Source organism: Streptococcus koreensis, assembly GCF_003627135.1.
Taxonomy (GTDB): domain Bacteria; phylum Bacillota; class Bacilli; order Lactobacillales; family Streptococcaceae; genus Streptococcus; species Streptococcus ilei.
The window spans coordinates 173,015-230,685 of the sequence record NZ_CP032620.1 but is presented as its reverse complement, the minus strand read 5'-3'; the positions used below and the strand labels follow the sequence as shown (position 1 = coordinate 230,685).

50 protein-coding genes and 1 pseudogene (2 of these 51 running past the window's edge) are annotated in these 57,671 nt (G+C 37.6%); 47 read left to right on the top strand and 4 right to left on the bottom strand.

What is annotated here, in order from left to right; translation table 11 throughout:
• The 17 genes and pseudogenes from D7D50_RS01230 to D7D50_RS01140 form a co-directional block, all read left to right on the top strand.
• On the top strand, positions 1-308 hold the 3' portion of the coding sequence (locus D7D50_RS01230) for an XRE family transcriptional regulator (RefSeq protein ID WP_120701265.1). The gene continues 382 nt to the left of window position 1, outside the view; only the last 308 of its 690 coding nucleotides appear in the window; its start codon lies beyond the left edge, outside the window; the stop codon is at positions 306-308.
• Positions 309-548: 240 nt separating this feature from the next.
• A complete protein-coding gene (locus D7D50_RS01225) occupies positions 549-2,633 on the top strand; it encodes a site-specific DNA-methyltransferase (protein ID WP_120701264.1) in 2,085 nt (694 codons plus the stop codon).
• A gap of 3 nt (positions 2,634-2,636) precedes the next feature.
• On the top strand, positions 2,637-5,489 hold the full coding sequence (locus D7D50_RS01220) for a DEAD/DEAH box helicase family protein (protein ID WP_120701263.1): 2,853 nt from the start codon (positions 2,637-2,639) through the stop codon (positions 5,487-5,489).
• Between the two features lie 384 nt (positions 5,490-5,873).
• The gene (locus tag D7D50_RS01215; protein WP_120701262.1) at positions 5,874-7,451 is read left to right on the top strand and encodes a hypothetical protein; all 1,578 of its coding nucleotides are present in this window, start codon (positions 5,874-5,876) and stop codon (positions 7,449-7,451) included.
• Between the two features lie 90 nt (positions 7,452-7,541).
• On the top strand, positions 7,542-8,213 hold the full coding sequence (locus tag D7D50_RS01210; protein ID WP_120701261.1) for a PIN domain-containing protein: 672 nt from the start codon (positions 7,542-7,544) through the stop codon (positions 8,211-8,213).
• A gap of 48 nt (positions 8,214-8,261) precedes the next feature.
• The gene (locus D7D50_RS01205; RefSeq protein ID WP_120701260.1) at positions 8,262-8,513 is read left to right on the top strand and encodes a hypothetical protein; all 252 of its coding nucleotides are present in this window, start codon (positions 8,262-8,264) and stop codon (positions 8,511-8,513) included.
• A 63-nt stretch (positions 8,514-8,576) separates the two neighbouring features.
• Positions 8,577-9,857, top strand: coding sequence for a hypothetical protein (locus tag D7D50_RS01200; protein WP_120701259.1), 1,281 nt, complete (start codon positions 8,577-8,579; stop codon positions 9,855-9,857).
• 1,138 nt (positions 9,858-10,995) lie between these two features.
• Entirely contained in the window at positions 10,996-12,348 is a 1,353-nt protein-coding gene (locus tag D7D50_RS01185; protein ID WP_120701257.1) for a hypothetical protein, read from the top strand.
• A gap of 2 nt (positions 12,349-12,350) precedes the next feature.
• Positions 12,351-13,301, top strand: a complete 951-nt coding sequence (locus tag D7D50_RS01180; RefSeq protein ID WP_120701256.1) for a helix-turn-helix transcriptional regulator — start codon at positions 12,351-12,353, stop codon at positions 13,299-13,301.
• A gap of 70 nt (positions 13,302-13,371) precedes the next feature.
• Complete coding sequence (locus tag D7D50_RS01175) at positions 13,372-13,623, top strand: hypothetical protein (protein ID WP_120701255.1); 252 nt, start codon at positions 13,372-13,374, stop codon at positions 13,621-13,623.
• The gene (locus D7D50_RS01170; protein WP_167444694.1) at positions 13,617-16,250 is read left to right on the top strand and encodes an AAA family ATPase; all 2,634 of its coding nucleotides are present in this window, start codon (positions 13,617-13,619) and stop codon (positions 16,248-16,250) included. Before D7D50_RS01175 ends, D7D50_RS01170 begins: the two co-directional genes overlap by 7 nt.
• Before the next feature lie 20 nt (positions 16,251-16,270).
• Complete coding sequence (locus tag D7D50_RS01165) at positions 16,271-16,801, top strand: hypothetical protein (protein WP_120701254.1); 531 nt, start codon at positions 16,271-16,273, stop codon at positions 16,799-16,801.
• 90 nt (positions 16,802-16,891) lie between these two features.
• Positions 16,892-20,863 (top strand): ATP-dependent helicase, encoded by a 3,972-nt coding sequence (locus D7D50_RS01160; RefSeq protein WP_120701253.1) that lies wholly within the window; start codon positions 16,892-16,894, stop codon positions 20,861-20,863.
• A 46-nt stretch (positions 20,864-20,909) separates the two neighbouring features.
• Complete coding sequence (locus tag D7D50_RS01155; protein WP_120701252.1) at positions 20,910-21,602, top strand: HAD family hydrolase; 693 nt, start codon at positions 20,910-20,912, stop codon at positions 21,600-21,602.
• A 242-nt stretch (positions 21,603-21,844) separates the two neighbouring features.
• Positions 21,845-22,741: a ribonuclease D gene (locus D7D50_RS10210; RefSeq protein ID WP_227877751.1), complete on the top strand. Its 897-nt coding sequence runs from the start codon at positions 21,845-21,847 to the stop codon at positions 22,739-22,741.
• Positions 22,742-23,525: 784 nt separating this feature from the next.
• Positions 23,526-23,741 carry a hypothetical protein gene (locus D7D50_RS01145; protein WP_023022181.1) on the top strand — a complete coding sequence of 72 codons (216 nt, stop codon included), beginning with the start codon at positions 23,526-23,528 and terminating at the stop codon, positions 23,739-23,741.
• Position 23,742: 1 nt separating this feature from the next.
• Positions 23,743-24,127 (top strand): annotated as a pseudogene (locus D7D50_RS01140) (transposase); the annotation flags it as partial.
• A 120-nt stretch (positions 24,128-24,247) separates the two neighbouring features.
• Here D7D50_RS01140 and gshAB read toward each other — a convergent pair.
• On the bottom strand, positions 24,248-26,512 hold the full coding sequence (gene gshAB, locus D7D50_RS01135) for a bifunctional glutamate--cysteine ligase GshA/glutathione synthetase GshB (RefSeq protein ID WP_023027672.1): 2,265 nt from the start codon (positions 26,510-26,512) through the stop codon (positions 24,248-24,250).
• A gap of 630 nt (positions 26,513-27,142) precedes the next feature.
• On the opposite strand from gshAB, the gene D7D50_RS01125 reads away from it, so the two are divergent.
• The 19 genes from D7D50_RS01125 (at position 27,143) to D7D50_RS01030 (ending at position 42,312) form a co-directional block, all read left to right on the top strand.
• Complete coding sequence (locus D7D50_RS01125; RefSeq protein ID WP_120701250.1) at positions 27,143-27,454, top strand: hypothetical protein; 312 nt, start codon at positions 27,143-27,145, stop codon at positions 27,452-27,454.
• Between the two features lie 177 nt (positions 27,455-27,631).
• The gene (locus D7D50_RS01120; protein ID WP_023027676.1) at positions 27,632-28,078 is read left to right on the top strand and encodes a LytTR family DNA-binding domain-containing protein; all 447 of its coding nucleotides are present in this window, start codon (positions 27,632-27,634) and stop codon (positions 28,076-28,078) included.
• Positions 28,079-28,082: 4 nt separating this feature from the next.
• Positions 28,083-28,778 (top strand): LiaF transmembrane domain-containing protein, encoded by a 696-nt coding sequence (locus tag D7D50_RS01115; protein ID WP_120701249.1) that lies wholly within the window; start codon positions 28,083-28,085, stop codon positions 28,776-28,778.
• Between the two features lie 118 nt (positions 28,779-28,896).
• On the top strand, positions 28,897-29,085 hold the full coding sequence (gene rpmB, locus D7D50_RS01110; RefSeq protein WP_001140948.1) for a 50S ribosomal protein L28: 189 nt from the start codon (positions 28,897-28,899) through the stop codon (positions 29,083-29,085).
• A 155-nt stretch (positions 29,086-29,240) separates the two neighbouring features.
• Positions 29,241-29,606, top strand: a complete 366-nt coding sequence (locus tag D7D50_RS01105; protein WP_023022188.1) for an Asp23/Gls24 family envelope stress response protein — start codon at positions 29,241-29,243, stop codon at positions 29,604-29,606.
• Positions 29,607-29,608: 2 nt separating this feature from the next.
• Positions 29,609-31,273, top strand: coding sequence for a DAK2 domain-containing protein (locus D7D50_RS01100; RefSeq protein ID WP_120701248.1), 1,665 nt, complete (start codon positions 29,609-29,611; stop codon positions 31,271-31,273).
• A 161-nt stretch (positions 31,274-31,434) separates the two neighbouring features.
• Positions 31,435-32,004, top strand: a complete 570-nt coding sequence (locus D7D50_RS01095; protein ID WP_023022190.1) for an SP0191 family lipoprotein — start codon at positions 31,435-31,437, stop codon at positions 32,002-32,004.
• Between the two features lie 125 nt (positions 32,005-32,129).
• Positions 32,130-32,321: a hypothetical protein gene (locus D7D50_RS01090; RefSeq protein WP_120701247.1), complete on the top strand. Its 192-nt coding sequence runs from the start codon at positions 32,130-32,132 to the stop codon at positions 32,319-32,321.
• Positions 32,318-32,515 (top strand): hypothetical protein, encoded by a 198-nt coding sequence (locus tag D7D50_RS01085; protein ID WP_023022192.1) that lies wholly within the window; start codon positions 32,318-32,320, stop codon positions 32,513-32,515. The genes D7D50_RS01090 and D7D50_RS01085 overlap by 4 nt, the downstream gene beginning before the upstream one ends.
• A complete protein-coding gene (locus D7D50_RS01080) occupies positions 32,502-33,383 on the top strand; it encodes an ABC transporter ATP-binding protein (RefSeq protein ID WP_120701246.1) in 882 nt (293 codons plus the stop codon). The genes D7D50_RS01085 and D7D50_RS01080 overlap by 14 nt, the downstream gene beginning before the upstream one ends.
• Before the next feature lie 4 nt (positions 33,384-33,387).
• Entirely contained in the window at positions 33,388-34,128 is a 741-nt protein-coding gene (locus D7D50_RS01075) for an ABC transporter permease (RefSeq protein WP_120701245.1), read from the top strand.
• A complete protein-coding gene (locus tag D7D50_RS01070; protein WP_120701244.1) occupies positions 34,125-35,222 on the top strand; it encodes a sensor histidine kinase in 1,098 nt (365 codons plus the stop codon). The genes D7D50_RS01075 and D7D50_RS01070 overlap by 4 nt, the downstream gene beginning before the upstream one ends.
• Before the next feature lies 1 nt (position 35,223).
• Positions 35,224-35,823 (top strand): response regulator transcription factor, encoded by a 600-nt coding sequence (locus tag D7D50_RS01065; RefSeq protein ID WP_120701243.1) that lies wholly within the window; start codon positions 35,224-35,226, stop codon positions 35,821-35,823.
• Positions 35,824-36,165: 342 nt separating this feature from the next.
• Positions 36,166-37,866: an acetolactate synthase large subunit gene (locus D7D50_RS01055; protein ID WP_117745243.1), complete on the top strand. Its 1,701-nt coding sequence runs from the start codon at positions 36,166-36,168 to the stop codon at positions 37,864-37,866.
• Entirely contained in the window at positions 37,859-38,335 is a 477-nt protein-coding gene (ilvN, locus tag D7D50_RS01050) for an acetolactate synthase small subunit (RefSeq protein WP_006594976.1), read from the top strand. Before D7D50_RS01055 ends, ilvN begins: the two co-directional genes overlap by 8 nt.
• A 215-nt stretch (positions 38,336-38,550) precedes the next feature.
• The gene (gene ilvC / locus D7D50_RS01045) at positions 38,551-39,573 is read left to right on the top strand and encodes a ketol-acid reductoisomerase (protein WP_023022200.1); all 1,023 of its coding nucleotides are present in this window, start codon (positions 38,551-38,553) and stop codon (positions 39,571-39,573) included.
• A 214-nt stretch (positions 39,574-39,787) separates the two neighbouring features.
• Positions 39,788-41,038: a threonine ammonia-lyase IlvA gene (gene ilvA / locus D7D50_RS01040; protein WP_120701242.1), complete on the top strand. Its 1,251-nt coding sequence runs from the start codon at positions 39,788-39,790 to the stop codon at positions 41,036-41,038.
• 61 nt (positions 41,039-41,099) lie between these two features.
• Entirely contained in the window at positions 41,100-41,987 is an 888-nt protein-coding gene (locus D7D50_RS01035; protein ID WP_023022202.1) for an SPFH domain-containing protein, read from the top strand.
• Positions 41,988-42,096: 109 nt separating this feature from the next.
• Entirely contained in the window at positions 42,097-42,312 is a 216-nt protein-coding gene (locus tag D7D50_RS01030; protein ID WP_006594972.1) for a capsule biosynthesis transcriptional regulator, read from the top strand.
• Positions 42,313-42,507: 195 nt separating this feature from the next.
• On the opposite strand, the gene D7D50_RS01025 is transcribed toward D7D50_RS01030, so the two are convergent.
• Both D7D50_RS01025 and D7D50_RS01020 read right to left on the bottom strand, forming a co-directional pair.
• Positions 42,508-43,248: an amino acid ABC transporter ATP-binding protein gene (locus tag D7D50_RS01025; protein ID WP_009732258.1), complete on the bottom strand. Its 741-nt coding sequence runs from the start codon at positions 43,246-43,248 to the stop codon at positions 42,508-42,510.
• The gene (locus D7D50_RS01020; RefSeq protein ID WP_023022203.1) at positions 43,248-44,810 is read right to left on the bottom strand and encodes an ABC transporter substrate-binding protein/permease; all 1,563 of its coding nucleotides are present in this window, start codon (positions 44,808-44,810) and stop codon (positions 43,248-43,250) included. Before D7D50_RS01020 ends, D7D50_RS01025 begins: the two co-directional genes overlap by 1 nt.
• Before the next feature lie 118 nt (positions 44,811-44,928).
• On the opposite strand from D7D50_RS01020, the gene D7D50_RS01015 reads away from it, so the two are divergent.
• From D7D50_RS01015 to D7D50_RS00965, 10 genes are all read left to right on the top strand, one after another.
• On the top strand, positions 44,929-46,836 hold the full coding sequence (locus tag D7D50_RS01015; protein WP_120701241.1) for a DUF2207 domain-containing protein: 1,908 nt from the start codon (positions 44,929-44,931) through the stop codon (positions 46,834-46,836).
• A 309-nt stretch (positions 46,837-47,145) separates the two neighbouring features.
• Positions 47,146-47,982 carry an undecaprenyl-diphosphate phosphatase gene (locus tag D7D50_RS01005; RefSeq protein WP_120701240.1) on the top strand — a complete coding sequence of 279 codons (837 nt, stop codon included), beginning with the start codon at positions 47,146-47,148 and terminating at the stop codon, positions 47,980-47,982.
• 165 nt (positions 47,983-48,147) lie between these two features.
• Positions 48,148-48,894 carry an adaptor protein MecA gene (gene mecA, locus D7D50_RS01000; RefSeq protein ID WP_120701239.1) on the top strand — a complete coding sequence of 249 codons (747 nt, stop codon included), beginning with the start codon at positions 48,148-48,150 and terminating at the stop codon, positions 48,892-48,894.
• Positions 48,891-50,048, top strand: coding sequence for a glycosyltransferase family 4 protein (locus D7D50_RS00995; protein ID WP_120701238.1), 1,158 nt, complete (start codon positions 48,891-48,893; stop codon positions 50,046-50,048). Before mecA ends, D7D50_RS00995 begins: the two co-directional genes overlap by 4 nt.
• 86 nt (positions 50,049-50,134) lie before the next feature.
• The gene (gene sufC, locus D7D50_RS00990; protein WP_117745248.1) at positions 50,135-50,905 is read left to right on the top strand and encodes a Fe-S cluster assembly ATPase SufC; all 771 of its coding nucleotides are present in this window, start codon (positions 50,135-50,137) and stop codon (positions 50,903-50,905) included.
• Between the two features lie 41 nt (positions 50,906-50,946).
• Positions 50,947-52,209, top strand: a complete 1,263-nt coding sequence (gene sufD, locus D7D50_RS00985; RefSeq protein ID WP_120701237.1) for a Fe-S cluster assembly protein SufD — start codon at positions 50,947-50,949, stop codon at positions 52,207-52,209.
• Positions 52,210-52,211: 2 nt separating this feature from the next.
• A complete protein-coding gene (locus tag D7D50_RS00980; protein WP_120701236.1) occupies positions 52,212-53,438 on the top strand; it encodes a cysteine desulfurase in 1,227 nt (408 codons plus the stop codon).
• Positions 53,425-53,859, top strand: coding sequence for a Fe-S cluster assembly sulfur transfer protein SufU (gene sufU / locus D7D50_RS00975; RefSeq protein WP_023022211.1), 435 nt, complete (start codon positions 53,425-53,427; stop codon positions 53,857-53,859). The genes D7D50_RS00980 and sufU overlap by 14 nt, the downstream gene beginning before the upstream one ends.
• A 144-nt stretch (positions 53,860-54,003) precedes the next feature.
• Positions 54,004-55,416: a Fe-S cluster assembly protein SufB gene (sufB, locus tag D7D50_RS00970; protein WP_023022212.1), complete on the top strand. Its 1,413-nt coding sequence runs from the start codon at positions 54,004-54,006 to the stop codon at positions 55,414-55,416.
• Positions 55,417-55,433: 17 nt separating this feature from the next.
• Positions 55,434-56,006: a hypothetical protein gene (locus D7D50_RS00965; RefSeq protein WP_120701235.1), complete on the top strand. Its 573-nt coding sequence runs from the start codon at positions 55,434-55,436 to the stop codon at positions 56,004-56,006.
• A gap of 221 nt (positions 56,007-56,227) precedes the next feature.
• Here D7D50_RS00965 and pbp3 read toward each other — a convergent pair whose 3' ends face one another.
• Positions 56,228-57,469 (bottom strand): D-alanyl-D-alanine carboxypeptidase PBP3, encoded by a 1,242-nt coding sequence (gene pbp3 / locus D7D50_RS00955; protein ID WP_120701234.1) that lies wholly within the window; start codon positions 57,467-57,469, stop codon positions 56,228-56,230.
• Positions 57,470-57,642: 173 nt separating this feature from the next.
• On the opposite strand from pbp3, the gene D7D50_RS00950 reads away from it, so the two are divergent.
• On the top strand, positions 57,643-57,671 hold the beginning of the coding sequence (locus D7D50_RS00950) for a peptide ABC transporter substrate-binding protein (protein ID WP_120701233.1). Its footprint extends 1,936 nt past the window's final position; 29 of the gene's 1,965 nt are visible here — the first part of the coding sequence; it begins with the start codon at positions 57,643-57,645; its stop codon lies beyond the right edge, outside the window.

Sequence of the window (57,671 nt, the reverse complement as noted above, 5' to 3'; positions counted from 1 at the left end):
ATACTGTTTATTTTAATGAAGAACTAACCCATGATTTCGCCTCATGGATTTCTGGTGACTCAATGGAGCCCAAATATCAAAATGGCTCTGTGGCTCTCATTCGTGAGACAGGATTTGATTATGATGGAGCAGTTTATGCAGTAGTCTGCAATAGCCAGACTTATATTAAACGAGTTTATCGAGAGGAGCTTGGCTTAAGGCTGGTTTCTATCAATCCAAACTATAAAGATATTTTTCTTTCGTATGATGAAGATCCTAGAATTGTGGGTATTATTGTAGGAAATTTTATTCCATTTTGTAGCCAGTGACTAATGGTTTGTTAATTACGTAGAGTTTCTCCTATAACAGCATTCAATAATTTGAATTTTAAATTTATAATCATAGTAAAAGAAGTTTATGAACTATAGATTGGTAATTATATCATTTATAAGGTATGAAATTGTTAATGAAGCTAAAATATAAGAATAAAGAAAGTTCTTAATTAAATAACGATCTATTATATATTCCGTGATATAATAGAAATATAATTTTAAAGATTGTGAGAAAATATGGCTGCTTTAAAAGATTTGATAAATCAAATACAGGATGAGAATCTCAGACGTAAAATCAGTGAGGAGGTTTATAGACTTTCTAAACAAAAGAAATTTGGACTAGTGTTCGAGGAACATACTTTTGAGTGTACGCCACTATATGATATTCCAATCGAAATTGGAAAAAAAGTAGCATTGAATAATAAAAAAATTACTGATATTTATGTTGTAGAAGATATCAAAGACAATGAGGCAAAATGTATACACATAGTAACTAGAGAGGTTCACAAATTTAAAGTTGGTGAATTAACTTGTATTGCAGAGTTTGGGGATCCAATTTATCCTTATTTGAAGCCAATTGATGAAATAGAAAATGCCCCTAGTAATAGTTTATGGCATACTCTTATTGAAGCAGATAATTATCATGCACTTCAATTGTTAAAATATTTATATACAGGAAAAATTGATTGCATATATATAGATCCACCGTATAATACAGGTGCTAGAGACTGGAAGTATAATAATGACTATGTGGACAGTAAAGATGCTTATCGTCACAGCAAATGGCTTTCTATGATGGAAAAACGTCTAAAATTAGCAAAACAATTGCTTAATCCTAAAGATTCTGTATTAATTGTTACTATTGATGAGAAAGAGTACCTGCACTTAGGGTGTTTGTTAGAAGAGATTTTTGCGGGATCAAAAATACAAATGGTAACAGATGTTATTAATCCAAAAGGAGTAGCAAGGGATTTTGGTTTTTCTCGAGTTGAAGAATATATTTTTTTCGTCTACATAAAAGATTCTAAGGTAGTACCAAATAATCAGGATATGTTAAATAAAACTCTAGATGAGCCAAAAAAAGTTAGATGGGCAAGTTTACAAAGATCAGGCTCTAATAGTAGAAGACATGAATCGCCTACCCTATTTTACCCAATTTTCTTTAATGAAAAAGACCATAAATTTCACTCTACTGGTCAATCTTTACCACTAGATAAAAAAAGAAGTGATGTTACTCCCCCAGAAGGGACGTACGCGATATTTCCATTAGGGAAAAAAAATGATGAGAGAACATGGCAATTATCACAAGACACGTTAAAAGAAAGAATGTTAAACGGTTATGTGAAGTTTGGTAAATATAACTCTCAAACGAAAAAAAGATCAATTTCTTATCTGTCAAGAGGTGTATTGAAAAAAATTGATGAAGGTAAAATTGATATTTCTGGCTTTGATGATGAAGGCGTTGTAATTTTAGGCAAGACCGATGAAATAAGACCTATGTCTGTCTGGAATCAGTCTTCTCACAGTGCAAGTGAGAATGGTTCCACGCTGATTCAACAAATTTTAGGAGAGAAAAGATTTACTTATCCAAAATCTCTGTACTCTACATATGATGCGATCAATTTTTTTGTTGCAAAAAAACCTAACGCATTAATTTTAGATTTTTTTGCAGGATCTGGAACGACTTTACATGCAGTTAATTTACTTAATGCCCTAGATGGAGGGAATCGTCGTTGTATTTTAGTTACAAATAACGAAGTATCAGAATCAGAAGCGAAGAGATTGACAAAAAGCGGATTTAAACCAGGTGATACTGAATGGGAGTCGCTAGGGATTGCTCGATATGTTACTTGGCCAAGAACAGTTTGTTCAATTAAAGGAAATGATATAAATGGGCACCTTTTGCAAGGTTCATATGTGGGAAGTAATTTAGAAATATGTAAAGGATTTGAGTCTAATGTAGCATATTTTAAACTTGGATTTTTAGATAAAGACTCGGTCGCATTGGGGAGACAGTTTAAGGAATTGCTACCAGTACTTTGGATGAAAACAAATTGTGTAGGTCATTTTCCAAATTTAAACGAACATTCCATCCCGTCAATGTTAATTTTACCAGAGAATGGTTTTGCTGTACTTGTAGATGAGAAACAATTTCCATCTTTTGTTGATAAAGTAAATAAAGATAAAAATATACAAACGGTTTTTATTGTGACAGACTCTGATACAGGATATAGAGAAATGTCCATGCAGCTTAAAACTAGATCAACTTATCAATTGTATAGGGACTATTTAGACAATTTTCGTATTAATACAGGTAGGTAAAAAATGAAAGTTAATTTATTCTCATTTCAACAGAAAGCACTTAATAATTTACGTATGAATGTTGAAGAGGCCATGGGATCTTATCAAAGAACTCGTACTCCCCAAGTAATATCTTTTACTGCTCCAACGGGAGCAGGGAAGACGATAATTATGGCGGCATTAATAGAGGATATCTATTGTGGAAGTGGAATATATCCAGAACAACCTGAGGCAATATTTGTTTGGTTGTCTGACTCTCCAGAATTGAATGAACAATCAAAAGTAAAAATTGATTTGAAAGCTGATAAAATTACATTAGGAAAGACGGTTACTATTTCTGATGAGGATTTTGATAGTGAAGTGTTAGAAGATGGCCATATATACTTTCTAAATACACAAAAACTTTCTAGAAGTAGTAATTTAACAAAAAGAAGTGATAAGCGTCAGTACACTATTTGGGAAACATTGCAAAATACTGTTAACAAAAAAACAAATCATCTTTATTTTATTATTGATGAAGCTCATAGAGGAATGCAGGGAGTTGAGGCTGGAAAAGCTACGACGATTATGCAAAAATTCCTCAAAGGAAGTGAGAGTGATGGACTCAATCCAATGCCACTTGTAATTGGTATGTCAGCTACTACAGAAAGATTTAACAATTTAGTGAAGGGGACAACTTCTACTATACACAATGTTGTTGTAACTGCTGATGAAGTTCGTGCCTCTGGTCTCCTGAAGGATAGAATAATTATCTCATATTCAGAGGAGTCTTCAGTAAGTAAGGATATGGCAGTATTTCAAGCAGCAACTGATGATTGGAAAATAAAATGCGATCATTGGTATCAATATTGCTATGAACAGCATTATGCTCAGGTCAACCCAATATTCGTTGTGCAGGTTGAAAATGGAAATAGTGAGTGTATTTCAAAGACGGATTTGGATACTTGTTTAAAGAATATACAAGAAAGAACTGGAATAAAATTTACAATTGGAGAAGTTGTACACACTTTTGGACAGACAGAGTCATCATTAACTATTGCTGGGCTAGAAGTTCCTTTTATGGAGCCTTCTCGTATTTCTGATGATAAAAAAATTAGAGTTGTTTTCTTTAAAGAAAATTTATCAACTGGATGGGATTGTCCGAGAGCTGAAACAATGATGAGTTTCAGGCCTGCAAAGGATTCAACTTATATTGCACAACTCCTAGGACGTATGATAAGAACTCCAATGCAGATGCATATACAGGTTGATGATATACTAAACGATGTCCATCTTTACCTACCCTATTTTGATATAGAATCCGTGAACAAAGTTATTGAAGATCTGCAGGCAACAGAAGGTGGAGACATTCCTACTGATATTTCAGGGGAAGATATAAATAATAGAACTTTTGAAACACTAACTGTACGTCCAAAATCTGGATATGATAAGAAAAATAAAATTCCTGATGGTCAACTTTCAATTTTTGATAATGTTAATGATTCAGTTACAAATAAAGAGCATCTAACTGGAACTTTGATTTCGGATGAGAGCGAGGAGCAAAGCCATATAGAGGTGACTCGAAAAAAAATAGTTGATGATAAAAACAAGTCTAATTATGAAACTACCCAAATAGTTACTCAGGAAAAAACACTAGTCACGCATAACGATTTTTTATCTAGCGAAAAAAGTTCAGAAAATAATGAAGTTGAGCTCGTTCTCGACCGTGAAGCAATTGTTAAAATTATTAATGAGGCTGGTCTGCTCACATACAATGTTCGTGATGTACGAATTAATGACTATTTAAAATCTCTTTATAGTATGGGCAGACTATTAGTACAATCAGGACTCGACGAAAAAGCCACTGAAAACATTCAGAAAGATATCGTAAATATGATTCGTTCATATATTGACAAATTGCATGAACTAGGTGAATATAATAGTCTTGTAGAAGATGCAAAAGAATTTAAGCTTGGCACACAAGTTTTTGATGCTTTTGGAGAGACGGTAGAATTTGAGTCAGATTTATTCAGTAGTTCGTTTGTTTCGACTGATATTGATATAGACAGACAATATAGAATCGCAGAAGCAAGATTAGGAAATGAGGGGATTGGAAATATTTATCTTAATACATTCTTTGGAACAGATCATATTAATAATCTTAAAATAGATATAATTCTTTTTTCGACAGATAGTGATTGTATTGCTAAATTAAACGTATATGCCAAAGAAACGTTTCATGAATTAAATGATATGTGGCGTAGGCATATTCCAAAACTAAATGAAAAATTACGTAAACAATATGAGAGAATTGTTTCTGACGGAGATATTGTAAGTAAACATAATTTTCGACTCCCTGAAATTATTACAGTATCCTTAAATGAAGGCGGAAAAAAATATAACAATCATTTATTCGTTAATGATAATGGATTTACTACAATTAAGTTAAATAGTTGGGAGGAAGGTGTTCTTAGAGAAGAATTTGAAAAAGACGATTTTATTTGTTGGATTAGAAACTCACCAAGAGCATCATGGGCACTTTGTATACCTTATGAATTAAACGGTAAAAAAAGGCCAATGTACCCTGACTTTATAATTGTTAGAAAAGATGAGAATTTTGATAATGAATTGATTATTGATTTATTAGAACCCCATAATCCAGAATATAAAGATAACCTTCCGAAAGCAAAAGGGTTAGCAGAATATGCCAGACAAAACCCTGGTGTGGGACGTATTGAACTTATACGAGAAGGGAAGGACGCAACAGGAGTTAAAAGATTTAGACGACTTGATATGTCTAAGATGGGTATTCGTGATAAAGTAATACAAGCTCAAACCGATGAAGAACTCATGCATCTATTTGAAACAGATGGAATGTATGAGAGCTCTAAAAAATAATTTTACAAGTCTATGTTATTGTTTGTTATGTTAGCAATAAATTTTCTGGAAAGATAACAAATAATATTTATCAAATTATAAGAAGCGCAAGTTTTAACTAATTTGCGCATTTTTTGTTCTTATTTTTTTAAATGGTAGAATAGAATTTGTTGAGAAGATTGAAAAGAGTAAAAATCAATTTTGAGATAAATTAATTATTCGAATCCCCATCATTTTAAATCTAACTAATTTTTAATTTTTGAATATCAGATATTTTTGTGTTAACTTCTAAATTTAAAGTTTATAACCTCGTTATTGTTTTGGGATTAAAAAGTCCCAAAAATAATTATTTAAATTGAAAAAATACGCTATAATCAATTTATAAAACCGAAAGGAAATTATAAAATGAATGAAAATAAACAACTTCCTTATTCAAATAATGAGAAGTTAGAGCCTATAGCTTCAAAGAAAGTTGTAAGGAAGGAACATGATATATCTTTTGTTGATTATATTAGAGTCTTATCAGATGGAAAATTAAGTAAAAGTGGCGAAATTCGGGTGAAAACGAGAGAATTAAGTGAAAGAGTAGGCATTGATTATGAAATGTTTAGAAAAATATTAAATAAGAGTAAGCCAAATCAACCTAGGGACTGTATAATAGCTATTTGTGCAGCATTATTTTGCTCAGTTGAAGAAACGAATAAAGCGCTATTTTATTACGATGATATGCCAGGTTTAGATTTTACTGAAGGATGTAGAGATTTTTTTATTATGCAGGCTTTAGAAGGAAATGTAGGGAAAGAAAATGATCGTGACTACATAAGTAGGGGTGTAAAATTAGTTAACGATACCTTAAAACTAAATGAGTTTTCGTTGCTACGTTTATCTAATAAAACAAAAACTAAAGAGGCTAAAATTATAGTACCGAATGATAGAATAGAAGATATTATTTCAGAAGAGTATTCTGAACGTGAGAAGTATTACTCATCACTAGGTATTTATTATAAACCTGATAACTATAGTGTGACTACACAAATAAAAGTTTTGGATAATAATAAAATACATCATCTAATTAAAAAAAGTAAAACAGAGGATGTATTTGAATTAAAATATGAGGGAAAATTTCCAACTTATATAAAGCCGGAAGCAGATCTAGAAAAAAAATACGAGTATATTTTAGATGATTCAAACAAACGAGAATTAAGTAAATGTTACGAAGTTGTGTATGATACAAAAAATTGGGGATTTAGAAAAAGTGCAAAATTGAAAGATGATATTATAGTTGTATATGGGGAAAAATTTAATTACAACATCCCAGAGAGGAGTGAATATTTTTATGCAGAAATCTCAAATGGGGAGTTTAAGTTTTCAATATGTAAGAATAGCATGTTTATGAAAGAATACCTATCTGTAAATGAATTTAACCAATATTATTCTCATAAACAGGATAGTCATAAATTAGTACTTAAAACTTTTTATTCTATAGAAGAAATTAAAGAATACTGTAAAAAAAACTTCAAATATTATTTTGAAGTGGAATATAGTTATTTATCGTATTTTACAGAAATGAAAAAAAGTCTTGAAGAATTACTCAATAACATAAAGAGGAGGAAACAGTTTATTCGTGACTCTCAGGATTTATTAGGGGACGATCCGAATATGATTTTCTATTTTTTTAAAGTTGAAAATGAGTTTGAATGTTTCGAAAAAGAAAATACATTCCCTGTATACAAAGAATATGATCCTTTTGCAGAAGAGTTAGGTTTGAATGACGGTATTGAGATCGGGACCTATCTTGGAGAGGAAAAATATTCCGAAATAGTTTGCAAAAAAGAAGAGGCTATATTTGAAATTGAAAATAATAAAATAATTTTAACTAGAGAAGATTTGATTACAGCCTATGAACTAGGAATTAATGATATTGAAGAAGTTATAAAACTAAAATTAAAAATTTCAGATTTCAAAAAAATTTATGAATTATAATTTTATCGGGACCAAAAAGTCCCAAACCGACTTGTTCTCCTCAAGTTTATTAAATATAATTATTTTATAAACTTAAGGAGGATCCCTCTAATGACAAATTTAGAATATGTAAATTTATTAGTCCGTTGTAACGACATAATATATATTGATACGTCGTCACTTATGAATGTCCAAGATCTTAGGATGTTTTTAGATAACTACCAACAATATTTAATAAAGTATAATAAGAAAATAATTGTTACTAGGGAGGTTTGTTTAGAGATTGTTAAGCATCTAAGTTCAAAAATAGAATCTAAGCAATTTAAAGCGCAAGGTGTTATTGATTTATTTAAGGAATTTTGTGATTTATTTATTTTTGAAGATGAGAATTTAAATAATTTGGACGCTGAGAAGGCTTTTGCAGATTCAGAATTGTTATCACGTCTGACAATGGGAAAAACTGAATTTAGTCAATTATTGATTACGAACGATAAAAAGTTAAGTGTGGATGCTTATAATTTAAATAATTTAAATTCTTGTTTTGGAGAAAAAATTTCCGTATGTTATATTTCTCAAAATGGATTGTTGCATAAAGGGCAAACAGATTTTGAAAGTCGCGTTATTAGTGAAAAAGATAAAATAGAAGAAGTAAATTTATCTGAAGAACAAAAGGTTACCAGTATTGTTGAAGATAAAAGTTCAAAAATTTTATATGCCTTAACCGGATTTTGTCTAGGAGCAGTCGCCGCTAAATATGCTCCAAAAATTTTAAAATTCATTTAATAAGCCATACACATGATATGGCCAACTTTTCAATTACAGGAGGGGATTATGATCTTTCAAACTTATTTAATTATTTTGTTAATTTTTCTTGTTGTATATTTATTATGGAAAAAATACATTATAAAAAACAAGTTTACACAATATATCATTAATAATGGTGGAAAAGAAATTGATTTTATAAAGAATAATGAGGGAAGCTTTTCTGATGTAGTAAAAATGATTAACAAGAGGTATAAGATAGGGATAGTTAATGCATATACTATTGTCAATTTAACCAAAGAAGAAAACAATGATAAATGATGAGGAGTTGATAAATTTATTAAATAATCTATGAAAAGAAATAATTAATTTTGGGGTGAGAAAATGGAAATGTCAATTGAAAAGCGAGAACAAATTGTTGACTTACTAAATGCTGAATATGTGATTCCTGAGGAAATGATTGAATGTGTTAAGGATGCTGTTAAGAAGTATTCTACTAAAAATTATACTGACGAAGTGATTGATAAAATTGTAAGGACACCTCAGAGTTTATCAAAAGGTTTAGTTTTGTTAAGGGAAAGGAATGGGAGTAATGATTTAAGTTTGTTTCGCGGCATATTAACTGAGTGGTTAGTTTGTGCAGAATACAACGCTCTAAAAAATAAAGGTTCAGTTGTGATGACAATTACTAATCCAGATCCATCTTCAAAAGCTGATCTTCTTCACATAATAAAGATTGGTAATGATTTCAAAGCAGTACCCGGTCCTGATGTAAAAAGTGGTAGTAGCACCTATGTTTTTAACCAATGGAAAAAGATAGTTCAAAATAGATATGAAATACCTATGGTTGATATAGATGGAATTTTAACTACTGAAGAAGGATTGAGACAGCTAACAAAAAAACAAAGAGAACAGTTTGATGAATTGAAAATGCAGTTTCCTAAAAAACAGGCAATAGCAACGACTTGGAATAAGGAAGATATTCTAAAGGTTATTTCTGACTATTTAAAGTTTATAGAATTTGAGATCTATCCAAGTACAGAGACTGATCTTGGAATTAAGGAAATTGATGTTAAAAACTTGAAAGAAAAGATATATAGTGGGGAATTTTTAAATAGTCGAACCTTAGATTGGTTAGTATTTTCAAATGAATCGAAAATTATTTTTGACCTACAAGTAGAAGATACTAGTGTGGTAGATCATAATATTGATTCTGACTTAGAAAATGAAGAAAGAATTAAATTAGCGAGATCTGATGTCAAAGATGGGAGCAGGAAAATCAATAGACTATGGCGTAAAGCTATGATGATAAGTAGCAATGGCATTGAGGTAGCTAAGAAAGTTGGTAGTCATACAATAAAATGGATGGCAAATAACCCAGAGACGGTGTTTTCTATATGTGCTGGTGTTGCTACATTTTTGGTAAAAAATAACTCAAATCAAGAAGCTAATACCTATATAAGTGATTCTGGTTACACGTCTAGTTATCAATCAGAGTATGAAGTAGTTGAAGAAGAAGTTGTTGAAAAAGCTGGCTCACATCACGCTAGTAAGCATATTAGAAATTTATCTGAAGGCCAAAATGCTTCTGCTGAAAAGATAGCAACTGCTGAGGCTAACGGATTTAAATTAGAGGATGGGCAGACATGGGTTGATGAATACTAAGCTTTTAGGAATTTAGCTTCCACAATTTTTATAAGAAAGTAATCTTTTTGAATTAAACAAAGCAGAAGAAAGTTTGTTGATAATTGACATTTAGTATTTTTTCAAATTGTGAAAGCAATACTTTGCAAAATGTTTTTTAGAAGGTTGTAAATAATTAAAACACATTTTCCCTATCCAAAGGTGGATAGGGTTTTTCATTGTTCATTACACGTTCTAAACAATCAATACTAGATCTTAGATGAAACATTTCACGTTTTCTATAATTTTCATCTTGTGAATTCAATAGTTCGTTTAGGTGACGTCTAATATGCCAAACAGCTTTTCTGATATTTGTTTCTTTTAAATTATTCATGAATCCATTGTACAATAAAATATAATCCAAACTCTTTTATTAAACTAATTTGCATGAAATATAAGCCAATCGGTTAATAATAAGCTTAATATTTTTTTGAAGTAATCTATTTAGCACAAAAAAACACCTATTCGGTAAAATAAGTGTGACTAATGTTATTTATATCTATATTGTTTTAGAGTGTATTTATTGGTATCGCTACCTTTAGGATAGTAGTCGTGCTTAGCTCCACTCATATCAACAGAAAAGACCCCATCTTTAAATGAATATTCTTCTGTTCGACTTGCAATATTTTATCCAGTTAATTCGATCATATTCTTTTGCTTGTTAATGGTAAAACTGTCAGCATCTCCATGCTCAATGGAAGCATTCTCTCCTTTTATAGTAAACGCCAACTTGTTTCTTTCGCTTGAGATCCAATAATACTCACCATCTAAAGATTGTTAGTTGTTTTTAGATCAAGTAACTAACGTAGTTATTGATAACGAAAGTAGTAGTATACCTATTATTTTTCTCATAATCTTTGCCTCCTTCTATAATTTTAATTATAGCAAAATAATATTACAAGAATATCAGTGTCTGTTATAACGGAAAAATGGAGAAATGTCTATTATAACAGCAAATAATTACTTTCGGGAAAATAGGTCTTTTTCGGAAAGTTGTTTTAAATAAAAGAGGTGAATAAAAAATTTTAAACAATATTAATAAAGTGGACGTATTTTGTCTATAACTAGTGTTATAATGATGTTAAGCAAAGAATATTAGTAAAAAAGCGAGGATTAAACTATGTCAAATAATAAAGATATGAAAGAAGGGTTACATAAATTATGCGATTCGTTTTTTCAAAGTGAGGATGAAGAAAAAGTAGCAAAAGAGTTAAAAGATAATTTAGAAAAGTTTTTTAAAGTTATTAAAGATAAATATGGGAAGGATCTTCATCTTAATGACGGTGCGAATGAGTTCTTAAAAGAGTTTAGTCCTTGGCACCAACGAGTAGGTATAGACTTAATTGATAAATTTGTAAATACTATTTATGATTTTGATTCTAATAAGGATTTTTCTTGGTTGGATATTTTAGATACAGATAAGCAGTGGAAGAAACCGGGTAATGAAGATATTAAAAAGGAAATTAAAGATCAACGTAAACATGTAAATATGCGTTATCAAATTCCAACCCATTTCCATGGAGATATTGACAATGCTGTGATCTTTCACTGTATGGAGAATCCGAGGGGGTACTTAGGAGATTGGGAGGATAATCAGATTGATGAAGAATTTGCAGGAGCAAGCCTGGAAGAATTTTATATTAAATCGGCTATTAAACGGGAAGAAAAAAGTGAAACCATAAAAGATATAATAAAAGAACGATATCAATTAACGGAAAGTGAACAAAAGAAAGATTTTAAGGAAAAAATAACAGAAATTATCTATAATTGTAAAAAAAGTCCTTTGGCAATTGAATTGGATAGAATGTTTAAAAATTTTAAAGATTCGGATTATAAAACCTATGGTTTTGTAAAAGATAGTTCAGATTTAAAAGATTATTATTATTTCAAAAATTATTACAAAGAATTATTAATTGGAAATGACAAAAATTTAGAACTATTTATAAAGCAAGAAAATAAAGATAAAGCATTAGAGCGCGCGGAAAAAATATGTAATGTAGAAATTTATCCTTTTTCATGTAAAAATCCCAAATTAGGTGATGATGGTATTGGCAAAAAGATTCTACTCAACTCAGACTTATCTCGTTTAGGTGCTTATATTGTTTTGAGAAGAATTTATAAGTATTTAGAGGAGAAAAATGACAAATCTCAGAAACCAGTTTTTATTTTTCGTAAATATGATAGAGCATGGGAGAAATTGTTTAAATCTATATTTAAAGAAGCAAAAAAAGAAAAAAATAATTATGGATTTCAAAATCAAAATACACTAAAGAATTTAGAAAAATTATTTTTTTATCGTCAAACTAGAACTGAAGGTGGAGGTATTACTTCTGGGAATGTAATTTCAATTAAAAATTATAAAATTTATAAAGATATTTTTAAAACTCTAAAACAAACTGCTTTTAAGGAAATTTCTGACGTATTACGCCGAGGTGATATTGATAAAAATAGTTCAGGAAAATCAGGTGACTAATGATGAACTCTCAAGAGCGACTACTAACAATTTTTCTTCGTTTACAAGCAGGTGAAAGACTGTCAAAAGCAAGATTATCTACAGAGTTTGGTGTTGATCCCAAATCAATTCAAAGAGATATAAGTAGATTGAAAGGAACACTCGAAGAAAAATCTCATTTAGGTTTAGAGATTGTATTCGATTCTTTAGACAATACTTACCGTTTGATTGGCAAAACAATCTTTAATAAAAAGGATATTTTAGTAATCTCAAAAATTCTTTTAGAAAATCGTGCACTAAACAAATCAGAACTATATTCATTACTCGAAGGCCTTCTAGCTTTACTCTCAATTGAAGAAAAAAAAGAGGTATTTTCCATTATTAGCAGTGAGCGTTTTAGATATAAGTCACTGACTAATGATAGGGACAGAATTGACACGATTTGGAACTTATCGGAAGCTATTCGTAGGGAACGAATGCTCGAAATAGAATATAAAGCCCCGTTAAAAGATGCCAAAAGCCATATTATTTTTCCTGTTTCTCTCTATTATGATGCCCACTATTTTTATCTAGTTGCTTATCATTTGAAACATGGAAAGCATACAACGTTTCGTGTTGATAGAATTGAGAATCTGAGTGAATCTCATGTAAAGAAACCAGAGATTCCACATAAATTTAAGTACCGAGATGGAGAAGTTCGAAATCAAAAGGTGGACGCTTTCGAGGGAGAAAAAATTAATGTAAAATTACGTTATACAGGGATCCCGGAAATTGTCTTTGATAAATTTCCAAATCACGAAATTATTTCATGTGATAAGGGAGATATGATCGTTCGAATTGAAACTCAGGATACACCAGGACTTAAGAGATGGATTTTAGGACAAGAAGATGAAATCACAGTATTAGATCCTCAAAGTTTAGCTGATAGTATACAAAATTCCCTAGAAAAAATGTTAAAAAATTATAAAAAATAAAAAGACATGGACATATTTTGTCCATGCCTTTTTTTATAATTAAGTTACGAATTATAAAGGAGGTTAAGAGATGGGTAGCAAAAGAATTGAAGAAGATTTTGAAATTAAATGGTTAGAGACTTTTAAAGAAGTATCAGAATATCACCGTGACTTTTACGGTGGACAGATGATCTCATTATCTTTGTCAGATCTAAAAAAATTGGTAGAAGGTAAATTCCTTGCGTGGTCCTCTGGAATTGATGAATATTCAGAGGTATTGTATTTGAACGAAGATGCCAAAAAGGAGCTTAATAAAATTGTAAAAGGAGAAAGTTCATGCTAGAAAACAATATTGTTAAATACAAAGTCAGTAGGCAATTAAAACTTGCGTTGGAACAATTAAATCATCGGATTATTAAAAAAGACTATAAGGTGATCGAAACACAGGATATTCTATTTTGTATATTAGACATTTGCGATACGGGAATGGGTTATGCTTTAGGATATTACTCTTTAACAAAAAGTAAGTTGTTAAGAGAGTATTCTAAAGGAAAATTTATTGGAAGTGAACAACGTTGTACTCTTGAAACCGACGAGTTAAAAGATTTTTCTAAAAGGAGAGTGATGCATGAATGGATTACTTCATCACCTGTAGAAATTATTCAAGAGCCTTCTTCTTCGTATTATCTTTCTGAGTGTGATGAATTTCCGATTTCTGAATATTTGAAGTTGATTTTTGATTTTGCTGAAGAGATGCGCTTACAGAATTCTCCTGATGGTGTAATCGATTCTTATTGGCTTTTATCAGGAATTTCTCAAGAGCAGGAAACTAATGCGCATCAACTGATTTACAAACAATATTTGTCGACTGGTAGAAGTAGTTATTCTGAAGATGGCCTATTAGATGTCTTTACGAATTCGTGGTTTCGATTTCGAGATTTATCTGATGGGAAGGCTGAAAGAGAGAGAGCTAGTAAAGAAAGAAGAGCAGCGCATATCTCCTCAAAATTATCAAATCCAGACTATTCTCTATTAAATGATATAGCAACAGATATAACTTTAAAAGCCCGAAATGGGGAGCTAATGGAGGTTGTTGGACGTGATGATGAAATTCGAAAGGTAGAGATTGCTCTCACACGTAGAGATAAAAATAATGTTGTTTTATTAGGTGATGGTGGTGTAGGAAAGTCTGCAATTGTTGATGGAATTGCGATGCGTATTGCTAGAGATGAAGTTTTGTCTCTAAAGGGTAAGAAAATACTTCAGTTTAGTTTAAATGACTTAAGTGCAACATTTGGAGTATTTTCAAGCGAGTGTATTAAAAGATTCATAGAAGAGATGAAACGGGAAAAAGACGTTATCTTATTTATTGATGAAGTTCATATGCTAGGAAGAGCAAAACACCTAACAGATTTGTTAAAACCTTTAATGGCACGTGGTGATTTCCGAATTATTGGAGCAACAACCCCTATGGAATGGAGTGCATATGTTTCAGGTGATACAGCTTTCGTACGACGGTTTGAAAAAGTAATTGTAGAGGAACCAAGTATCGAAGATACGATTAAAATTGTTGAGACGGTAGCACCAGCATATGAAAATTTTCATCATGCAAATTTTGAGAATGACACAATTGAGTTAGCAGTTAAATTAGCTAAAAAGTATCTCAAAAGTGAAAAACTTCCAGATTCTGCTTTTACAATCATCGATAACGCTGGAGCCCTGGTTCGTATTGAAGCGAATCAAGAAGTCACTCTAATTAGAGACTATCAAAATGAAGTCGACGAATTAAAGAAAGAGTTGGAAATTGCACAAGGAATTGAATACAACGAGGTGGCTGTTGAAGAAATACGAAGAAAACTTAATCTTAAACTAACTGAATTCCAGGGAGCACGTAATAATTTAACTTCTACTCACTATGATCTTAAAATTACAAAAGATGATATAAAAAAGGCTGTGGAACATAAAACTAATCTTAAGGTCAAAAATCAAGATATGAAGGTTGGAAAAGACGCAGATAACCAAGAGTTGCTCCGTCTTTCTAATTTAAAAAGTATTCTGGCTGAAAAAGTTATTGACCAATCAGATGCTACAAATTCTATAGCGGAAGCTGTTATTCGTTCTAAAACAGGGTTTAGAAATCCTAAAAGACCGATTGGAGTCTTTTTATTTCTAGGTACTAGCGGTGTTGGTAAGACAGAAACAGCAAAAGTCTTGTCTGAGGAATTAACGGGATCTGTAGAAGATCTTATTCGACTAGACATGTCAGAATATCAACAAGAACACGAAGTATCAAAATTAATAGGCGCTCCCCCAGGTTATGTAGGATTTGGTAAAGGTGGAATTTTAACAAATGCTGTTAAAAGTAATCCAAAATCAGTTGTGCTACTTGATGAAATTGAAAAAGCTCACCCTAAAGTCTATGATTTGATGTTACAAGTTTTTGATGACGGTATTCTAACGGACGGTATGGGACAAAAAGTTGATTTTACAAATACGATCATTATTTTAACCTCTAACTTAGGTTTAAATGCAATTAAAAAGGATAAACGAGTTGGATTCACAATGGTTGAAACGAATGAAATTTGTGAACAGATTATTCGGGAACAAACGATGGAAGCAGTCCATAATTTTTTCCGTCCAGAACTTTTAAATCGTATTGATGAAATTGTGACCTTTAAACCTTTTTCGGAATCAACAATTCTTCGAATTACAAGATTGTTACTTGAAAAAGAAATAGAGATGATTAAGAAAAGTGGATATGAACTTGAGTGTACAGAAAAAGCAGTAGAATTGCTTGCTACAAGAACCTACGATCCTGAGAATGGTGCTAGACCAATTCGGAGAGGTATTACTAAACTGATTGAAACTCCTTTGTCAGAGTTAATTATCAATAATCGTCTTAATAAGGGAGATAAGGTGATTATAGATTCTGATGGGGTTGAATTAGTTTTTGAAGTTTTAAGTCAATAATAAATGGAAGGAGAATGGGTATGGGACTTTCTTATGCACCACAGTATACATGGACGGAGCATTTTGTTCAAAGAGCTCAGGAACGATTCCAGGTGAGTACGGATTTACTTCCTAAATGGGTGGGGCGACAAATTGGCAGTTTAACAGTTTATGATTCGTCCGTTGAACAACAACCAGAAGCTAAAAAGTACATTTCAGATTATGGTGTCATCTTTGTATGTAATACAATTGAACAAAAATTTATTACTTGTTATGAAGCAAATGATATCTTTATGGAGGGAAATAAGGTTACCATTCATGAGTATAATGTTGACTCATTTAAGGAAGAAATTGGAAATTTAGCAAGAAAGTATTACCTAAAGGATGCAAAGGAAATGTTGCTAAGTGTAGAGAGTCATTTGTATAAATTCCAAGAAATCTCTCAAAAAGTAATGTCTGGAAGACTGACTAGGCAAAATTACAATCTTATTGGAAACTTGATTGATGAATTTCATGCTATAAAATCTGCAATAAGAGTCATTGAAACAAGGAGAAGTGATTTTAAAATGTAATAGTCTTTCTATTTGTAAACGAATACAAATAGATTTATTACTATGTTATAATTATTTTAAAAGCGATGATTAGTAAGTAAGGAGAAGAAAATGGTAATGAAGAATTTTAAGGATATATATGAACAAGAATATCAAAAGTTGAATTCACAACAAAAAAGAGCAGTTGATACTGTAGAAGGGCCTGTGATGGTTATTGCTGGCCCTGGTACAGGTAAAACTCAGATTCTTTCTCGTCGAGTTGCCAATATTTTAACAAATTATCATACAAATCCAGAAGAGATTGTCTGTTTAACATATACAGAGGCAGGTGCATCTGAAATGTTGGATCGTTTGGAAGGATTGATTGGTGAAGAAGGACGTAACGTTAGAGTATCGACTATCCACTCTTTTTGTAGCGAATTGATACTAGAAAACTCTGATTTATTTGGTGAAGAGCCTAAAGTAATTACTACTGCAGCTAAGTATGAAATTCTCAAAGATATTATAGATGAGCATGTTACGGAAGAGAGTCCTTTTTATAAAAACTCTGGAGAACGTTATTCTTTTAAAGAGCAACTATTAGACCTTTTTACAAAAATGAAACGTGAAAAACTGGATAAAACTATTTTAGAAAAAGAGATAGATGAATACTTTAAAATGATTGATTTATCTATACCTGGAGATGAGTTGTATAGTAAATTCAAGTATGCTAGAAAGTATAAAGATAAGAAAGCTGGAGATTATAAAGAAGAACCATTAAAAAAATTACAAGAAAACATGGAAAAGTTACTTGCTGGAGTTGAAATTGTTGAAAAGTATAGCGATGATATTAGCGATCACAATTATTTTGACTTTGATGATATGATTCTATGGACCATTGAAAAGTTGGAGGAAGATGATGCTTTCCAAAGAAGTGTCTCTGAAGGTATAAAATATTTGTTTGTAGATGAATTTCAGGATACTTCAGTTATTCAGAACAAACTCGTAGATTTATTAGTAAAAGGGAAGAAGAATCCAAATATTTTTGTTGTAGGAGATGATGATCAAAGTATTTATCGTTTTCAAGGAGTGAGTGCAGATAATATTCAAATTTTTGATAAGAAGTATAAACCTACGAAAATAGTTCTTGAAGAAAATTATCGTTCATCACAAGCTATCATTGATGCTTCGAGACAACTAATCAGTCATAATCCAAGAGAAGAGAAAGTTCTTGTTGCAGCTGGCGATAATAAAAATTATGATTATCAATTGCCAATCTTGAAATCATATTCAAATGCAAAAGATGAAATGTATGGTGTACTGAGTGAGATTGAAGAGTTGATTCAGTCGGGTGTATCTCCTCAGGAAATTGGAGTCATCTATGGAAGAAATTCCTATGGAGAAGAGTTTGCGAAGATTCTTCGTGATAATGGTATTTTCGTTCAAATGAAAGAAAATCAGGATTTATTCAAAGAACCTATCTTCAAAAAAATAGTAGCTATTTTAAAATATCTTTGTCAACCATCAAGAGATATCAGAGCACTTCGCAATATCGTATATTTTGATTTTTTTGAGGTGGAACCCTCAGAAATCGCAAAAATACGAAATCTCAGGAAGGATGAAAAAATTTCTATTCCTTCCATAGCAGAAATTGATAAAAAACTAGAAGTGATTCGAAAGAAAGTTAGTAGATCAGAGAATTACTTATCTCCTATGTATGTCCTAGGTGATATATTGAAAACTCTAGGAATTGACGAATATATTATGAAATCAAAAGAAAAATATCATTTGGTTTCAGTTCTAAATGAACTTTATAAGTTAATGTCAACAGAATGTCTGCTCCACCCTAAATTGACTGTAAAAGGATTTTTGAATCAATTATCGTCCTTACAAGAAATGAAGATTAGTCTACCAATTGAAGAAATTTCGGGTTCTCCAAGTAACTGTGTTCAATTAATGACAGCCCATGGTTCTAAAGGTCTAGAGTTTGAACATGTATTTATGATGAAATGTAATGATGGAAATAAAGGTGGAAAATGGCCAGGAGGTGAAAATAATTCGGGTAGATTCTCTTATCCACCAAGTTTAAATGGAAAAGTTGAGAATGAATCTCAACTAAAAGAAGAGGAGAATCGTCGCCTATTTTATGTTGCAATGACTCGAGCAAAGAAGGTTCTCCATCTCTCCTATTCTGATGATTCGGCTAAAACCCACTTTATTAATGAATTTGAGAATTTTATTGATCCAGTGGAAGTGACAGAATCTTTCGAGGAATGTCAGTCTATAGACGAAATAGTAATACCAAAGTTTTCTGACGATATTCCGAGTGAAATTTTAGGTGAATTAAGTTTAAGTGTTAGTACATTAAATGCTTTTCTTAAATGTCCTTTGAGTTTTTATTTCAATAAGGGATTAAAATTACCATCTGAAACAAACGAAGCTATGGTATTTGGTAGCATTATTCACGAATTATTAGAAAAAATATATATTTCTATAGATGATTCGCAAAGTTCAGAACTAACAGTAAAAACAGTTCTTTCTTTAGAAGAAGCTTTAGAATTGTTTGAGACAATCTTTGATGAAAAATCTTATCAATTATCTTCAGATAGAATAAAGAAGGATGCTTATGCTAGAGGAAGAAATATTATTGAAAATCTCTATAAGAAAGATGGCTATCTCAAAGATGGCGTAATTGCAGTCGAGCAGCATATTAAAGGAATCAAGCTAGGTGATATTTCGAACACCAAAGTTGATCTATCAGAAGTATCTGATATTGAGTTAAATGGAAAAATTGATAAAATTGAGTGCGAAGAAGGTGTTATACGATTAATTGACTACAAAACAGGAAAAGCCAAAAATGCTGTAGATAAATTAGTGCCACCGGGTGAAAAAGAACCTCTTGGTGGGGATTACTGGCGCCAGGCTGTATTCTATTATGTCCTCCTCACAAACGCCGGTATCGATATTTCTGACAAAGAAATACTGGTTAAATATGTTTTTGTTGAGGATTCAACTAATGAGGATGGCTTCTCTGAAACTAATGATATACGAATTACTCGAAAGGAAGTAGATATAGTACTCAGTCAAATTAAAGATGCTGTTATGAGGTTAAAACAAGGCGATTTCAATTGTGGCTGTGGATTGGTGAAAAAAGATGGAGAGAATTTTGCTTGCGACTACTGCCTCAAAGCATTAGCAAACGTAGCTCCTAAATTTGATAATACCAAAGCCTTAGAGGTTGCGACCTATCAACAAGTCCGATCCAACTATAAGAGTTTAAGTGTTAGCAAGTTAAATCATTTCTTAGACTGTCCGAAGAGTATCTATTTTGATGATATTTTACAGTTATCTCAACCAGCTGGATTATCAGCAGGATCAAAAGAAAATTCTGCAAAAGTAACAACTAAACATGCCCCAACTGGTCCCGTGTTTGGTACTGTAATTCATGAAACTATGGAACAAATTTATAAAGAAGATTTACAATTAGAGGAAGCTATTAAATATTACGATAATTCATTGAGCCTTCATCAAGAGGAAATCATCGATACAATGTCCGTAGAAGAATTAAAAGAATATGGTCATCGCTTACTGTCCAATCTTTTTGAACATTATATTCCGAGCAGTTTAAAAGGGGAGCATGTTCACTTAGAGAAAGAACTTCGTGTTAAATTGGGGGATAAATACTTAATCAATGGGATTATAGATAAGTTAGAATTTGACAATGATCTTATTCGAGTAGTAGATTATAAGACGGGTTCTGCTCAGAGAGGTGTTGAAGAACTAGAAGTTGGACATGATTATTGGCGTCAAGCAGTATTCTATAATCTTTTATTAGAAAATTCTTCAGAAATAGATACTACAGGTAAGAAAATTCAAACTCAGTATATTTTTCTAGATGATGATGGCGCAAAGGAAGGCTACTCGACCCATACTGTAAAAGTTACAAAACAAGATCTAGATTTAGTTTTCGCTCAAATTCAAGAATTCTGGGATAAAGTGAATGTAGCCGATTTTACTGCTGGTTGTGGTAAAAAAGATTGTGATTATTGCCGTTTAGGTGAATTTGTAGATTTTCAATTGTTGAAAGAAAATGTAAAAGTATAATCAAATAATTAAAATTTATATGTTTTTTAGAAATTTAGGAGAATAAATGAATCAAGAAATTGCTGCAATTTTTGATATTGATGGGACGATTTTTAGAGACTCTCTTCTTCTTCATCATATGGAGAAGTGTATTGCTTATGATGTTTTTCCAATATCAGTAGAGATGGAATTGAAACCTCATAAAAATGCTTGGCAAAATCGAGAACTAGATTATGATGATTATCTGTATACAGCATCTAAACTGTATACAAAATATATCTCAAATAAAGAAATTCTTGATGTTGAGTTTGTAGCCAAAAAAGTGATTGAAAAAGAAAGTAAAAAACTCTATCGTTTTACTCGCGATCGTATTAAATGGCATAAAAAACAAGGACATAAGATTATTTTTATTTCTGGTTCTCCCGATTTTCTAGTAGAAAAAATGGCGGAGAAATTGGGTGCTGATTTATGGTTTGCATCCCAATACTTAAATGATGGAACTAAGTATAGTGGTGAAGTAGTTCCTATGTGGGATTCAGAGTCTAAGAAGAAAATTTTAGAAGGGTTACCTTTTGATTTAGAGAATTCTTATTCTTATGGAGATACAACAGGTGACTTTACAATGCTTCAAATGACTGGGCATCCTACAGCTATAAATCCAAATCAAAAGTTATTGGATAAACTAAGAAAAGAGAGAGTAGATTGTAATGTTGTTGTTGAACGTAAAGATGTTATTTATTCTATAACTGACATTAGTTAAATTTAGATCTAAAAGTGCAGACGGAGGATAATAATATGGAAATTGATCGTTACTGTAATGAATGCTTAGGGTACTATAGCTACGATGTTGATGAAACAGAAAATTTTCAAAAATGCCGTTGGTGTGGTTCTGAAGATACAGAGGAGATTTAAAATTATTCTTAATAGATAAAGGGATCAGAAACTAGATTCACCAGTTGATGTAAATATCTTTAGCAAAAGAATAGAAAGAGAGGCATCGAGATGGATTATGTAGCTAGACTACATTTAAAAACAAATACATGTCATCGACAGGAAATGGTTGATTTCTGCTTGAATAATTCTGAACAATATGTTGCAATTGGATGGAGTAGACTAAGTGAAGGTATAACATCTGATGATTTTCGAGAATACTATAATCGGATAAAACAAGAAAATGGTAAAGCAAATCCGGCAATAAATATTTTTCGAAATGCGAAAGTAGACGATTTGCTTTGGACTCGAGATTTAAATGGAAATTATTGGATTTGTAAGGTGAAATCGCCGGTAAAAGTTGTTTGTGATAAACGTATGGATATCGGAGCACTTATTCCAGTGGAAGCTTATAACTTTGGGATGCAGGTTCCAGGACAAATTAAAGCATCTTTTACAAGGATTAATGGAGGTACTGCCGGATATATTCGTGATGGTATAATAGTTGAGTATTCAAAGCTTGTCTTTAATCAGCTATCACAAAGTAACTATTATCAAGTAATTCCGTATGTAGGAGGTTTGCTAGATAATTTGCCAGATTTTGATTTAGAAGAACTTGTTATTTCATATCTTCAAGTAAAGGAAAATTACTATGTTCTATCGAACTCAATAGCAAAAAATTCTACCACAATTAAGATTGAGTGCGAAATGATGTCGAGGGATGTTGAGAACCCTAGAAAAGCAGTAGTACAAGTGAAGGGGAAAAAAGCAAGAGAGCTTAATGCTTTAGACTTTAAACAATATGTTGAAGAAGGATATATAGTTTATCTTCATGCACCTAAGATTTCTAATTTAGATCAGCTTAAGAATGTGGTTCGGATATATGATAGTACTTTATTGGATTTTTATGAGAAAAATAAGCCGATTCTACCTGCATCTATTACGCAATGGGAAGACTTATTTAGATAGTAGAATTTGATAGAATATAAGAAGAAATTTCCCTATTTCAATTAAATTCAATCAAATTTTTTGAAATAAAAAGGCAGTAGAAAACTATCGGATATTGCTATCAAGCTGTTTTGAAATCACCTACAACAGAACCTTGTCAAACCAGGTTTTACGAAAAGTTTTATTTGTACCAAATTTGTACCAAATTGAATTTCAGTCTATTTGTATATGAAATCTCATTTAGTTAAATTAGCTTTAAAATCGGTATATTATTGTTGAGTTTAGTTCGTCCAAACAACTAGAATGCTTGCATTCGGCATCAAGCTACACAAGAAAAAGCCTATTGTAACAGGCTTTTTTGATGTTGAATTGCTTTTTGTACCAAAAATTATAAAAGTTTTTGAATGTTATCAAGTTCAACATTTATTTTCTCTTGTAATGTATGATCGTAGTCTTAGCTAATACGGGAATGACTTTATCAATATTCTAAAGTTATTTTAGAAATGCTCAAAACTATCTTTTCGGAAAATATAAATTTTTCGGAAAGTTGATTTATAGTCTCTTTTAAATATAAAATTAAAAAGATGTGCAGGGTTGTAATTAACTTGTGCATTTTTTTGTTTAAGGTGAATTCAAAGTATCCTAATATACCATATAGCTGAGAAATAAATCAAAATAGGGAAAAGAAGATATTGACAGAATTCCAGGGTTTGGTATAACAGTCAACTAGATAGTTACAATAATCAACAGGAGATATTCCTGAAGGTGTAATGTAAGATATTAGTGAAAAGATCGGAGAACATACATGGAATATAGTAAACTAGGCTGGGAAGAAGTTAGTAAGTTTGAGGAAATAAAAGGTTATGGACAACATATTTGGCGACATCATGAGAAATATTTTTTTGTTACAGATGAAGGGGGAATAGTTGAACAGAGGGTAGTCTATGAATTACCATATAGAACTATTTCAATCACCCTACCAAGTTTTTCTGAGTTACTTGAAAAGTCTAACTTAATTTGAAAATTTAGGCAATAAAGAAATCCTAGACAAGCTTTTGAGCTATTCAGAAGACTTGAAATACCACTATAATCTCTATCAGCTCTTGCTTTTTCACTTTCAGAATAAGGAACCAGAGAAATTTTTGTGGACTCATTGAAGACAATATAAAGAAGGTTCATTCTCTTTTTCAGACTGTCTTTAAAACATTTCTAAAGGACAAAGGGAAAATCATCAATGCCCTTCAGTTATCCTATTCCAACGCAAAATTGGAAGCGACTAATAATCTCATCAAACTTATCAAGCGCAATGCCTTTGGTTTTCGGAACTTTGAAAACTTCAAGAAGCGAATTTTCATCGCTCTGAATATCAAAAAAGAAAGGACGAAATTTGTCCTTTCTCGAGCTTAGCCTTTCTTCAACCCACTACAGTTGACAAAGAGCCGTAGATTTTAGGTATTTACCTTGTCTACTTAAGAGGTATCATATCATCGAGATAAAGGTGATTTGTTTGTTCCTAAGAATTAGGTTTTAGGTTTGACTTGTGGCAACTTCTGGAAAAAGCTTGTCTAGGATTTTTGGAGTGATAGCTTGTCCAGGACCTTCAGCACAATAGGTGTGAATATACATAGAGGGATTGAAGTTGAGCTCGATACAAGTGCAATGAGGTTTTTCCTTGCTAGCAGGCTGAGTTCTATCTGGAATGATGAGGTCAACCCCGCAAGCCCAGGCCCCCATGCTAGTTGCCATAGCTGCTGCCAATTCTTGGTAAGAGGAATCTATTGTCTCAGTGACATCAATAGAGTCACCACCCGTAGAGATGTTGGAGTTACGGCGGAGATTGACCTTTTTCCCTTCTGGGAGAATATCATCAGGTGCATAACCTTGCTGAGTTAACATCAATTGTTCGATGTCTCCTAGCTTAATGATTTCCAGAGGTGAGCGGTGGTCACGGCCTCGCAATGGATTGGCATTTTTCTGAGCGACTAATTCACGAATGGTATGTTTGCCATCACCGACAACATTAGCAGCGACACGAAGGAGGACAGCCTCACAACGCCCGTCCAGAATGAAGAAACGGTATTCGGTTCCTGGGATAAATTCTTCAACAAGAACAGCTGTATCTTCTGCAAAGGCAATCTCGAGAGCTTTCTTATAGTTATCAAGGCTGGCAGGCTCTTGGAAAATGGAAATGCCCAGACCGAAGTTGGTTGATTTTGGTTTAACCACAATTTGCTTGCCCTTGATAAGAGGATAGTAGGCTAGACCTTGTTCTAGACTGGTAAATTCGTCGCCGGCAGGGACAGGGAAGCCAGCATCAGCCAGGATTTTTTTGGTCACGGTTTTATTAGCCATGGCAAGAGGAACTACATAGTTGTCTTTTGAGGTCATGTTACCATTTTTGACGTACTCAACATGATCTTTATGCCAGAGTTTAAGGAATTGATCCTGCTCATCTAGGATTTCAAAATGAAGCCCTTTTTGAATGGCATCAAAGAGCAGCATCTGGGTAGAAAGTTCCATCTCCTCATAACCCTTAAGGGCATAGTGGGCAGTCCAGTCGTAATCATGATAGGCAAGCGCCTTGTCAAGGGCAAAGTCAGAAAGGGACTTGTCTTTGATATGAGGAAGAAGTTGAGCAGCTAGTGTCTTGTTCGGATCTGCAAAGGCATCTTTAACTTGTTTGACCAGACCTTGATGATAGTCACCAAGCCCAAAATGTTGCACCAGTTGGTCTAGAGCTGTCGTAATGTTCTGAGTTTCAGCTTCAGAAGGTAGAGGTTCTAAAGGATGAGAGAGGGCAATTTTTTCATTCAGCGCGTGACCTTGAGCCAGAGCCTGATCAACATTTTCAGGGGCATCCAGCCAGAGGAAGGCTAGAAGGAGTAGGTGTACGGTATCCATGGTAGTTTGGCTAATACCGATACGCTCAAAGGGGTTGAGGTCGAAGTTACGGAATTCTAGGTAGGTGATTCCCTTGTCAAGGAAGGAGCGATTAACCTTTTGTCCACGGAAACGAACAGCCGAGTAAAATTCCTTTTCCGCAATCAAATCACCTTGTTCGATATAGTTTTCGATGGCAGAGACATAGTCTTCTAGGCTTGCAAAAGATACTTGTATTTCTTCCTTATTGACATAACCATGGTCGCTGTTTCGGAAGGAACGCACGAGTTCTGGCACTTCTTGGTCGAAGAAGCCTTGCTCAGCAACAGGTGCAGCACCAAAGAGATAGGTGATCACCCAACGATAGCGCAAATAGTTCTGAGCCAACTTAAGATAGAGGGCATTTTTGAAAGCAATTATATCAATCTGGTCACTTTCTTGGAATAGGGCCTCAACCAAATCTTTCCCTAGTTCCATATTATAGTGGATACCTGAGATAGCTTGTAGTTTAGTTCCGTATTTTTCGGCCAGGTAGTTACGATAATGGCGTTCAAATTCATTTTCCAGTTGGGCAACTTGGATTTCCTGGGCGTTGATACGAGGAGGCATGGACAAGGGCCAGAGAAGTTCATCTTTACTGATGGAACGTCCAGCTACATCGGTAATGGCTCCAAGAAATCGACGAGCCTCAGTGGTAGATTTAGCAACTGGTGTGATGAGTTCCATCTGAAACTCACAAAAATCTGTTTGAATATAAGGGTGGAAACTTCGAGCTCCTAGGCAGGAAGGGTGAGGCGTATGTGCTAATTTTCCCTGTCTATCGACACGAAGACTTTCGCGTTCAATTCCAAAGTTAGCTTGAAGGATAGGGCTAGTAGGCTCCAGCTTTTGAAGCAGTTGATTTATAATCATAGAGTCACCTTTTCATCTAATGTTAGTGTTAGTCTATTATAAATAGGAACAAAAAACAAATTTCTGCTACGTATGGCTATGATTTACCAACATTTAACGCAAGTTTGTGAAAAATGAGCAGGTTTTAGAGTTGTTTTTTCTCTACCTATTTTTATAAAACTGGGGAAAATCTGATATAATAAGCTTTGTAGGTGTATTATTTTAATGCTTACAGACCTAAACTATTCCCCTATTTATAATCTATTGATTCATATTTTATGAAATTAATCAGTAGATATCGTTCTGAAAAGCCTTGATAATACGCTGTTTTTAGTCCAACTGAAACCCATACTTTCCAAACCAGGTTTTACGAAAAGTTTTATTTGCACCAAATGATTTTAAAAGTATTCGGATATTTTCAAACTCATCGTTAATCTTCTCGATCAACACGGATTTTAATTGTTTAATGAAGGAGAGGAACCATAACCTAAATATGGATACTTCATCTGGCTCATTAATGTTCATGTGACCAGATAGTCCGATAATTCGACCACTTATCCAAATTTCCTTGTCACCTTTGCCTTTGTTTGCTATAGTAGGATTATCGAAAGAAGCCAGTCTTCTGATAACATTACAAAAAGAGGTAGTATTATGAAAAAATTAATTGGTCTTGGATTTATCCTTGCAGCTATCGCTGTCATCACCTTTAGTATCATTGGTTATCCCAAAATAGATGCCAATCTTTGGCCCTTGGTTCCGGTTGTCTTGTTTGCTTTCTTTACTCTTGAAAATGCACTCAAGAAAGACTACAAGTCTAGTTTGATCTGTGCAGTGATTGGCTTGATCATTGCCAATGCCATCTATGATCTTCTTCCAATTTCAAATGGGGTCGTGATGACTGCGGGTGTCTTGGCCTGTCTTGGTCTAGGTTTTCTCTTTCCAGACGCACCAAAAGAAAAATAATGCTTCCAATTATATTCGCTCTAGGGACTTGGTCTGAAGAGATTTCTTCAGACCAAGTCCTTTTTAGCTGTCTGAAAGAACCACTTAGGAGCTGAAAATAACCACTTACCAAAAAGGACTTGTAAGATTTTGAACAGCTGTTATAATGTTACTAACAAAGGTTAAGAAAGGAGTCCTATGAAAGTTCGCATCGAATTAGATCCGCAGATGGATGAGCCAGAAATGATCATCCGGGCTCCTCGATTGACGGAGGAAGTCGCCCGCTTGCAACAGTTGATCTTGGAGCAAAAAATGACGCCACTGACCTTTTACAAGGATCGAAGCGAGTACTTCGTAGATGTGTCAGAAATTCTCTTCTTTGAGACAGATGGCGAAAAGATTTATGGGCATACCAGAGAAGAGGCCTATGAGGTTCGTCAAAAACTCTATGAGTTGGAAGAAATCTTGCCGATTGCTTTCTGTCGCATCTCCAAGTCGACCATTGTCAATGCCAAGCAGATTTATTCTATTGAAAAATCTTTTTCGGGAACCAGTACAGTAAACTTTTATCAAACCCATAAACAGGTACACGTGTCCCGGCACTATTATCAACTCTTAAAAGAACGGTTAAAGGAAATGAGGTAACAAGATGAAAAATAAATTAATTGGGATTTTCTTAATCCTCCTAGCAGCCCTAGTGCTCTTACAAGGTTATTTTGTAAAATGGGAAATCAGTATCTGGACGCTGGCTTGGGTTGTTTTACTAGCAGTCCTTTCCCTCTCAAGTTTTTTGAAGCGACACTTTGGTTGGGGCTTCCTATATGGGATCTTGGCTCTCTTCTCCCTTAATGGTCAATATCATTTTCTTCCAGTATCCAATTCGGTGGTCATCTTTTCTTCTATTTTAGCGGTGATTGGTCTGAATATTCTCTTTAAACCCTCTAAAAAAGCAAAAACGACTTGGAGTTCCTGTTCAGCAGGATCACATGCCCAAGCTGCTGGCAATGATATCGATGTTTCCTTTTCTACAGTGACCAAGTATTTGAATGACCAGAATTTTACAGGTGGAAGTGCCGATGTGAGTTTTGGAGAAGCTTCGATCTATTTTGATAATTGCCGGATGGAAGGTCCGTCTGCCCAGTTCGCAGTGGATGTTTCCCTTGGAAGTCTGAGCCTCTATGTTCCAAGCGATTGGCGGGTTCATGTCAATGTAGAAAATTCTTTGTCAGCCATCCAACACCAGGAAAATCCAAGCAATTTAACCAGCAAGGACTTTTACATCGTCGGAGAGGTCTCATTGGGGAACCTAGAAATCATCTATGTAGGTGAGAAATCCTTCGAATAAGCCTATCTAAGAAAAACTTATTCAAAGGTCTTGCCAAGAGGAAGTTTTTTTGGTAATATAGTACGGTATGTGGTGCTAGCACATCCGTAATATTAGATCTAATAGGAGGCAAAACAGAATGGCTAAAGTATGTTATTTCACTGGTCGTAAGACTGTATCAGGAAACAACCGTTCACACGCGATGAACCAAACCAAACGTGCCGTAAAACCAAACCTTCAAAAAGTAACTGTCCTTATCGATGGTAAACCTAAAAAAGTTTGGGCTTCAGCTCGTGCATTGAAATCTGGTAAAGTAGAACGCGTTTAATCAGAAATCAGGATCTCTTGGAGGTCCTTTTCTTTTTTCTTCTTTTTTTCTCTTTTTGGACATTTGTATCAACCGATAGGAGAAAGGTGTATCCCTTTTACACGCGCCCTCTTTTATGGTAAAATAGAATATAAAATACTTTTGAGGTAGAAATTATGACAGTAAAAATCAATACAAAAGATGGTCAAATTGAATTGACCGATGATGTCATCGCAACTGTTGTAGGCGGTGCAGCCACTGAAATTTTTGGAGTGGTTGGAATGGCCAGCAAAAAAGCGATTAAAGATAATTTCCAAGCTCTCTTAGGTAAGGAAAACTACTCTAAGGGTGTAGTTGTGAAGACAACAGAAGCAGGAAGTATTGCGGTTGATGTTTACACTGTTTTGAGCTATGGTACAAAGATTAGCGAAGTTTCAAAAAATATTCAAGAGCGTGTCAAATTCAGTTTAGAAAATCAACTTGGAATCACAACGGATACAGTCAACGTCTATATCCAAAACATTAAAATTGTGGGAGAATAATCGTGTCTAAAATTACAACTAGTTTATTTCAAGAAATGGTCCAAGCAGGGGCTACTCGCTTAAATAAACAAGCCGAGTATGTCAATTCATTGAACGTTTTTCCTGTACCCGACGGTGATACTGGAACCAATATGGGAATGACCATTGAAAATGGTGCAAAAGAAGTAGCTGATCGCTCTGCTTCAACTGTGGGAGAAGCAGCAAATATCTTTGCTAAGGGGCTTTTGATGGGAGCGCGTGGAAACTCCGGAGTCATCACTTCTCAGTTGTTCCGCGGATTTTCTCAAAGTGTCAAAGACAAGGATGAATTGGATGGAGCAGCTCTTGCAGCAGCCTTCCAAGCAGGGGTTGAAGTTGCTTATAAAGCAGTTATGAAGCCTGTAGAAGGAACTATCTTGACCGTTTCTCGTGGTGCTGCCATCGGTGCTAAGAAAAAAGCAGAATCTACTAATGATGCGGTTGAAGTCATGCGTGCGGCTCTTGAAGGAGCTAAGACAGCTCTTGCCAAAACACCAGATATGCTTCCTGTCTTGAAGGAAGTCGGTGTAGTGGACTCTGGTGGTCAAGGTTTAGTCTTCATCTATGAAGGGTTCCTATCAGCTTTGACAGGAGAATTCATCGCTTCTGAAGAATTTGTGGCGACTCCAGCAACCATGTCAGAAATGATCAACGCAGAGCACCACAAATCAGTAGCAGGTCATGTGGCAACCGAAGATATCCAATTTGGTTACTGTACAGAGATCATGGTAGCGTTGAAACAAGGCCCAACCTATGTGAAAGACTTTGACTACGACGAATTCCGTAACTATTTGAACAACCTTGGGGATTCTCTATTAGTCGTCAACGATGATGAAATTGTCAAAGTCCATGTCCATACTGAAGATCCAGGTCTTGTCATGCAAGAAGGATTGAAATATGGTAGCTTGGTCAAAGTAAAAGTGGACAACATGCGCAACCAGCATGAAGCACAAGTTGAGAAAGAAGAACGTCAAGCTAAACCAGCTGAAGCAAAAGAATATGCCATCATCGCAGTCGTTGCGGGTGACGGATTAGCGGATATCTTCAAAGCGCAAGGAGTGGATTACATCATCTCTGGTGGCCAAACCATGAACCCTTCAACAGAAGATTTTGTCAAAGCTGTTGAAGAGTTGAATGCGCGCAACATCATTATCTTGCCAAACAATAAAAACATCTTGATGGCTGCTCAATCAGCAGCAGAAGTCATTGAACAACCTGTAGCTGTTGTAGAGACCAAGACCATCCCTCAAGGATTGACCAGTCTTCTTGCCTTCGATGAAAGCAAGTCTATCGAAGAAAATTACGAGCGCATGAGCGCTTCATTGGAAGATGTTGTTTCAGGTAGTGTGACGACAGCCGTTCGTGATACCACTATTGATGGTCTTGAAATCCATGAAAACGACAATCTTGGAATGGTTGATGGTAAAATCGTTGTTTCCAATCCAGATATGATGGAGACCTTGACTGCTACCTTTGATAAGATGTTGGACGAAGATAGTGAAATTGTTACGATCTATATCGGTGAAGATGGTCAAGAAGATCTAGCCAATGAGTTGGCCCAAAACTTGATGGCTAAATATGAAGATGTTGAAGTCGAAATTCATCAAGGAGATCAACCGGTTTACCCATATTTGTTTAGTGTCGAATAATCAAAAAATTTCAAAAATAGAAGGAAAAAGAGCCAAAAAAATGATTTTTTGGCCCTTTTTTTGATAAAAAAAGCTTTATGAAAGCGATTAGAGAGCTGTTTTTAGACAATTTTTATTTGATATGTTATACTTTAGAAAAATAGAAATAGGAGAAAAAGCAAATGAAAAAGGTAATCTGCTTTTTAGGAGCTTTGCTTTTTGTGATGACAGGTTGTGCCACTAAGTCTCAGTCCACAGAAACATCAAAAAGCTCAACCACTACTTCGATAGAAAAAAGTGAAACTGTTACAAGTGAGGCAAAGGAAGAAACCAAGGTTCTCACTGCAGAAATCAATGGCAATCATCATCGCTACACCATCACGACAAAAGGTGATAAGGTTCAGAAATTGAAGTTAGATGTTTTATCGGCCCTACCTGAAAAAATTGCTAGTAATTCAGCTAATCTAAGTCCTGAAGAGATGACAAAAATTATTAATGAAGGCTTGCAGTCAGATTCAGAATACACAGCACTGAAAGACATGGCTGGCTTCAATATCGAATATAAGGTCACTCCAGAGAAAAAATTAGCCTCAACAGTTTCTGTTGATATGGAAACCATTGATTGGGACAAAGTTAAAGACTTATCTTACTTTAAAGATCTCGGTATTGGTGACCTAAAAGACATCAAGGCCTCTACTGTTTTCACAGGATTAAAACTCCACGGTTTCAAAGAAGAAACGCCAGCACCATAGGTTCGGACTCATGTCCGGCCTTTTTTTATTTTCTATGACATTTGTCATGTGAGCCAGTGACAAAATCATCTAGTGGCCATCCTTTCCTTTCGCTATAATAAAGTCAGAAAGTGAGAGGTATAAAAATGAAACAGTGGTTAATGAAAGTTTTTACGATGACGATTATTGGGATGGTCGTTTATTTGATCTTTTCAAAGGATGATAGCCTCTATTACCATTTTCCATGGGAATTGTTTGCGGGAATTGGTATCATGAGCTGGGCTGTTCAAGAAGTGTTGAAAATGGTCAAGGCTGTTAAAAAGGAGATGGAGCAATGAACAAGAAACTAGAAATTGGCTGGATGTTTGCTTTGTGTATGGTCCTCTGGGTAACTGAGCAGATGACGGGTTGGTTCTCTGCCCATTTCCCTAGCTGGTTTTTCCAAACGGTTTGGGGAGTGACCTTGGTCGTCTCTGTCATCATTCCAGCTGGCCAAATCTGGTTGAAAGGAGAGCATCATGAGTGTCATTAGAGTTGAGAGCTTGAAGAAAAGTATTAAAGGGAAAATGATTCTAGAAGATCTTTCTTTCAAGGTTGAACGAGGAGACTGTTTGGCCTTGATTGGGCCAAACGGAGCAGGGAAGACAACCTTGATGAATTGCCTCCTAGGAGATATAAAGGCAACAGCTGGAATCATTGAAGTGGAGGGAAAAGCTCCTGGTCATCCTCAATTAAAGGCTAGTGTCTCTTATCTTCCTCAAGAGAATGCCATCGTGCAAAAGCTAACCGTGCAGGAACTGATCAGCTTCTTTCGCTCTATTTATCCCCAACCCTTAACGGTCAATGAAATCGATGATCTATTGCGTTTTAGTTCAGAACAGAAGAGACAATTGGCTAGTAAGCTGTCTGGTGGACAAAAACGTCTCCTATCTTTTGTACTGACCTTGATTGGTCGTCCCAGTCTTCTGTTTTTGGATGAGCCGACGTCTGCTATGGATACGTCCACTCGCCAACGCTTTTGGGAAATCGTTGAGCATTTAAAAGATCAAGGTGTGACCATTGTCTATTCTTCCCATTACATCGAGGAAGTTGAGCACACGGCCGACCGGATTCTGGTCTTGCATCAGGGGCGTTTGCTTCGGGATACGACTCCTCTCGCTATGAGAAGCGAAGAAGTAGAAAAACATTTCACCCTGCCTTTGCGCTACCAAGCTCTAGTGGCAGGGATGGACGGAATTGGTCAAGTGACGGTCAAATCCGATGCCCTCCAAGTTGTGACAGGCGATGCCAATCACTTGTGGACGCGATTGCAAGAAGAAGGATGTTCGATCCAAGAGATCGAAGTCACCAATCGAAGTTTATTGGATTCTATTTTTGAAAATACAAAGGAAGTAGGTTGAGAAGATGAAACGCATGAAAGCTCTCGGCGTGGTTGAGTGGCATTTGACCAGACGCCAAGCCATTTATTATTTATTATCAATAGGGATGCCCACGGCCTTTTATCTCTTCTTTTCAGGGATGTACCAGGACACACCAGGTGCACCGGCTCACTTTATGAGGGATTATCTCCTCTCCATGACGGCTTTTTCCATGATGTCTACGGCTCTATTTTCCTTTCCAACAGTTCTTGAAACCGATCGACTCAATAATTGGCAAAAAGTCTTGCGCCATACCCCGGTATCTATGGTAGAATATTATCTAATAAAGGTTGCGGGTCTCTTTGTAGACTTTCTCCTATCCATTGGGGTCGTCTTTACCGTGGGTCATGTGGTGCGGCATGTGAACATGTCTCTACAGGATTGGGTCTTAGCGGCCTTCCTTCTCATCCTAGGAAGTCTAGCTTTTGTAGCTATCGGTCTGGTCTTGACCTTGCTTCCTTCCAGTCAATTGATGTCGGTTGCGGGCAATCTCCTCTATATGGGACTGGCTGTTATGGGTGGCCTATGGATGCCTATTAGTGTCTTTCCAGAATGGATGCAAGCTATTGGCAAATGCCTGCCAACCTATCAATTGATGGAACTGATCAAGACCTTTTTAAATAAGGGGCAGGTCAATGGCTTTGCTAGTCTCTATTTAAGCTTGTTTACCTTGGTCTTGTTTACCCTTGTCATCGTCTATCGTCGTCATTCTGAGGTTCGTGCATGATTGAAAAACTCAAGCGTATTCATTATATGTTTTACGCTAGCCTAGTCTTTATGGGATTCCCATTTATCTCTATTTTATTGGGTGAGGTTCCCTACTGGCACTTCTTTTTAGCCCTCTTGTTTATTGCTTCCTATCTAGGAATCTTGATTACTGAAAACAAAAAGCTGATCTGGATTTGTTGGCTGTACCTCCTAGCCTATGTAGCAGGAAATACTCTTTTTATTAATGCCAACTATTTTTGGTTTTATTTCTTCATCAGCAACCTATTGGTCTATCACTTTGAGATTCGCAATTTTCGCTCTCCTTATCTTTGGACAGTTTTTCTATCACAATTCCTACTTTTTGGAGTTATCTTTTTCAAACAGAATGCGATGGAGTATGAATGGGTATTTTTAATCATCATTTTCTTCTTTACCCATGCCATGACTTACGGCATGGTTCGGATTCGGATGATGGAAGAGTTGAAAGCTGACCATGCCAAGCAAAATGCCCAGATCAATCTCTTGCTGGCAGAAAACGAGCGCCATCGGATTGGCCGTGATCTACATGACAGTCTGGGTCACACCTTTGCTATGCTCAGTGTCAAGGCAGACCTGGCTGATCAATTCTTAGCATTGGGTCAGGTTGAGAAGGCGCAGGAGCAGGTGCAAGAGATTCAAGCCATTAGTCAAGAGTCCATGCACCAAGTCCGAGAGATTGTGGAGAACTTGAAGCAGCGAACCCTGGCAAGAGAGCTGGAAACCGTCAAGCAAATGCTAGAAGTGGCGCAAGTCAAAGTGGAGATCCAAAATGAGCTCGACACAGCTAGTATCTCGCCGATCCTAGAGTCTGCTCTGGCTATGGTGTCTCTGGAATTAGCCACTAATATGATCAAGCATGCCAAAGCAACGCAAGCCCTTCTCTCTTATCGCTCCACCGAAACAGGGGTGGAAATGATCGCAGAAGATAATGGCATCGGCTTTGCCAAGGTCTCCGATAAGGACCTACACTCGATCCGCGAACGGATTGCCTTGTTGGGAGGAGAGCTGGATATCAGTCATCAATACAAGCCGACCCGGATAGAAATACGAATCCCCTATCAAGAAAGGAAATAAGATGCGCTTATTAGTTGCAGAAGACCAAAGTATGTTGCGCGATGCCCTCTGCCAGCTCTTGCTTTTGCAAGAGGATGTAGAAGAAGTCTTGCAAGCTGGAGATGGGCAAGAAGCCATTCGCTTACTCGAAACCCATCCAGTTGATATTGCTATTTTAGATATTGAGATGCCGATCAAAACAGGACTAGAAGTGTTGGAATGGGCCAAAAGTCAACAACCCCAGCTCAAGGTTGTCATCGTTACCACCTTTAAACGACCGGGTTACTTTGAGCGGGCCCTCAAGGCTGGAGTCGATGCCTATGTCTTAAAAGAACGTCGCATTACAGATTTGATGGCAACACTTCATACGGTTTTGGCAGGGCAAAAAGAATATTCTCCTGAATTAATGGAGGGAATCCTAACCCATCCCAATCCTCTAAGCTCTCAGGAGCAAGCAGTCCTAAAAGAAGTTGCAAAGGGAGCTTCTAATCAAGAAATTGCGGATCGTTTATTTCTCTCTAACGGGACTATCCGCAATTATATGTCGGCTATTCTGACCAAATTGAATGCAGAGAACCGGACCGAGGCGGCGAAAATCGCCCAAGAAAAGGGTTGGTTATAAGGAAGAAAAGAGAGTGGGACAGAAATCGGTAATTCGTTAGAATTCGATTTCGTCGTCCCACCTCCGCACAGTTGAGTAGGGCTGTAAAAGCTGATGAAATCAGCCTAGTAGAGCCCACTCAACCACTGCGTCTTGCTCGACAATCCAAAGACAATTGAGAGGCTAGGACTTTTGTCCCAGCCTCTTTTTTGATTAGATTTGTCAATTTATTAGGAGAGCTCTCATTATTCGGATTTGGATAGAAAATTCAGAAAATTTGTGATTTTTACTTGAAAAGTTATATGAAAAAAGGTATGATAGTAGCATGCTCATTTGATAATCAAAGAAACAGAAAGGAGAGACATGGAGAAAATTACCTTAGAAACTGCAAAGACAGGCTCAGAGCTTGTGCTAGAAACGCTTCGAGACCTTGGAATCGATACCATTTTTGGTTATCCAGGTGGAGCGGTTTTGCCCCTTTATGATGCTATTTATAGTTTTAAAGGGATCAAACACATTCTTGGTCGACATGAACAAGGGTGCTTGCATGAAGCTGAAGGCTACGCCAAATCAACTGGGAAGCTAGGTGTGGCCGTCGTCACAAGTGGACCTGGAGCAACCAATGCCATTACAGGGATTGCGGATGCCATGAGTGATAGCGTTCCTCTTCTTGTGTTTACTGGTCAGGTCAACCGTTCTGGGATTGGAAAAGATGCCTTTCAAGAGGCAGATATTGTTGGGATTACCATGCCGATTACCAAGTACAATTACCAAGTACGTGAGACAGCGGATATTCCACGGGTTATCACGGAAGCCGTTCATATTGCGACAACTGGGCGTCCAGGACCTGTCGTCATTGACCTTCCAAAAGATGTCTCTGCCTTAGAAACAGATTATATTTACAATCCGGCCATCAATATTCCAAGTTACCAGCCGACTATTGAACCAAATGAATTACAGATTAAGAAAATCTTGAAGCAACTTGGCAAGGCTAAACAGCCAGTTCTTTTAGTTGGTGGTGGCGTCAGCTATGCAGAAGCGGCGGACGAATTGGTAGCCTTGGCTGAGCGCTATCAGATTCCTGTGGTAACTAGTCTTCTAGGACAGGGAACGATTGCGACCAGTCATCCTCTCTTCCTTGGGATGGGAGGTATGCACGGTTCCTTTGCAGCCAACATTGCCATGACCGAAGCGGATTTTATGATTAGCATCGGTTGTCGTTTTGATGATCGTCTGACAGGAAATCCAAAAACCTTTGCGAAGAATGCCAAAGTCGCTCACATTGACATTGACCCGGCAGAGATTGGTAAAATCATTGCAGTTGATATTCCAGTCGTTGGCGATGCAAAAAAAGCCCTACAACAGTTGTTAGCAGAGCCGTTGGTTCATAACAATACGGAGAAATGGGTTGAGAAGGTTACCAAAGATAAAAATCGGGTTCGTTCTTATGATAAGAAAGAACGTGTCGTCCAACCCCAAGCGGTTATTGAACGTGTTGGTGAGTTGACTAAGGGGGATGCCATCGTCGTGACAGACGTTGGACAACACCAAATGTGGGCAGCTCAGTACTACCCATATCAAAATGAACGGCAGTTGGTGACTTCTGGTGGACTAGGAACCATGGGATTCGGTGTGCCAGCCGCTATTGGTGCTAAGATTGCCAATCCGGATAAAGAAGTCGTACTCTTTGTCGGAGATGGTGGTTTCCAGATGACCAACCAGGAATTGGCTATCTTGAATGTTTACAAGATTCCAATCAAGGTCATCATGCTCAACAACCATTCACTGGGGATGGTTCGTCAGTGGCAAGAAGCCTTCTATGATGGACGGACATCAGAGTCTGTCTTTGAAACCTTGCCTGACTTCCAATTAATGGCCCAAGCCTACGGGATTAAAAACTACAAATTTGATAATCCTGAAACCCTTGAGAAAGATTTAGAAGTCATTACCGAAGATGTACCGATGTTTATCGAGATTGACATTTCTCGTAAAGAGCATGTATTACCGATGGTACCAGCTGGTAAGAGCAATCATGAGATGTTGGGGGTGAAGTTTAATGCGTAGAATGTTAACAGCCAAACTTCAAAACCGGTCTGGGGTCCTCAATCGTTTTACCGGTGTCTTGTCGAGACGCCAAGTCAATATTGAGAGTATCTCAGTAGGGGCAACAGAAAATCCTAATGTATCACGGATTACTATTATCATTGATGTCGCATCTCATGATGAAGTGGAACAAATCATCAAGCAACTCAATCGCCAGGTCGATGTGATTCGCGTTCGAGATATCACAGATAAACCTCACCTAGAACGTGAAGTGATTCTGATCAAGGTCTCAGCGCCTGCAGAGAAACGGGCAGAATTGCTGGCTATTATCCAGCCTTTCCGCGCGACTGTGGTAGACGTAGCTCCGAGCTCCATCACCGTGCAGATGACAGGGAATGCAGAGAAGAACGAAGCTCTTCTGCGTGTCATTCGTCCTTATGGGATTAAGAATGTCGCACGGACTGGTGCAACTGGATTTACCCGCGACTAATACTCTTCGAAAATCTCTTCAAATCACGTCAGCTTCGCCTTGCCGTAGGTATATGTTACTGACTTCGTCAGTCTTATTTACAACCTCGAAGCAGTGATTCGAGCAACCTACAGCTAGCTTTCTAATTTGCTTTTTGATTTTCATTGAGTAAAAAATAACCTAAATTTGTTAAAATAGCCTAACAGGCAATAAATATAGAAAAGAGAGAAAAAACAATGGCAGTAAAAATGGAATATGAAAAAGATGTTAAAGTAGCAGCACTTGACGGTAAGAAAATTGCTGTGATCGGTTATGGATCACAAGGGCATGCCCATGCTCAAAACTTACGTGATTCAGGTCACGATGTGATCATCGGGGTTCGTCCTGGTAAATCTTTTGAGAAAGCAAAAGAAGATGGTTTTGATACTTACACAGTAGCAGAAGCAACTAAATTGGCGGATGTCATCATGATCTTGGCACCAGACGAAATCCAACAAGAATTGTACGAAACAGAAATTGCGCCAAACTTGGAAGCTGGTAACGCTGTTGGTTTTGCTCATGGTTTCAACATTCACTTCGAATTCATCAAAGTTCCTGCAGATGTTGACGTCTTCATGTGTGCGCCTAAAGGACCAGGACACTTGGTACGTCGTACCTATGAAGAAGGATTTGGTGTGCCAGCGCTTTACGCTGTCTACCAAGATGCTACAGGAAATGCTAAAGATATCGCCATGGACTGGTGTAAAGGTGTTGGTTCAGCACGCGTTGGTCTTTTGGAAACAACTTATAAAGAAGAAACGGAAGAAGATTTGTTTGGTGAACAAGCCGTTCTTTGTGGTGGGTTGACTGCTCTTATCGAAGCAGGTTTCGAAGTCTTGACGGAAGCTGGATACGCTCCAGAATTGGCTTACTTCGAAGTTCTTCACGAAATGAAATTGATCGTTGACTTGATCTACGAAGGTGGATTCAAGAAAATGCGTCAATCAATTTCAAATACTGCTGAATACGGTGACTATGTATCAGGCCCACGTGTCATCACTGAGCAAGTAAAAGAAAACATGAAGGCTGTCCTTGCTGATATCCAAAGCGGTAAATTTGCTAATGACTTTGTGAACGACTACAAAGCAGGTCGTCCGAAAATGACAGCTTACCGTGAACAAGCTGCTAACCTTGAAATCGAAAAAGTTGGTGCAGAATTGCGTAAAGCAATGCCATTCGTCGGAAAAAACGATGACGATGCATTTAAGATTTACAACTAAGCCATCGAGATTGAAGTTGGGAGAAATCCCAACTTCTTTTTCATCAATGGTAGAGATGGTTTGGAAGGTGTTTTCAACCACTTAGCAGAATCTGTATGAAGAGACGTGCCATTGCGAGCATTTTGGGTGATTTTTCTGAAAATTTGGAAAACACGATGAAATTTTTGCAGTCTTTTGATATAATTAGATGAAATAAGGAGAAGAAGAGGAAAACATGATAACATCGAAAGATATTATTAAAGCCCACAAGGTTTTAAAAGGTGTGGTTGTTGAGACTCCCTTAGATTATGATCATTACTTATCTGAAAAGTATGGAGCGAAAATCTATTTAAAAAAGGAAAATGCCCAGCGGGTACGTTCCTTTAAAATTCGTGGTGCCTACTATGCAATTTCTCAGCTGACTGCTAAAGAAAGAGAGCGAGGAGTTGTCTGTGCCTCCGCGGGCAACCACGCTCAAGGAGTTGCTTACACCTGCCGGGAGATGAAAATCCCAGCAACCATCTTTATGCCCATTACGACACCTCAGCAGAAGATTAGCCAGGTTCGTTTCTTCGGTGGAGAGTATGTGACCATTAAATTAGTAGGAGATACCTTTGATGCTTCTTCTAAGGCAGCGCAGGAATACACCGAGGTTAAGAACTGTACCTTCATTGATCCATTTGATGATGCCAACGTCCAAGCGGGTCAAGGGACTGTAGCCTACGAAATCCTAGAGGAAGCTAAAAAAGAGTCGATTGACTTTGATGCTGTGTTAGTACCAGTTGGTGGGGGAGGTCTCATCGCCGGAGTATCCACCTATATCAAGGAACAAGCGCCGGAAATCGAGGTGATTGGGATCGAAGCAGATGGCGCTCGGTCGATGAAGGCAGCCTTTGAAGCCGGAGGTCCAGTAAAACTCAAACAGATTGATAAGTTTGCGGATGGGATTGCTGTTCAAAAGGTTGGTCAGTTGACTTATGAAGCAACGAAAAAAAATGTTGAGACCTTGATTGGCGTCAACGAGGGCTTGATTTCCGAAACCTTGATTGATCTTTATTCTAAGCAAGGCTTGGTTGCAGAACCAGCTGGAGCTGTCAGTGTTGCGGCTTTAGAAGTATTGAGAGAGTATATCAAAGGGAAGACCATTTGTTGTGTGATTTCTGGTGGGAACAATGACATTAACCGGATGCCAGAGATGGAAGAGCGGGCTTTGATCTATGATGGTATCAAACACTATTTCATTGTTAATTTCCCGCAACGTCCAGGAGCCTTGAGAGAGTTTGTAAATGATATCTTAGGTCCAAATGACGATATCACGCGGTTTGAGTACATCAAACGGGCAAGTAAAGGGACTGGGCCAGTCTTGATTGGTGTCGCTTTGGCAGATAAGCATGACTATGCAGGACTGATCAATCGGATTGAACAATTCGACCCTTCTTTCATTAACTTAAATGGAAATGAAACCCTCTATAACATGTTGGTATGATGGATTCTTTAACAAAGAATCACTTCTAAAAAGTAAATAAAATATAAAGGAGAATCAGGAAATGATTTGGATTTTTCTATTGGCTATTCTAGTAGTTGGAGCTACTGTATTCATTAGCTCGCTCTATGTGGTGAAACAACAATCTGTTGCGATTATTGAGCGTTTTGGACGCTATCAAAAGATCAGCAACAGTGGGATTCATGTCCGTGCACCATTTGGAATCGATAAAATTGCGGCGCGTGTGCAATTGCGTCTCTTGCAAAGCGAGATTGTGGTCGAAACAAAGACACAAGATAACGTATTTGTTACCATGAATGTAGCGACACAATACCGCGTAAATGAAAACAATGTAACGGATGCTTACTACAAATTGATGCGCCCAGAAGCTCAGATCAAATCTTACATCGAAGATGCCTTGCGCTCATCTGTTCCCAAGTTGACCTTGGATGAATTGTTCGAGAAAAAAGATGAAATCGCCCTTGAGGTTCAAAAGCAAGTAGCTGAAGAAATGTCGACCTATGGGTACATTATCGTAAAAACCTTGATTACTAAAGTTGAACCAGATGCTGAAGTTAAGCAATCTATGAACGAGATTAATGCGGCTCAACGGAAACGTGTGGCAGCCCAAGAACTGGCAGAAGCTGATAAGATCAAGATTGTTACAGCAGCCGAGGCAGAAGCTGAAAAGGATCGTCTTCACGGGGTCGGGATTGCAGAACAACGGAAGGCTATCGTAGATGGTTTGGCTGATTCTATCAAGGAATTGAAAGATACCAATGTGAATTTGACAGAAGAACAGATTATGTCCATTCTTTTGACCAACCAATATTTGGATACTTTGAATAACTTTGCAGAAAAGCAAGGAACCAATACCCTCTTCTTACCAGCAAATCCGGATGGCGTAGAGAATATTCGTACTCAAATACTTTCAGCTTTAAAAGCAAAATAATAAAATATCTGACTTTTTTAAAATTGTTCGTACTTTCAGCTATTATGGTTGACAAAATATGCAAAAAATTTTATATTAGTATTGGAAATAATAATATAGGAGAATGATCATGGCTAAATCGAACTTCGAAAAAGTGGAATCAGTTGTTGGTTGGGTACGTGATAAAAAGATCACTGGGTATCGTATCAGTAAAGAAACGAACGCCCGTGAAATGTCTATCATTGCACTTGCGCAAGGTCGTGCAAAAGTGAAAAACATCTCGTTTGAAACTGCGCTTGGCTTAATCGATTTTTATGATAAGAATCATCAAAAATTTGAAAATTAAAATACTATATAAAAAAGAAGGGAACAAGCTTCCCTTCTTTTTTATATAGTATAAATCAGGATATCGTAGGAAAGTATCACTAGCTGGATCCCTGGCTATTAAAGGATTTTAACAAGTTTATGTGTGGAATTTCACTTTCATTTAATGGTATTCGAAAACTCCCTCATCGGAATCATTCCAGTGAGGGAGTTTGTTTTAATTTAAGAAACGTTGTAAGAATTCTTTGGTCCGTTCTTCTTTTGGATTGGTAAAGATTTCTTTTGGATCACCTTGTTCAGCGATGACCCCTTTGTCCATAAAGATAACACGACTTGAGACGTCTCGGGCAAATTCCATTTCGTGGGTGACCACGATCATGGTTAGGCCTTCTTTGGCTAAGTCTTGCATAATTTTAAGAACTTCTCCGACCATTTCAGGGTCCAGAGCTGAGGTTGGTTCATCAAACAAAATGGCATCAGGATCCATAGAAAGGGCTCGAGCGATAGCCACCCGTTGCTTTTGGCCGCCTGAGAGTTGTTTTGGACGAGCAGCCCAATAAGGTTCTCCCATGCCAACTTTCTCTAAGTTCGCTTTAGCAATTTTCTCTGCTGTTTCACGATCACGCTTGAGAACGGTTGTTTGTGCCACAATGGTATTTTCCAAGACATTTAAGTTTTCAAATAGATTGAAGCTTTGGAAAACCATGCCCAATTTTTCCCGATAGTGGGTGAGATCGTAATCAGGATCAAGAACGTTCTGTCCCCGGTAGAGGATTTCTCCATCAGTCGGAGTTTCTAAGAGATTAATGGAGCGAAGGAAGGTAGATTTCCCGCTACCAGAGCTCCCAATGATGGAGATAACTTCGCCCTTCTCAACAGAAAGAGAGATGTCCTTCAAAACTTCGTTTTGACCGTAGGATTTTTTTAAGTGTTTGATTTCAAGTATTTTTTCTGCCATTATTTCACCTCTTTGACTTGCATTTGATTGGCACCAGTTGTGTAGGTATCAGAGTCTAAGCGACGTTCGATGTATCGAAGGATACGGGTAATGGTGAAAGTCAGGATAAAGTAAATTACCGCAATAATGGTAAAGGTTGGGAAGTATTGGTAGTTTTGAGTTGCGACCGTATTTCCTGTAAAGTAGAGTTCAACCACAGAGATAACATTCAAGACAGATGTATCCTTGATGTTGATGACAAATTCATTCCCTGTCGCTGGCAAGATATTCCGAACGACCTGTGGGAGAACGACCTTGCGCATGGTTTGTCCATGGGTCATCCCCAGAGCGGTAGCCGCTTCAAACTGGCCAGTATCCACTGCTAAGATTCCTCCACGAACAATCTCACTCATATAAGCTCCTGTGTTGATCGAAACAATAAAGATAGCAGCCCAGGTACGATCCAAGGAAATGTTAAAGGCTTGGGCTGAACCGTAGAAAATAACCATGGATTGAACGATCATCGGAGTACCACGGAAGATTTCAATGTAGACATTGAGGAACCAGCCAAAGAATTTTTGTAAGGCAGCCAGAGCCTTGTTTTTAGACGTAGGAGCAGTCCGGAAGACACCGATTAACAAACCGATGATCAAGCCAGCAATGGTCCCTGTCATAGAGATTAAGAGGGTCATTCCAGTTCCTCGTAAGAACTGCGGGCCATTATCTTTCAAAATCTTCATCATTTGGCTGAAGAAAGTCTGCTCATCATCGCTAGCATCGCTGGAAGCTGGTTGCTTCTCAATCATGTCATCCATGAGTTTGACTTGGTCTTCAGCCGAAATTTTAGCTAGTGTAGCATTGACTTGGTCGATTCGACTGTCGCCTTTTTTCATCCCGATAGCAATGGTCGCATCTTCCTCCCCGACTTCAAAACCTTTTTTGAATTGGATCATCTTAAATTTTGAATTAGCAGATTCAGCTGTCAAGGCTTCTGGACGCTCAGAAACATAGGCATCAATAACGCCAGATTCTAAAGCTTGACGCATCTGGGCGAAATCCCCCATAGCGGTTTCTTGTTTGGCACCCTTGAGTTGGGAGATGAGAGAATAGAGGTAGACCCCTTGTTGAGAGGTGACCTTTGCATCCTTGAAGTCATCTAGACTAGTGGCATTCGCATAGTTTCCGTCTTTACGCACCAGCATGACCGGCTCACTGGTATAGTAGCTATTAGAGAAAGCGACCTCTTTCTTGCGCTCGGCAGTCGGACTCATTCCAGCGATGATCATATCAATTTTACCAGAAGTGAGGGCGGGGATTAGTCCGTTCCAAGATGTTTTAACGATCAGAGGTTTTTTACCTAGTCCCTCAGCAACCTTTTTTGCGATTTGGACATCGTATCCGTTGGCATATTGGTTGGTGCCATCAATCTTCACGGCTCCATTTGCATCATCCTCTTGGGTCCAGTTGAAAGGAGCGTAGGCGGCTTCCATCCCGATCCGGAGATATTCGTCTGCTTTTACAATATGGCTCATTCCCAGGCATAAAAGTAGTCCGGTAAAGAGAGCATAAATTGTTTTTTTCATGTAGTCTCCTCTTCCTATATAAATAGTATCATCTTATTGTACAGGAAATTGGCCTACTTTTCAAACCTGATAGCCTTTTCATAAAAAATGCTATAATATACCAAAGGAGTATAGGAAAATGAAAAAAATTCTGTATGTTCTATTTGCAGTGATGACCTGTCTATTTGTAACGGGTCTTGTCAAGGCGGATGGTCCTTCCTATGAGATTCAGTCTTATCGGGGGACTTTAATCTTGGAAACTTGGGACGATGCTACTTATGAGGAAGAATTGGTCTATCATTTTACAACTTCCTATAATGGTCAATATGTCACCTTGGGATCAGCGGGTAAAATGCCTCAAGGTTTTGAAATAGTAACTCCTCCCCTGGTGGAAGTAGAAGGCAGAACCTTGTCACAAGAACCAGAAGTTCAAAATTTAGGTGATGGTTATCAGGTTAAGATTTACAATGGCGGAAGCGCAGGGGATACTGTTAAGGTGAAGGTTACCTGGCAGTTAAAAAACCTGCTCTATGTTCATCGGGATATCTTGTTATTGAACTGGAAGCCGATCAGTGATGGGGATCAGGGGGTCAAAAAAGTAGAGTTACAGATTATCCCGAAATTTGCTTCAGAGGTTTCAAAATCAGAATTAAATATTCATACATCTTATATGGGTCCAGATGCATCGATACAGAAGGAAGGTGTCAACTATATTGCGAGCTTAAAAAATTTAAAGCGCAAAGAAGGTGTTGAAATTTATGCTTACTGGTTGAAATCGGATGTAGCTTCCTTTGGGGAATCAGATAGAGATACAGGCTTGATGGAGGAGGCCAACTATCATCGGACGGAAGCTGGAATTGTTCAAAAACGGACCTGGATTCGCCTATTTATGAAGGTCCTACTTCCAATCCTTGTTCTGCTCTTCCTTCTTCTTGCTATTTATTATCGTCATCGTTTCATGAAATCTGTTACTTCTACCAAGGTTTTTCCGAAAAATAGTCGCTTGTATGAGATTCCAAATAACGTTGCGCCTCTACTAATGGCTTCAATAGTTTATTCTACAGAGCTAGATGAAATCTCTCCAACCAAAAAACACGCTCGGGGAACCTTTAAATTTGATCAGTTGGTGCAAGCTACCTTACTTGATTTGATTGATCGAAAAAATATCATCTGTGAGCAATACGACACTCATACAGTTTTAACGATTCAAAATGAAGATACATTGGATGAATTTGAGCGAGAGTTTCTTAGACTTGCATTCGGTTCTCAAAAATATTGTAGAACAGATGACTTGTTTTCAGATTATGAAATTTCAGATTCTCTCTATAAATATGCCTCTAAGAAAGATCAAGATGAGATTCGTGAGCGAGGAAAACAAGCGCAAAATCGGATTGATGCAGCAATTTCTCGTGTCTCTCAAGCTGTTCAGCAGAAGATCCAAACATTTACCCTTCCTTCTTATTATCGTCCCTTAGAGGCTGGGGAGGAAAGTGCAGGACGTAAAAGTCTCTTCTTTGGATGGGCTGCATGGAGCATTGCCTTGGTAGCTGGTTTAGTAGCTTATTTTGTCTTAAACTGGCTCTCTATTTTTTGTGTGCTATATGTGTTGGTGATGTGGATCCTTCCGACATCCTTCCAAGGGAAGTTCAGCCTCTATCAACGGGATGGGGTCCCAACGGAGATCGGGGCTGAGCAACGCTATTATTGGGATAGTTTCCGTAATATGTTGCGGGATATCGCTCATTTGGAAGAAGCAGAAATTCAATCGCTGGTTTTATGGAATCGCTTATTAGTCTATGCCACTCTGTTTGGTTTTGCAGATCAAGTAAGCAAAGTGATGAAGCTTCGTCAAATCCACTTAGATAACCCAAGTATGGATGCCTATGTCTACACTCCGTTTCGTAGTAATCTAATCCATTCCAGCCGTCTCTTATCTAATTATGGAACGACTGCTACAACCGCTAGTCATTTTACAGTATCTTCAGGCGGTAGTTCTGGGGGTGGTTTCTCTGGAGGCGGTGGAGGCGGTGGCTTCGGTGCTTTTTAGAGTGACAAATGTGCCGTCTAGCCACTGTTGTGTTTACAATTTCATAGGAGGCTGGGACAAAAGTCCTAGCCTCTCAATTGTCTTTGGATTGTCGAGCAAGACGCAGTGGTTGAGTGGTCTCTACTACGCTGATTTTATCAGCTTTTACAGCCCTACTCAACTGTGCGGAGGTGGGACGACGAAATCGAATTCGAACGAATTACCGATTTCTGTCCCACTCTCTTTTAGTCTATGCATCCTTGCAAGCGCATCTGGTTCTATGACTAGAAATGTGTTATAATATAGCAAATGTAAGTTTAGGAGAAAAAGATGTTTATCATTGAACTGATAAAAGCGATTCTTTTTGGAATTGTTGAAGGAGTCACAGAGTGGCTTCCAATCTCAAGTACAGGTCATTTGATTTTGATTCAAGACTTTATCCAGTTTAAGGATCAAAACCCTGCCTTTATGGAGATGTTTAATGTCGTTATTCAGCTAGGTGCCATTATGGCTGTCGTTGTGATTTACTTCGACAAGCTGTATCCATTTAAGCCTGGAAAATCGAAAAAAGAGGTAAGACGGACTTGGCAATTGTGGGCCAAAGTTGCTGTGGCGACTCTACCGTTGCTCTTTGTCTTTAAATTGGATGATTGGTTTGAAGCTCATTTTCATAACTCTTTTTCTGTAGCCATCATGCTGATTACCTATGGTTGGGCCTTTATTTACCTTGAAAAACGGGAGCAAGTAGAGCCGGAAGTGACGGAATTACACAAGTTGCCTTATAAGACAGCTCTCTATATTGGATTGTTCCAAGTCTTGTCGCTTTTCCCAGGAACCAGTCGGTCAGGTGCAACAATTGTAGGTGGTTTGGTCAATAGAGTTAGTCGCTCAGTTGTGACAGAATTCACCTTTTATCTGGGGATTCCTGCCATGTTTGGGGCTAGTCTATTAAAGGTCGCTAAGTTTGTCTTGGGAGGAAATGCTTTAAGCTTCAGCCAAGGAACAATCCTTTTAGTTGCTATGGCGGTAGCCTTCGGTGTTAGTATGGTAGCGATTCGCTTCTTGACAGACTATGTCAAAACTCATGACTTCACAGTTTTTGGGAAATATCGGATTGTTCTGGGAGCGATTTTGCTTGTCTACGCAGTGATTAAAATCTTTATCTAATAATGAAATTGGAGTGCTTCTTCCTTTTCTTCAAACTGCTATGTTTATGGGGGAGGAAGTGCTCTTTTATTTAAGTCTTGTTTCGTATCTAAGGTGGGGGGTCATGTTTTGAAAAATATGTCCCTTTTTAGTATAATAGAAAGACTAATAGTATGAGGTGCAGTCATGAAGATGAAGCAAATCAGTGATTCAACCATTAAAATCACGATTCAATTAGAGGATTTAGAAGAACGGGGCATGGAAATGGCCGATTTTTTGGTGCCTCAAGAAAAAACAGAAGAATTTTTCTATACCATCTTAGATGAATTAGAAATGCCAGAAAGTTTCTTAGACAGTGGTATGTTAAGTTTTCGAGTGACCCCTAAGCCAGATAAACTCGATGTTTTTGTGACCAAATCAAAAATTGATCAGCATTTAAATTTTGAAGATTTTTCCGATTTGCCTGATATGGAAGAATTGTCGCAAATGTCTCCGGACGAATTTATCAAAACCTTGGAAAAAACCATCTCTGAAAAGAGTAAGGGAGACGGCGATGCGATCCGTCATTTAGAAGCTGAGGAATTGGCTGACGAAAATCAGCTTTCAGAAGAAGATACATCAAATCATCCAGTAGATACACGGTATATTTATTATATCCTCCAGTTTTCTCAGTTAGAAGAAGTGATTCGGTTTACAAAAACAGTTCATTATGCTGTTGAGACTTCTGAACTTTATAAAATGGACGGGATGTACTATTTAACCATCCTGATCGATTTGGAAGGGTGTCCGCAGGATTATCCAGGTTGGCTTTTGGCAACCATGCGTGAATATGCGGAAGATACAGATACTACTAGAGCTGTCCTTCAGGAACATGGCCATCTCTTGCTCGTCTCAGATGCTATTCACGAACTTCAAAAGGTTAATTTGGTATGATTACTTTTCCGTTACAATTTATCCTGGTCCTGATTGCAACTTTTTTGATCAGTTTGATTCTAACTCCCTTTGTGAGGTTATTGGCGTTTAAAATAGATGCTGTAGACTATCCAAATGCGCGTCGGATCAATAAGAAACCCATGCCCAGCGCTGGTGGTTTAGCTATTATTCTTGCTTTTACCATTGCAACCGTCATTTTGTTGCCGATGATTACAAAGGGGCATGTAGCTAAGACATCTTATCTGACCTATACCGTACCAGTTGTCGTTGGAGGATGGATTATTGGCCTGACTGGTTTAGTCGATGACATAAAAGAATTATCACCGCGGTTAAAGATGCTGGGGATTTTCCTAGGAGCTAGTGTAATCTGGTTTTTTACAGATTTTCGCTTAAATGATTTCAAGATACCTTTCGGGGGACCATTTCTTCATTTTGATCCTTGGTTATCGTATATTTTAACAGTCATTTGGATCATTTCTATTACCAATGCAGTCAACCTAATTGATGGTTTGGATGGCCTGGTCAGTGGAGTTTCAATTATTTCCTTGGTGACGATGGGGATTGTTTCTCATTTCTTTCTCCCAGTGCCCAATCTCTTTTTGACCATGACGATTTTTGTCTTAGTCATGGCCATTGCTGGTTTCTTCCCCTTTAATTATCATCCAGCGATTCTTTATTTAGGGGATACAGGAGCCCTCTTCATTGGTTTTATGATCGCTGTTTTGTCCTTGCAAGGTCTTAAGAATGCGACAGCTGTTGCGGTTGTTACGCCGATGATTATCTTGGGAGTTCCAATTACGGATACCTTTTTAGCAATTGTCCGTCGGACTCTCTCTGGTCAGAAGTTTTATGCACCAGATCGGAATCACTTGCACCATCGTTTACTTTCTTTGGGCTTAACGCATCGAGGAACCGTTTTGGTTATCTATGGAATTTCGATGATTTTTGCTATGATCTCTCTGCTGTTGAATATCTCTACTCGTATCGGCGGAGTTCTTCTTGTCATTGGTTTGGTATTAGGGGTAGAGCTCTTAGCGGAATTAATTGGAGTCCTAGGTCCTCACCATAGTCCGCTCCTCAATTGTTTACGCTATATAGGGAATTCTGCCTATCGAGAGGAAGTTCGACAAAATAGAAAAAACAAGACTAAATAAGAACGATTCTAAACACAAGAAAAGCCTTTTAGGCTTTTTTTTGTTATACTAGATAAGACAAAACTCTATAGCAGAAAGGAATACAAATGTCAGTATTAGAGATTAAAGATCTTCATGTAGAAATTGAAGGCAAGGAAATTTTAAAAGGCGTGAACTTGACCCTTAAAACAGGAGAAATCGCAGCCATTATGGGTCCTAACGGAACAGGGAAATCAACCCTATCTGCAGCTATCATGGGGAATCCAAACTATGAAGTCACCAAAGGTGAAATTCTATTTGATGGAGTAAATATCCTTGAGTTGGAAGTAGATGAGCGTGCTCGTATGGGACTTTTCCTTGCTATGCAATATCCATCAGAAATTCCAGGAATTACCAATGCTGAATTCCTTCGTGCAGCTATGAATGCTGGAAAAGAAGAGGACGAAAAAATTTCTGTTCGTGATTTTATCACAAAATTGGATGAAAAAATGGAACTTCTCAACATGAAGGAAGAAATGGCAGAGCGTTATTTGAATGAAGGCTTTTCAGGTGGTGAGAAAAAACGCAATGAAATTCTGCAATTGTTGATGTTGGAACCGAAGTTTGCTCTTCTTGATGAGATTGACTCTGGTTTGGATATTGATGCCCTTAAAGTGGTTTCAAAAGGGGTCAATGAAATGCGTGGCGAAGGTTTCGGTGCCATGATCATTACCCACTACCAACGTCTCTTAAACTATATTACTCCTGATGTGGTTCACGTGATGATGGAAGGTCGTGTGGTCCTTTCAGGTGGTCCTGAACTTGCTGTGCGTTTGGAACGTGAAGGATACGCGAAATTAGCAGAAGAGTTAGGTTATGACTACAAAGAAGAACTCTAATCTTGTGTCAAAAACTGAACAGGATCTTTGAGGAGGAGTAAATGACCAAAGAAAATATCAAACTTTTTTCAGAAATGCATGCAGAGCCTCAATGGTTGCAAGAGTTGCGCCAGAAGGCTTTTGATAAAATGGATGACTTAGAACTACCCGTGATTGAACGTGTGAAATTTCATCGTTGGAATCTTGGGGATGGAACGATCACAGAAAGTGAACCACTCACTGCTGTGCCAGACTTCACTGCGATTGACAATCAATTAAAATTGGTTCAGTATGGGACCCATACAGTATTTGAACAGATTCCAGTTGACTTGGCGAACCAGGGGGTCATCTTTACAGATTTCCACACAGCCTTGGAAGAAATTCCAGAGCATGTAGAAGAATTTTTCATGTCCTCCGTTAAATACGATGATGACAAGTTAGCAGCTTACCACACAGCTTATTTTAACAGTGGTGCTGTTCTCTATATTCCTGATAATGTAGAAATTGCGGAACCAATCGAGGGTGTATTCTACCAAGATAGTGATAGCGATGTGCCATTTAACAAGCACATCCTGATTATCGCTGGTAAAAACAGTAAGATTAGCTACCTAGAACGCTTAGAATCTCGCGGAGAGGGAAGCGCTAAAGCAACTGCTAATATTACAGTCGAAGTGATTGCTCGTTCTGGAGCGCAAGTGAAGTTTGCGGCGATTGATCGCCTCGGTGAGAATGTTACTGCCTACATTAGCCGCCGTGGCAAACTGGGAAAGGATTCCAGCATTGACTGGGCTATCGGTGTCATGAACGAAGGAAATGTCGTTGCTGACTTTGATAGTGACTTGATCGGAAATGGAAGCCATGCAGACCTTAAGGTTGTAGCCTTATCTAGTGGGCGTCAAATTCAAGGGATTGATACCCGTGTAACCAACTATGGTTGCAATTCAGTCGGGAATATTCTCCAACATGGTGTCATTCTTGAAAAGGCAACCTTGACCTTTAACGGGATTGGCCACATTATCAAGGGAGCTAAGGGAGCGGATGCCCAACAAGAAAGCCGTGTGTTAATGCTTTCTGATCAAGCACGTTCTGATGCCAACCCAATTCTTTTGATTGATGAGAACGATGTGACAGCAGGTCACGCGGCTTCTATTGGTCAAGTGGACCCTGAAGATATGTATTATTTGATGAGTCGTGGCTTGGATCAAGCAACTGCAGAACGCCTAGTGGTTCGTGGCTTCCTTGGATCAGTGATTGTGGAAATTCCAGTTAAAGAAGTTCGTGAAGAAATGATCCAAACCATTGAAGATAAATTATTGAAGAGATAAAGATGATAGAAGTCGAAAAGATTCGGAAAGATTTCCCGATTTTAGATCAAATTGTGAATGATGAGCCACTTGTCTATTTGGATAATGCAGCGACGACACAAAAACCAAAAGCTGTCTTAGAAGCTGTGAATCGATATTACCAAGAGGATAATGCCAATGTTCACCGCGGGGTCCATACCTTGGCCGAACGGGCGACTGCTTCCTACGAAGCAGCAAGAGAAACTGTCCGTCGCTTTATAAACGCTTCCTCAACCAAAGAGGTCTTGTTTACAAGAGGGACCACGACAGGCTTGAACTGGATTGGTCGGTTTGCAGAAGAAATCCTAGAAGAGGGGGATGAGGTTCTCATTTCCATTATGGAACACCATTCCAACATCCTTCCTTGGCAGGAAGCTTGTCGGAAGGCAGGAGCAAAACTGGTGTATGTCTATTTGAAAGACGGTGGTCTGGATCTAGAGGATTTCCGAAAAAAATTGACAGATCGAACCAAGTTTGTTTCCATTGCTCATGCCTCTAATGTACTCGGGGTGATAAATCCTGTCCAAGAAATCGCTCAATTGGCCCATGAAAAAGGAGCCATTGTGGTAGTGGATGGGGCTCAATCAGTCCCTCATATGAAAATAGATGTTCAAAAACTAGATGCAGACTTCTTTGTCTTTTCGGGCCATAAAATGGCTGGACCTACAGGGATTGGAGTCTTGTATGGAAAAGAGCAATATCTCAACCAAATGTCACCTGTTGAATTTGGTGGAGAAATGATTGACTTTGTCTATGAACAATCAGCAACCTGGAAGGAACTTCCTTGGAAATTCGAAGCAGGGACTCCCAATATGGCTGGCGCCATTGGTTTAGCTGCGGCGATTGATTATTTGGAGGCTATTGGCATGGATGCGATTGAGCGTCACGAGCAAGACTTGATTGCTTATGTCTTTCCCAAACTTCAAGCGATTGAAGGCTTGAAAATTTATGGCTCCCAAGATTTAGCGAAACGTTCCGGGGTGATTTCCTTCAATTTAGGGGATTTGCATCCTCATGATCTTGCGACTGCCTTGGATTATGAAGGGGTTGCTGTTCGGGCAGGGCACCATTGTGCCCAACCTTTGATCCAGTATTTGGGGGTTCCGGCGACTGCTCGAGCTAGCTTTTATCTCTACAATACAAAAGAAGACTGCGATAAGCTTGTAGAAGCGCTGATAAAAACAAAGGAGTTTTTCAATGGCACTTTCTAAATTAGATAGCCTCTATATGGCAGTAGTGGCTGACCATTCAAAAAATCCCCATCATCATGGAAAGATTGAAGGAGTTGAACAAATCAACCTGAACAATCCTACCTGTGGGGATGTGATTAGTTTGTCTGTTCAGTTTGATGATAAAGGAGTGGTCAAGGATATTGCCTTTGTCAACTCAGGTTGTACGATTTCGACGGCTTCTGCTAGTATGATGACGGATGTTGTCCTAGGAAAATCAAAGGAAGAAGTGCTAGAGTTGGCGACTATTTTTTCGGAAATGGTCCAAGGCAAAGAAGATGCCCGTCAAGACCAGTTGGGAGATGCTGCTTTTTTAGCTGGGGTTGCTAAATTCCCGCAACGGATCAAGTGTTCGACCCTAGCCTGGAATGCTCTCAAAAAAGCAATTGATTCTCAATCGTAATGATGCATAAGAGTGTGCAAATTCTAGTGTGCCCTTTAACCGATTTTCTTCTTACTTAATTGAATCAACACTCGGATGCTTATGGTCCAGACTAGAAGATTCATCAGATGGAAAGAGCGCAAAAAAGAAACTGAAAGGAAAGATATGACAGAAGAAAGAGTAGAACCAAAACCAATTGATCTTGGTGAATATAAATTTGGCTTTCACGATGATGTAGACCCGATCTTGTCGACAGGAAAAGGGTTGAATGAATCAGTTATTCGTGAGTTATCTGCTGCGAAAAATGAGCCGGAATGGATGCTGGAGTTCCGTTTGAAGTCCTATGAAGCATTTAAAAAAATGCCTATGCAAACATGGGGGGCAGACTTGTCAGATATCGATTTTGATGATTTGATTTACTATCAAAAACCATCTGATAAACCTGCACGTAGCTGGGATGAAGTGCCCGAAAAAATCAAGGAGACGTTTGAACGGATTGGGATTCCAGAAGCAGAGCGTGCTTACTTGGCCGGAGCAGCAGCTCAGTATGAGTCTGAAGTGGTTTACCACAATATGAAGGAAGAATTTGAGAAGTTAGGAATCATCTTTACCGATACAGATTCTGCCTTGAAGGAATATCCAGACTTGTTCAAGCAATACTTTGCTAAGTTGGTACCTCCGACAGATAACAAGTTAGCGGCACTCAACTCAGCAGTATGGTCAGGTGGAACCTTTATCTATGTACCAAAGGGTGTTAAAGTAGATGTTCCTTTACAGACATACTTCCGAATTAACAATGAAAATACAGGTCAGTTTGAGCGGACCTTGATTATTGTCGATGAAGGAGCAAGTGTCCACTACGTAGAAGGATGTACAGCGCCAACTTATTCAAGTAACAGCTTGCATGCTGCTATTGTCGAAATCTTTGCCTTAGATGGTGCTTATATGCGTTATACAACTATCCAAAACTGGTCTGATAACGTTTATAACTTGGTAACGAAACGGGCCAAAGCGATGAAAGATGCGACGGTCGAATGGATCGATGGGAACCTCGGTGCCAAAACAACTATGAAATATCCATCAGTTTACCTAGATGGAGAAGGTGCACGTGGGACCATGTTGTCGATCGCTTTTGCCAATGCTGGGCAACACCAAGATACAGGTGCTAAAATGATCCACAATGCTCCTCACACGAGCTCTTCAATTGTTTCGAAATCTATTGCTAAAGGCGGAGGAAAGGTTGACTACCGTGGACAAGTGACCTTCAATAAAGATTCAGCGAAATCGGTTAGTCACATCGAGTGTGATACCATTATTATGGATGACTTGTCTGCATCTGACACCATTCCATTTAATGAAATTCACAACTCACAAGTCGCTTTGGAACACGAAGCCAAGGTTTCTAAGATTTCTGAAGAACAACTCTATTACCTCATGAGCCGTGGCTTGTCAGAATCCGAGGCAACAGAGATGATTGTCATGGGATTTGTGGAGCCCTTCACCAAAGAACTTCCAATGGAATACGCAGTTGAGCTTAACCGCTTGATTAGCTATGAAATGGAAGGATCAGTTGGGTAAAAGAAAAAGGAGAGCAAATGGGATTCTTAAAAAAATTATTTGGTAATGTTGAAAAAGCGAATAAAGGCGAGATTCCTATCGAGGAAATTGTTCCCCCATTTACATTTGATCTAGCTGAAGAAGCAGATGATTATTGGAGAGAAATGGAACAAAATCTCTTGATTAATGCTGTGAAGGCTGTTGGTGGCCCTGATAAAGCTGATCGTGCCTTTATGCTAGTGAATTTTAAGCCAGGTCAAGAAACATTTGACTTGTATTATCAAGTTGATGGGAAATTAATTTCTTGGCAAGAATTAGATCCACCGCTTGTGGAAAAAATCCGTCTTCAACTCTTGCCACAAGCTTCAGCTGTAGCCCATGCAGTAAATGAAAATTACGAAGCTGCGAATGTTCCTGTGATTAGCTACGCCATGCTTCAATTAGAAACAGCGACCATGGCTTGGTTTGGTCGTAAATTAACAACAGCTACTCCTGAAGCTAGCTTATCTTTTGAAGAATTGGTAGCAGGTTGGCGTGGGGTGATTGAAGAAGAAATCCCGACTCATCCAATAGACAGTGACACTGCTTTTCCTTATTTCGAAGTTCGATAGAAGTTCTATTGGTTGATTCAACTAAACAAAGAGGCTGGGACAAAAGTCCTAGCCTCTCAATTGTCTTTGGATTGTCGAGCAAGACGCAGTGGTTGAGTGGGCTCTACTAGGCTGATTTCATCAGCTTTTACAGCCCTACTCAACTGTGCGGAGGTGGGACGACGAAATCGAATTCGAACGAATTACCGATTTCTGTCCCACTCTCTTTTGTTTATTAGTATTTATAGCTTTTCGTTAACGTAACGAACAAATTGATTCCACCATACCTTTAAGAAGAAACTTTTTTGGATATTTTCTCCGCTCACCATTTCCATACTAGGAGCTTTACCTTCGATATACCCTCGCCCGATGGGTTCTGGGTCGGTGTAGGTAAGGGTCCCTAGGGAAGTACCTTTCTTTAAGGGAGCGCTAAAAGAAGGTTGGCTGCTTTCGAAGGTGATTTTAGGTTCTGCTTGACTTCCTTGCCGTTCGATCACGATGAAGTCATCCTTGGCAACAGCAATAGCGCTGGTTTTCTTACCATCAAGAACCGTTGATTTGCTGTTGTTGTAGGCTTCGCCTTTGCTGACAATCAAGCTTGCAATGAAGTTTTGGCTCACATAATTCATCAGGTTGGCTGTTGCAACAAATCGTGCGTAGGGATCTCCATCGATTGCCTCAACACCAATGACAACGGTAATCATTCGAATACCGTTTTGGTTAGTAGAAGCCACAAATGAAATGCCTCCTTTTTCGGAATTTCCAGTTTTTAGACCATCCACTCCTGCTCGATAGCTGGGCATGTTCTCTAGCATATAATTGCCGCTCTCCAATTGAATTCCAGCAAATTCTGCATGGGAAAGGGAGGTGATTTTGGTAACTTCAGGGTAGTCTTCTAAGAGATGTTTTGCGATGACTGCCACATCATAAGCACTCAGCTTGTTTTCAGTATTCTTCTTTTTAGATTCCTTATTATCGTCAATAAGGGATTGATCCAGTCCGCTAGCATTTACAATGATAGCGTCTTTAATCCCCCATTTTTTTAGTTTTGCTTGCATAAGGAGGATGAATTTTTCCTCGCTTCCAGCTACTTTTTCAGCTAAGGCGATGGCAGCGCTATTGGCGTTTGATACAAGCAGCGCAGTGAGCAGGTCTTTAACCTTGTACTTGCGAGCTTCCATGGGGACGTTATTGATTCCTTCGATAGCTGTTAGTTGGTAGGCTTTGTCCGAAATCTCCACGTCGTCATTTAAAGATAATTTTCCTTGTTGAATGGCTTCATAGACGAGATAAGTGGTCAAAAGGTTGCTGATTCCACCAACCTCTTTTTTCTCTTCGCTATTTTTTTCGTAGAGTATTTTACCTGTTGTCCCATCAATCGCAATAGCATGCTGAGCTCCAAGCTCTAGGTCCTCCGCTCTTACAGGAGAAGTAGTGAGAAGTGTAAAAAGTAGACAAAGAAGTAAAGTGATTATTTTTTTCACGTTTGAATCCTCGATTGTTTATTGTCACTACTATTGTATCATAAAAGAAGGCAACTGCTCTAATCCTATTTTGACCTCTTAGGACTCAAAGGTCATAGGCAAATTTTAAAGATAGTTGGTAAAATGAGAGAAATAGTGTATAATGGTAGAAAACCTAACATAAGGAGATAGTGATGAAAGTAAATAAACGGTTCGTACTGGC

Coding starts and splice junctions, on each gene's coding strand:
- D7D50_RS01220 (WP_120701263.1), top strand. CDS start 2,637: ATGAAAGTTAATTTATTCTCATTTCAACAGAAAGCACTTAATAATTTA.
- D7D50_RS01115 (WP_120701249.1), top strand. CDS start 28,083: ATGAAAAATAAATTAATTGGGATTTTCTTAATCCTCCTAGCAGCCCTA.
- sufB (WP_023022212.1), top strand. CDS start 54,004: ATGACAGAAGAAAGAGTAGAACCAAAACCAATTGATCTTGGTGAATAT.
- D7D50_RS01055 (WP_117745243.1), top strand. CDS start 36,166: ATGGAGAAAATTACCTTAGAAACTGCAAAGACAGGCTCAGAGCTTGTG.
- D7D50_RS01070 (WP_120701244.1), top strand. CDS start 34,125: ATGATTGAAAAACTCAAGCGTATTCATTATATGTTTTACGCTAGCCTA.
- D7D50_RS01120 (WP_023027676.1), top strand. CDS start 27,632: ATGAAAGTTCGCATCGAATTAGATCCGCAGATGGATGAGCCAGAAATG.
- D7D50_RS01180 (WP_120701256.1), top strand. CDS start 12,351: ATGAACTCTCAAGAGCGACTACTAACAATTTTTCTTCGTTTACAAGCA.
- D7D50_RS01080 (WP_120701246.1), top strand. CDS start 32,502: ATGAGTGTCATTAGAGTTGAGAGCTTGAAGAAAAGTATTAAAGGGAAA.
- D7D50_RS01075 (WP_120701245.1), top strand. CDS start 33,388: ATGAAACGCATGAAAGCTCTCGGCGTGGTTGAGTGGCATTTGACCAGA.
- D7D50_RS01205 (WP_120701260.1), top strand. CDS start 8,262: ATGATCTTTCAAACTTATTTAATTATTTTGTTAATTTTTCTTGTTGTA.
- D7D50_RS00980 (WP_120701236.1), top strand. CDS start 52,212: ATGATAGAAGTCGAAAAGATTCGGAAAGATTTCCCGATTTTAGATCAA.
- ilvN (WP_006594976.1), top strand. CDS start 37,859: ATGCGTAGAATGTTAACAGCCAAACTTCAAAACCGGTCTGGGGTCCTC.
- D7D50_RS00995 (WP_120701238.1), top strand. CDS start 48,891: ATGATTACTTTTCCGTTACAATTTATCCTGGTCCTGATTGCAACTTTT.
- D7D50_RS01065 (WP_120701243.1), top strand. CDS start 35,224: ATGCGCTTATTAGTTGCAGAAGACCAAAGTATGTTGCGCGATGCCCTC.
- D7D50_RS01090 (WP_120701247.1), top strand. CDS start 32,130: ATGAAACAGTGGTTAATGAAAGTTTTTACGATGACGATTATTGGGATG.
- gshAB (WP_023027672.1), bottom strand. CDS start 26,512: ATGATTATAAATCAACTGCTTCAAAAGCTGGAGCCTACTAGCCCTATC.
- D7D50_RS01185 (WP_120701257.1), top strand. CDS start 10,996: ATGTCAAATAATAAAGATATGAAAGAAGGGTTACATAAATTATGCGAT.
- D7D50_RS01225 (WP_120701264.1), top strand. CDS start 549: ATGGCTGCTTTAAAAGATTTGATAAATCAAATACAGGATGAGAATCTC.
- D7D50_RS01020 (WP_023022203.1), bottom strand. CDS start 44,810: ATGAAAAAAACAATTTATGCTCTCTTTACCGGACTACTTTTATGCCTG.
- ilvC (WP_023022200.1), top strand. CDS start 38,551: ATGGCAGTAAAAATGGAATATGAAAAAGATGTTAAAGTAGCAGCACTT.
- D7D50_RS01175 (WP_120701255.1), top strand. CDS start 13,372: ATGGGTAGCAAAAGAATTGAAGAAGATTTTGAAATTAAATGGTTAGAG.
- D7D50_RS01215 (WP_120701262.1), top strand. CDS start 5,874: ATGAATGAAAATAAACAACTTCCTTATTCAAATAATGAGAAGTTAGAG.
- D7D50_RS01030 (WP_006594972.1), top strand. CDS start 42,097: ATGGCTAAATCGAACTTCGAAAAAGTGGAATCAGTTGTTGGTTGGGTA.
- D7D50_RS01145 (WP_023022181.1), top strand. CDS start 23,526: ATGGAATATAGTAAACTAGGCTGGGAAGAAGTTAGTAAGTTTGAGGAA.
- D7D50_RS01005 (WP_120701240.1), top strand. CDS start 47,146: ATGTTTATCATTGAACTGATAAAAGCGATTCTTTTTGGAATTGTTGAA.
- ilvA (WP_120701242.1), top strand. CDS start 39,788: ATGATAACATCGAAAGATATTATTAAAGCCCACAAGGTTTTAAAAGGT.
- D7D50_RS01210 (WP_120701261.1), top strand. CDS start 7,542: ATGACAAATTTAGAATATGTAAATTTATTAGTCCGTTGTAACGACATA.
- D7D50_RS01155 (WP_120701252.1), top strand. CDS start 20,910: ATGAATCAAGAAATTGCTGCAATTTTTGATATTGATGGGACGATTTTT.
- D7D50_RS01095 (WP_023022190.1), top strand. CDS start 31,435: ATGAAAAAGGTAATCTGCTTTTTAGGAGCTTTGCTTTTTGTGATGACA.
- D7D50_RS01165 (WP_120701254.1), top strand. CDS start 16,271: ATGGGACTTTCTTATGCACCACAGTATACATGGACGGAGCATTTTGTT.
- D7D50_RS00965 (WP_120701235.1), top strand. CDS start 55,434: ATGGGATTCTTAAAAAAATTATTTGGTAATGTTGAAAAAGCGAATAAA.
- rpmB (WP_001140948.1), top strand. CDS start 28,897: ATGGCTAAAGTATGTTATTTCACTGGTCGTAAGACTGTATCAGGAAAC.
- D7D50_RS01085 (WP_023022192.1), top strand. CDS start 32,318: ATGAACAAGAAACTAGAAATTGGCTGGATGTTTGCTTTGTGTATGGTC.
- sufD (WP_120701237.1), top strand. CDS start 50,947: ATGACCAAAGAAAATATCAAACTTTTTTCAGAAATGCATGCAGAGCCT.
- D7D50_RS10210 (WP_227877751.1), top strand. CDS start 21,845: ATGGATTATGTAGCTAGACTACATTTAAAAACAAATACATGTCATCGA.
- D7D50_RS01015 (WP_120701241.1), top strand. CDS start 44,929: ATGAAAAAAATTCTGTATGTTCTATTTGCAGTGATGACCTGTCTATTT.
- sufC (WP_117745248.1), top strand. CDS start 50,135: ATGTCAGTATTAGAGATTAAAGATCTTCATGTAGAAATTGAAGGCAAG.
- D7D50_RS01160 (WP_120701253.1), top strand. CDS start 16,892: ATGGTAATGAAGAATTTTAAGGATATATATGAACAAGAATATCAAAAG.
- mecA (WP_120701239.1), top strand. CDS start 48,148: ATGAAGATGAAGCAAATCAGTGATTCAACCATTAAAATCACGATTCAA.
- D7D50_RS01105 (WP_023022188.1), top strand. CDS start 29,241: ATGACAGTAAAAATCAATACAAAAGATGGTCAAATTGAATTGACCGAT.
- sufU (WP_023022211.1), top strand. CDS start 53,425: ATGGCACTTTCTAAATTAGATAGCCTCTATATGGCAGTAGTGGCTGAC.
- D7D50_RS01035 (WP_023022202.1), top strand. CDS start 41,100: ATGATTTGGATTTTTCTATTGGCTATTCTAGTAGTTGGAGCTACTGTA.
- D7D50_RS01025 (WP_009732258.1), bottom strand. CDS start 43,248: ATGGCAGAAAAAATACTTGAAATCAAACACTTAAAAAAATCCTACGGT.
- D7D50_RS01125 (WP_120701250.1), top strand. CDS start 27,143: ATGAAAAAATTAATTGGTCTTGGATTTATCCTTGCAGCTATCGCTGTC.
- D7D50_RS01200 (WP_120701259.1), top strand. CDS start 8,577: ATGGAAATGTCAATTGAAAAGCGAGAACAAATTGTTGACTTACTAAAT.
- D7D50_RS01170 (WP_167444694.1), top strand. CDS start 13,617: ATGCTAGAAAACAATATTGTTAAATACAAAGTCAGTAGGCAATTAAAA.